Below are 57,671 nucleotides of genomic sequence, written 5' to 3' on the forward strand. Positions count from 1 at the left end.
ACACTGTTGGCGCTGGCATCTGCTGCGATGTTTTCAAAGTTGCTGTCGGTGATCGTGCCCAGCGTGATGGTGAAGTCTTCGCTGCCTTCAGCCAGGACGTCATCCAGGGTATCAATGCTGAAGTCGACACTGTTACTGCCCGCCGGAATGATGACTTGCGCCACGCCGGTAAAGTCGGTGCCGTCTTCGGCGGTACCACTGTAGATCAGCTCCACGGTAATCGGGCGGGTCACATCCGCGGCCAACTGATCGACGCTGACGGTGTAATTACCCGAGGTCTCGCCTTCGATAATCGTTTGTGCGCCGGTGATGGAGATCAGCGCTGTGTCTTCTGGACCTGCTGTTGGCTCATCGACAATCGTTGTGGTCACAGCATTTTCGGCTGGAGAGATGCGGACATCTTCTAGCCCACCGGTGCCAACACTCCCAATGGAAACAGTGAAGCTTTCATCACCTTCCGCCAGGGCGTCATCCAGAGTATCGATCGTAAAGGTCGCAGTCGTCTCACCGGCCAAAATGGTCACTGAGTTCACGGCGGTGTAATCGCTGCCATCGGCATCGGTCGCGGTGTAGTTGAACGTCACCAATAAGTCTTCTGTCGGAGCCTGGCTAATGCTGACGGTGTAATCGGTCGTGGTCTCGCCTTCTACCACACTACCCGGCCCAGTCATGCTGACGACCGCGGTATCCACGGTGTCGGCGGCCGCCCTATTAAATAACCCCGTTTCTCTTATAATCTCAGGCTGAGTCTGAGCTAAACCAATGGTTTCGTATCCTGCTTCAGGATCACCCTCAGCAGCTGTCCTTTCTATTAATTCAAAGGTACTACCTTCATTTCCGCCAGGGCCTGCATCGCCTGTATTACCAGCCGCTGCTTCCTCAGCAATTAAGGTAGGATCCTGTCCTTCCAAAATAGCTTGTTGGATGGCTTCAACGGATGCGACATCATCACTTAAAACTGCTTCATCTACGGGGTAATCTTCAGCTGAGGTATAAGTTTCTGCCGAAACTAACCAACTTTGCCCGCCTTCAAGGGCGATGGACTCACCGTTCGTCATAGAAATTTCAACTTGCGAATCTGCCGCAGTGCGAATAACTTCATCCGCATACACTTCATCACCAAGCATCAGAATTCTCTGTGTACCATCCGCTTTTATTGCATATGCCTGTCCAACAATAAAGCTTACAGATCCGACAACAGTAGCCATGCTATTTACCCCATAGAATTTTTTACTTAATTACAGACTATTTAACTGATATCAAGTCTGTTTTTGAATTGTACCGTGGTACAGGATAGTCGACAGATGTGAACTTCGCAGAATCAAGGGGTTAGATAGATAGCAAAGCTACCAACCTTGGGGGAGCAGATAAGCGGGAAAATATCATGCAAAACAAGCAAGACACTTTTTCTATTGAGTCTTCTACTGACACATCTTGACCGGCAACTCTTGTTATGACCTACCTCTATTCAGCTTTGGTCGTTTAACTCAACGCATACCCATGCTGTGTCTATATAGAATGCAACGAGCCCCCTGCATAAGCACCTTCTGTTTTTGCTACTTATTCCACTATATGGAATATTGAAATATACGATTTAGTTAAAATGATTAAAAACAACGGCTTTATCGATAATATTTCCCAAAATTATCTTGACGACATCCAGCTCCATCACTAATATACGCGCCCACAGGTTGAGTCGTTCCTCGATAGCTCAGTTGGTAGAGCAGTAGACTGTTAATCTATTGGTCGCTGGTTCGAGTCCAGCTCGAGGAGCCAATCCTGTAATGTGTCGGAGCATAGCGCAGCCTGGTAGCGCATCTGGTTTGGGACCAGAGGGTCGCAGGTTCGAATCCTGCTGCTCCGACCATTTTCTTACCTCCAAGCTATTCAAATATCCTTTTGCAAATTACCTCACAGACTTTTACCAACATCAGCCTATTTCATTTGCATCATCAGCCCGCTTGCTCTTAAATAACATAAAGCTCTTTCTTCATAGGATGTGATTGGTGCGAGTATTACCCTTATTAAAATTCCTTTTACTCTTTAGCTTATCGCATCAGGCCATATCTGCTGAAACAGTTACTTTGCAATTACGCTGGCACCATCAAGCGCAATTTATTGGCTACTATACCGCCAAAACCAAAGGCTTTTATAATAAGGTGGGCCTTGATGTAATTATCAAAGCTGGCGGCCCCGGCATCGTCCCCTGGCAGGAAGTTGTCAACGGTCGCGCCGATTACGCTGTTGAGAACAGCAACGCTCTCACCGCTTTTATGTATGGCGAACCAATAACAGCCCTTGCTGCCATTTACCAATACTCCCCCAGCGTCTTTCTGACCAAACAGTCCTCTGGCATAGAAAAACCGCAAGATCTTGCGGGCAAGAGAGTGATGATCTTCCCCGGAGGACAAGACCCTGAATTAATGCTACTCCTGCGGCAACAGGGCCTGGCAAATTACGACCTCGATCTCATCGCCACCAGCACCGACCTGGACGATCTCATCAATGACGAAGTAGATGCATTTAATGCTTATATGTCAAACGAACCTTACACACTTGAGCAATTGGGTATCCCTTATTTTTTAATCAAGCCTTCAGATTATGGTATTGATTTCTATAGCGATATTTTGATCACCCACCAGCAAACAATTACTAATAAGCAGGCGCAAACTGATCAATTCATCTCAGCCAGCCTAAAGGGCTGGGAATATGCACTCAGTCACCCAGAAGAGGCGCTTACTCTCTTTAAAAAAGATTATCAGACCAACAAAAGCATGGGCCACTTACGCTTCGAAATGAACATGGCACATGAACTTATCAAGCCCGAACTCATAGAAATTGGCCACATGAACCCAAAGCGCTGGCAGCACATGGTCGACATACTTGCCGATGCAAACATTATACGGACTAAGCGTAGCCTTAAAGACTTTCTCTACAAACAGCAAGGCAGTATTGACTGGGATTTCTGGAAACCTATCACCTACATGACAGCAGGCTTAATGGTTATATTAGCCAGTATAAGCTTTTATCTTTTATCCCTTAATTGGAAACTTAAACGCGAGATATCCACGCGCCGCGCTGCAGAAAAGCAACTAACACACCTAGCCACACACGATTCACTGACAGGCCTAGCCAACCGCTCGGCACTCACTTCTCATTTAGATATGTTTGTTAAACTGGCCAAGAGGAATAACTTTACGCCGATTATTCTCTACATTGATCTTGATGGCTTTAAAGCGATAAACGATACGCTCGGCCATAGCGCGGGCGACCAAGCACTGATTCGTTTTGCCAAAAAAACTCAATCCCTGTTAAGAGAGAGCGACATATTCGGGCGCTTAGGTGGAGATGAATTTCTGATTCTTCTGGAAAACAGCACACGCGAAGGCTCACACCACCTGGCTCATAAGATTCTTAGAAATCTGGAAACGCCAATGAAATTCAAAAACACTGACAACAAGATGAGTGCCAGCATAGGCATTGCTATATATAAGAACCATCAGGAAACTTTCGATCAATTTTTAACCCGAGCCGATAATGCCATGTATTATGTAAAGAACAACGGCAAAGCAGGCATTGGAATAGCCGCTCCGTTCTCCCCAAACAACAAAAATAAAAACAAAACTTTCGTATAAGAAACTTTTGTATCCAGATCCACAAAAATCTGCAAAAATAGATCCACATAATCAGACGCCGAATAATAACTGACATCTCGTCAGCTCCATCCATATATTTAATACAAAATGGAGATACCCATGCCTGGTCCACTGCTTCCTCAGCAAAGCGAAAATCCTAGTTTCAAAGTATCCAGCAATACCTCCAGCGAAGCCATGGTAGAACCTTTACAACTGGGCAAGCGTGTGCGCGAAATCAGATTAAGCCAGAACCTGACGCTCGAAGAAGCGAGCAAATTAACCGGCTTGGCCCGCTCAACACTTTCAAAAATCGAGAACGAACAAATATCTCCCACCTTTAGCGCTGTTTCCAAACTCGTCAAAGGACTCGGAATCGACATTCCGCAACTGTTTTCCCAACCTGCCCGCTCGGCTGGAACAGGGGGACGAAGAGACATAACACGCTTGGGAGAAGGCAAACCGCATCCGACCCCGACCTATGAACACGAACTACTCGCCAACCAACTTACTAATAAAAAAATGCTGCCCTACCGCACCACCGTGCGCGCCAGATCATTCGACGAATTTGGTGACTGGATACGACATGAAGGTGAAGAATTACTTTATGTTATTAGCGGCAATATTATTTTTTATTCCGAATTTTATGAGCCAGTCAGCTTAAATGAAGGCGACAGTGCCTATTATGATTGCGAAATGGGACACGCCGTCATCTCAACCAGCGAGGACGACGCCATCATTCTCTGGGTAACCGCCTGACCAGTAAAAGCTAAGATTCTAATGCCCCACTCTTGCCGTTCATAATACTTAATGCTAAATTGCTGACAACATTAAGAGAAGGGCTGACGTCCTCGCCAACCTGCCAACCTGGGCAAGGTGGATACCGATTTCGGTGATGTGGTCTATCGACAACCAATCAGGAGACCCGCCAAATAAATCCGTCAGCTCTTGATTAGCCAGATCATCAGGAGATCTCATGTTTGAAGCACACCAACCCACAGCCGACCTATCACCTAACAGTGACTGTCATCAAAAAGCAGCCCTACCCCTCGATCAACAAATTATTGACCAGATCATCTATAACAAAACTCATCATTGCTTTGTACGCGCCTGGAGCAGTCACGGAAAACAAATAAGCCGTCATGGAAATGTAAGTGCGACTCTGTTTCTGTATATCGAATACAAAAATCATCACGACACTTCATGCTACCTTTGCAAAGAACTGACAGAACAATCCCTACTGGACAATCAATTTCTGGTTATGCTGGCAGAATCGGTTTTATTAAAAGATATCTCAGCCCCTAAAACCGATGCGTGGATCGCCCTCATGCAGAATTAAATCCTGACCTGCGCACTAACATGGCACGTTTTGCAGAAAACTCACATCACTTCCTGTCCATACGTTATTTTGCTGTTATCCAACGCATTAGCGCTGCGGTCTGTACTAAATGCAACAAATATCTTATAATCTCCTATTAACATTCCATTCCGGTCGATCTAATCGACCTAGATTTATAACAGGTTCAATTAGATGTCATTAGACGACCAGCCCGCCTTTTCAGAACTGGGCTTGGCCGCTCCTTTGTTGCAAGTGCTTCAAGAGATCGGTTACGAAACACCTTCGCCCATCCAAGCTAAATGTATCCCTCATCTTCTTGAAGGAAGAGATCTACTAGGCCAGGCACAAACAGGTACTGGTAAAACAGGTGCCTTTGCTCTGCCTATTATGTCGCGAATCGATATAAATACGAAGAATCCACAGCTATTGGTTTTGGCTCCAACACGAGAATTGGCTATCCAGGTAGCCGAAGCTTTTCAGACTTATGCTCGTCACATGCCTAACTTCCACGTCCTGCCTATTTACGGCGGCCAGGCATACGATGTTCAATTACGCCAATTACGTCGCGGTGTGCATGTTGTTGTAGGAACACCCGGACGCGTGATGGATCATATCCGTCGTGGCTCCCTCGTATTAGACAGCCTAAAAACACTTGTGCTGGACGAAGCAGATGAAATGCTCCGCATGGGCTTTATTGATGATGTTGACTGGATATTGAGTCATACACCACCGACGCGCCAAATTGCTTTATTTTCTGCCACCATGCCGCAAGCAATTCGCAAACTGGCACTACAGCATCTTAAAGATCCTATTGAAATTAAGATTGCCAGCAAAACGGCTACAGCCACAACAATCAAGCAGCATTACTGGCGCGTCAGTGGCGTGCATAAATTAGACGCTCTTACTCGCATTCTTGAAATGCAGCAGTTTGATGCGATGTTGGTTTTTGTTCGTACAAAATCAGCTACAACTGAATTGGCTGAAAAATTATCAGCTCGCGGATACGCCTGCGAAGCACTTAACGGTGATATATCTCAGCAGGTTCGCGAACGCACCGTAGAGCGCCTGAAAAATGGCAAGCTGGATATTCTTATTGCAACTGATGTTGTTGCACGCGGCCTTGATGTTGAACGCATTAGTCACGTTCTTAACTACGACATCCCTTACGATACAGAATCATACGTCCACCGTATTGGTCGTACGGGCCGTGCCGGCCGTTCTGGTGAAGCGATTTTGTTCGTAGCCCCACGCGAACAACGTATGTTACGCATGATCGAACAAGCTACCCGTCAAAAAATCGAGCCGATGGAACTACCGTCTGCTGCTGATATTAACGTCAAACGCCTGGATCGCTTCAAACAACAGATCAGCGATACAATGGATAGTGAAGATCTTTCACAATACATTGATCTGCTGACTGAATACCAACATGAGCACGACTCAGATCCGATCAATATCGCAGCCGCTCTGGCCTCACTGCTTCAGGGCCAAACTCCTCTTCTTATTAGCGAGAAAGAGCTACGCGGACCGAAAGCTTTTGATGACAGAGACAGAGGCGCTAGCCGTGATAGCCGAAGCGAACGGGGAGAACGTAAACCTCGCAAACCTCGCGGTGAAAACTCTGATGTAGATATGCAGCGCTACTGCTTATCTGTTGGACAGGAACATGGCGTTAAGCCAGGCAATATTGTTGGTGCCATTGCAAATGAAGCCGATATTGAAAGCCGTTACATCGGACAGATAGAAATCAAAGATAAGGCCACTTTTGTCGATCTGCCGTCAGGCTTGCCAAAAGAAACACTTGCAGTACTGCAAAAAATTGTTGTTTGCGGACAACGCCTTAATCTTAAGGCAGTCGATGGGGCAGGCACTACTTCCCGTGGTGCTCGTCCAGCCAACAGAGGGCCAAAGCCTTCTTCTGCGCCGCGTAAGCCACGCGCTAAAAAAGACTAAGTTTTACTTATAAAAAAAGGCGGACTATGCACAATAGTCCGCCTTTTTTATGTCAATCCAGCCGCTAATCACAACATAAATTCACACTGTAATATTCAGCTCTCAATGCTTACCAAATTAGTAAACAACGCGCGTCACTCCGCCTCTGTTTAATATGCGAACCTGCTCACCGGCTCTAAAGTAAGACTGATTTTCAACTTCCTGTACGATAGACAATATCTCATTATTTGATAAGCGCACGGTTATCTCCTGACCCTGCTTACGCGTAACATTACCTTCGATAGCCTGTCCGGCCACGCCTCCAGCGACAGCCCCCAATACTGTAGCAATACTAGCACCCTTACCGCCACCCAGAGTACTTCCTGCAATCCCACCAACGATAGCACCAGCACCGGTCCCAACTATACCGTCCTTACGCCCCTCGATAACCACCGGAGTCGCCGATAGAACAGTAGCATAGCGTACGGTTTGCACCTGACGCGCTTCATTCTGACTGTAAGTTTTACCTGTCAAACCGGGCGACGCGCAACCAGACAAAACCAGCGCCATTGCCACAGTGACAGTACCGAAAAGCACACCACGCATATTTTTTTTGAATAAAGTCATTTAATCGCCTCACTTATATTAAACTGAATTAATATTATTTCGTTTATCTTGCCACTATCCCTTCAGACAATGGTGAATCAAAAAAATTCGTCTTTGCTGACGCTTCTACGAGTGCTGCCCGTAAAGCCGGGCATACAGTCCATCTTGCTCAATCAATTGGCTATGCCCACCCTCCTCAGCAACCAGGCCATCCTCAAAAACATACACATGATCAGCCTGTTTAACAGCACTAAGTCGATGCGCAATAATTATCGTTGTTCTATGCATCAGAAAACTTTGCAACGCTTCATGTAGGTGACGCTCTGTCTCTGTATCTAATGCCGATGTCGCCTCATCCAGAATAACCACTTTGGGGTCGGCCAATACCATACGTGCTACCGCGAGCCTTTGCCTCTGCCCTCCTGATAAACGCACCCCCTGCCGCCCGACTACAGCATCCAAGCCATTTTCCAGCTCTTTAATAAACAGATCCAACTGGGCAATTTTTAAAGCGCCCCATATCACCTCATCGCTAAACTCTTTTCCCATACAGAGGTTACTGCGTATCGTACCGTTAAACAAAGCGGGATGCTGTAACACAGTTGCTACATTATCTCTGACTACATCCAGCCCAATCTGCTCAACCGGAATACCATTAAAGCTGACCCGACCTTTTTGAGGGATGTAGAGCCCCAGCAGCACTTGGACAAATGTAGATTTCCCACCGCCACTGGCACCCACCAGTGCAATTTTCTGCCCTTTCTGTATGTTCAGAGACAGGCCTTTTAATATCTCATTACCATTACGATAAGAAAAATGAACATCGTCTACTTCTATACTGATACTGTCTGACGATGCAAACGGATTGTGTACGCGGGGATACTGCGGCTCCTGTTCTAATTCCAATATCCTGTTTAATCGCGTAAGTGCCGCTTTCGCCCCATAATATGCATACTGAATACCTAACACTTCCTGAACAGGACCCATCATAAACCACAGATAGCCAAATACAGCCATCATTTGGCCAATAGATAAATCCGAAAAAACGACCATTAACATAGAGATAGCTCTGAACAGATCAAAACCTATCATAAATACAAGAAAACTAAATCGACCTGCTGCTTCACTTTTCCATTCATAAGTACTCGATTCATTACGCACATGTCTGGCCGTATCAACAAGCTGATTCAGGTAATGCTGCTCTCTGTTACTCGCTCGAATCTGCTGAATCGCATCCAATGTTTCAGTCAGCGCCCCCTGAAACACTTCATATGATCTGTTTTCTCGTGTTTTAAGCTCCTTAACGCGCTTTCCAATCACCGTCGTAAAATAGATCACAACAGGGTTAAGAAACATAATAAATAGCGCCAACAACCAATGCATCCATAGCAAAATAATGGCGGTACCAATGATAGAAAGCGATGCGATTAATAAGCGACTGACTGAACTACCGATAAAACGATCAACGGTATCCAGGTCGGTAACGAAATGAGAGCTCACAGCACCGCTACCCAAGGTTTCATACTCTGCCATTGAGATACAACCCAAACGATGCAACATCATTTTTCTCATCCTGAAAATGATGTCCTTTGAAATGATCGTAAATTGTCGACCCTGCCATACGTTAAGTACCAGCGATATGGCACGCAGTACAACCGTAATCAGAAGTATCAATAAAATATAGAGCACCGGCCCATGCCACTGCGGTGAGAACAGAGGGCTCAGTGTGTTAATGAGTAAGCCGGGTTTCTCAAGCAGAACCTCATCAACCAGCAAAGGCATTAATAACGGCAGGGGTACCGAAGCAATGGTCGCCAGAATAGCAACCAGATTCGCCAGGACAAGCTCACGCTTGTGTTCCAGAGTAACTTTTAATATATAGTCCCAGCTAAATCGAAAAGGCTGCATATGACTCCATATTACTAATATACAAAAAAGAGCAGTCTTTATACCATATAGGCCGACGCCTATCACCGCGACAGAAACAAAAACACCCGCTTTGGCGGGTGTTTTAAGCTCGGTGATTACGTCTTGCGAAATAAACCGCCAGACGACAGTCTGTTATGACTTTTTATGCAGTAGCACGCAACATAGCATACAACTGATCTTTTAAATGAAGACGCTTAAGTTTCAACTCTTCTTCTGTGTGTGTCGCCACTGGCTCAGCTTCTGTCTCCATACGCTCAACCTTTTTGGTTACATCATGATATTCATCGAACAATTTAGAGAAATGCGCATCATTCATTTTAAGTGTGTGAATCTGTTCGCGATACTCAGGTAGTTCGTGTACTAAATCGTGATGTTCAATGCTCATAGAGTGATTCCTTGGTGGGTTACATTATTGTTTTTTCTTCATACTCAGTATCACTTAAAAAAATCAAAGGTTCATTGATGCTCATCAACATAGCCACGCGAATAACCTAAATCTGTATATGCAGAGCAGAATATCACCGTACTTATGTGCAATTTTTTACTTTTTACTCTCGACCTTCCACGCAACACAAGGTAGGTTATACACACTGATAATAGTCCACTACAGAGCCCTGCATTTCATGGAAAGTCTGACACTTCAGCCCATCTCTTCTGTTGCCGGTGAGGTACAGATCCCAGGCTCAAAAAGCCTGTCAAACCGAATTCTACTGCTGGCAGCACTGGCAAAAGGTCAAACAACGATAACCAACCTTCTCGACAGTGATGATGTTCGCCATATGCTGACAGCATTAACCGCATTAGGTGTTCAATATCAGCTGTCTGACGATCGTCGCCAGTGCATTATCAAGGGTCGGGGAGATACACTGGACAACACAAGCTCAGCTCTTTTTCTTGGAAATGCCGGCACCGCCATGCGACCTCTATGCGCCGCTCTTTGCCTGAGTCATGGCACATTTGAGCTAACCGGCGAACCACGCATGTATGAGCGCCCTATTGGTGACCTGGTCAATGCTTTACGAACACTGGGAGCTGATATCGACTACCTGGGTACAGAGGGATATCCGCCTTTGCGTATCAAAGCCAATGGCCTAAGCGGCGGCGAAGTAAGTATTAAAGGGAATATTTCCAGCCAGTTCCTGACTGCACTGTTAATGGCCGCCCCTATGGCCGACGGCGACCTCACTATTCATGTTGATGGTGAACTCGTTTCTAAACCCTATATCGATATCACCTTACATACCATGTCACTATTTGGTGTTGAGGTTATTAACAATAATTATCAGTCTTTTGTTATTCGCTCCGGCCAACAATACCGCTCACCCGGTGAAATTATGGTCGAGGGAGATGCATCCTCTGCCTCCTACTTCCTGGCCGCCGCGGCGATTGCGGGTGGCACAGTGCGAGTTTATGGCGTGGGAGCAGATAGCGTACAGGGCGATAAACGCTTTGCCGAAGTACTCGAAGCGATGGGTGCTCATGTGACATATGGCCCGACTTACATTGAAGTCAGCAAAGGCCGCGAGTTAACAGCCGTTGATATGGACTTAAACCATATCCCTGATGCTGCCATGACGATTGCCACTACTGCACTGTTTGCTAAAGGCACCACGGCTATCCGCAACATATATAACTGGCGCGTTAAGGAAACAGACCGACTGACAGCGATGGCTACCGAATTACGTAAAGTAGGCGCAAGCGTTGTTGAAGGTGACGACTTCATTGAAGTCACCCCTCCGGTTCAGCTCCAGCATGCTGCGATTGATACTTACGATGATCACCGCATGGCTATGTGCTTTTCACTCGTAGCGTTAAGTGATACACCGGTGACGATTAATGATCCGGGATGCACACGTAAAACATTCCCCGAGTACTTCGACCTGTTTAAAAGTATCTGCCAATAAAAACTAAAAGGCGTGTCACTTATTATGACTGACACGCCTTTTAACAGATCCCTGAATACTCTTCCCGCACAACCTAAGATTCCACACGTTTAAACTCATCCTCAAATTTCGTTTTATAGAGTCTCTGGTAACGCTAATAATATCGCTAGGCGACTATCAACCACTGATTCAGGTAGAACCCACCAAAGATCAACATGACAAACAACATCAACGACAAGACCATTGGCTTAGCCCCCGCTTGCCTGATAATGCTCCATCGCGTTTGAACACCTAAAGCCGCCATTGCTATTGCTAACGAGAACTGGCTAGCCAGCTGTAGCGTGCTTAATAACGCCTCAGGCAACAGCAACACACTATTGATACCTGACGCCGCCATAAAACCAAAAACAAACCATGGAATGGCAATCCCTCCCCCTGAGGTACGAGCTGAGTTGCGGTCACTACTGCGCAGAAGAAACGCACTCAGGATAAAAATAAATGGCGCTAACATCATCACACGAATTAATTTAACAACTACAGCGTTTTGTAAGGCCTCTCCTCCTACAGCCTCCCCTGCGGCTACCGCTTGCGCTACTTCATGCACTGTACTGCCAATGTAAATCCCAAAGGCTTGCTCGCTCATGCCTGAAAACTGGTAAATAAACGGATAACTAAACATGGCCAGCGTGCCAAATAGCACCACGCTCGCAACGGCAACCGTGACATGCTGCTGACGCGGTTTTAATACAGATTCAGTTGCAAGAATAGCCGCCGCGCCACAAATAGCACTACCGACAGACGTCAGAATCGCCAACTCTTTATCTAATTTAAAGAAGCGTATACCGACATAAGTGCCTGCACAAAAGACACTGGTAATCACCAGCATATCTAACACTATTGCTTGCCAACCGACGGAAATAATTTGCTGAAAGCTCAAGCTGAATCCAAATAGAATAATCCCTGCACGCAACAGCTTTTGCTGACAAAAGCAGATAAATGTAATCTCTTTACCCACCGCCACACGTGTATTCACGTGTCCAACAACCATACCCAACATGATAGCCAGTGGCAGAGCACTTAAACCGAACTGCGCGATGGCTGGCACTTTTGCCAGCAAAATAGCCAGAATCGCAATCAAGGGTAACGCTATCAATTGGGACATAAGAAACAATTCCGAATAAAGATCTGTTGTGCTCATCATCTACCTATACAAAAATTAAGTAAAATGGGATTATTAGATCTGACACATTAGAAAAACCGAACTATTTAAGATGAACGCATCTGTTAAGCAATTAAGAGTCTTTGAAGCCACCGCCAGACTCGGCCGGTTAACTGCCGCTGCCGATGAACAATCAATGAGCCAGTCAGCCGCCAGCCAATCACTCAGAGAGCTTGAATCAACATTAAATTGCCCACTCTTCCAACGAGTAGGCCGCGAACTTATGATCACCGAAGCCGGCCGGGACATGCTGCCCAAGGTCAATCAGATCCTGCACCTATTAGACAGCCTTCAAACACCGGAAGACGGCCCAATAAGCGGTCCTTTACGCATTGCGGCCAGTGTTACCATAGCCAGTTACCTACTCCCTCGCCTGCTTGCAGCATTTATCCGGCAACACCCAGAAGTAGTACCCGACGTTAAAATAGAGAATACGCAGCAAGTGATTGCCACCTTAGAAAAGGGACAGGCACATATAGGCTTAATCGAAGGCCCTGCTCAACATCGCCAATTAAAGATAACTCCCTGGCACGAAGACAAACTAGAAGTGTTTTGCCACACAAGCCATCCCCAGGCACAAGCAGGGCAACTACTCCCATTGCAATTAGAACAACAACGCTGGATATTGCGTGAAGACGGCTCAGGAACCCGCCGAATCTTTGATAGCGCCATGCAAGCCCTTAATATTCAGGCACATGTCGCTTTTGCATTAAACCGGCAAGAAGCCATTAAACAATCAGTGAAAGCAGGGCTAGGCGTGGGCTGTTTGTCGCAACTAGCTATCATTGAAGAGGTAAAGTTAGGCAGCTTAGTCGTGCTCAACACCCCATTGGAATTAACCCGGCGCTTTTCCCTCGTGATTCAGCCTTCACATAACAACAGGCTAACCAAAACGTTTATTGAGTTTGTTAATTCACAAACTCAATAAATTGAAAGCAGATATAGCTGTGCTCAAATTTAGCAACAAGCTAATCCTCCCTTTTTAAACATACTAACAGTTGACGCTCTGGCATCATTAATAGCAGTTTTCCGCCATCGGCGGTCTGTGGCCGTTCATGATGTAAGCGCCACTGGAAGCGGATCAAAAAGCGGCTAAACTTTTTTCTGTTCGATACTTAGACTTGTTATAAACATTTTCAATGTCGATCATTAACATGATTCACAAATCGATCAAGCTGATTTTTCAAACGCTCGTTCTCTCTGAGCAAGACATCTTTTTGCTGCAGTAAATCGATGACTATCGCAATCGACACCCAGTCGATATCAAGATCATGGTACAGCCGAATCGCTTTCTTCATCCAATGAACGCTGTTTAATTCAAAAATCCAGTCATTGATATCATTACCGGCTAGTGGTTCAGCAATCCCATGCTCAACCACCTCAATGACCATGGTTTCGGTTATACCTTCTTGTACACACAGCTCTTGTAATGAAATCCCCAATACAATATCAGACATTCTATTTCTCCCATTCTGATCTGGGATCAAAAGCCGATATATCAGACAACGACTGCCACAACGCTTTTGATTCTTTGTTGGTATTTTTTGGTATTACAATTTTGAAGATAACATACAAATCGCCAGTGCCATTTTTCATTGGTAAACCTTTGCCTTTAATTCTCAGCTTTTGGCCCGACTGACTATTCGGCGGCACACTCAAACTAATCTTGCCTGTCAGGGTAGGCAAAGTCACTTTTGCTCCCAAAGCTGCTTCCCAAGGAGCAACAGGCAAAGTTATCAGTAAATTATGGCCCTCCACATCGAACATAGGGTGAGGTATAAGACGGATATGCAAATAAAGATCACCGTTAGGTGCGTCTCCTTGCCCGGGTGCGCCCTGCCCTTTTAATCGAATCCGTTCACCATCAGAAACACCCTTGGGTATTTTCACTTTCAGGGATTTTTTGACTTCCGTTACCCGGCCATTTTCAAAGACCGGCATCCGATATTCTATGGGCTTTGCTACATCAGACATAATTTCTTCAAGAAATACCGGCATTTCGATCTCTACATCCTGACCGCGTGCAGCATCTTGTTTGAAGTCACTATAACCCTGGAAGCCTCCACTTCTGTTACCAAAGGCAGATTTAAAAAAGTCGGCAAAGTCACCCTCAAATTGGGCGCTACCCGATGACTTGCCTCTGCCCCCTTGCCAACCTGGCGGCGGCTCAAAACCTTTATCGCGCTGCCCCCCGTAGCGACGTAATTCATCATACTCGGCACGGCGTTCGGCATTTTTTAATACTTCATAGGCTCCAGCCACTTCTTTAAATTTTTCTTCGGCGCCCTCTTCGGGATTGACGTCAGGGTGATATTTACGAGCAAGCTTACGATAGGCTGTTTTAATGGTTTTGGCATCCGCATCGGGCGCGACCCCGAGTAACTTGTAATAATCTTTAAATTCCATAACACCTTCCATATATGCCTTTGCGTCACATACAGCACTATTCTGACGCCATTATTTTCAACACTATAAACCTAACTTGATACGTATAGCATGTTTAAATATTCGGTTTATTTGTGCTTGATAAAAAAACAAAAATAAACAAACGAAAAAAGAAAGAGATTGGATATCGCATCAGCTATCTATGGACTTACCGCCACATCTTGGCGGGCAGTAACGAATAAGAATCAGCTTTTAGAGCCACCCTGGCAGGTTGGTGAAGGCATTACTTTGCCGTTTTTCCTGGCCCACTCTTCCTCGGTATACAGGTGCATTGCTAACGCATGAATCGGACTTTGTAACTCGGCTGCCAGAATCTTGTAGATCATCTGATGACGCTGCACTAATCGCTTACCGGCGAAGTCATCCGAAACAAGCACAAGCTTAAAGTGGCTGTCGGTTGCCGGGCCCGAGTGCATATGGCTTTCATTAGCGATTTGTAATTCACTTACGTTGATATCCGCACGTAATTTATCTTCAACAACGATCGCAATACTCATCTTATTTCTTCACCTTATTACGTATTTTTTCATCAGCAAGATCAGCATCTCGCTGCTCTTTTGCCAATGCCAGAAAATGCTTATGGATTTTGCGCGTCGCTAACCACACTCCGCTAATAACCAAGGGTACAGCAACACCTAACGCCAGATTTTTATTGAAACTTAAACCGCTATCATAGGCAGCATCCATCATTATTTTTATCAGCCCTACCGCATAATAACTAATGGCGGCAACCGATAAACCCTCAACAGTGTGCTGCATCATCAACTGGATCTTGGAGCGACGGTCCATCGAGGCCAACAACTGCTGGTTTTGTGCCTGAATCGACAGCTCAACACGCGTTCGCATCATATCAGACACCCTGTCGATACGCTTCGACATATCTTCAAGACGCTCCCCCACCGATTGGCATGTGCGTACCGCAGGCGTTAAGCGACGTGTCAAAAACTCGGTCACTGTTAAGTGCCCTGATACCTCATCTTCACGTAACTCAACCAACCGCTTTAGCACCAGCTCATGGTAAGCCTGCGTCGCGCTAAAGCGGAAGGTGGTTTTGGCTCGGTAATCTTCGACGCGGGCAGCCATATAGGTCAACTCTGACAGTACCTCTTGCTCGTTAATCTCAGCATTTTCAGACAAGCGATGGGTAAGGTTTGCCAGTTGCCTATCCATAGAAGCCAATTGCGGTGCACATTCACGCGCCAGCGGTAATGCAATCAGAGTCATTAACCGGTAAGTTTCTATCTCCATAATTCGCTGCGCCAGACGCCCTAGCTGACTATCACTCATGCGTTTGTTACAGATCAGAAAACGTCCGAATCCATCGCTGTGTAAGCGTAGTGTTGTCCATACTCTGGCATCACCTTGCTGCGGACTGCTGCCGACCAGACGCATTCCTTCGAAAAAGCTTTTGACCCGAGGCAGCATTGCCTCATCGTCTCCTGTCGACTCTTCAATCGCCAGATGAAAGGCAGTCACTACCTCTCCGGGTATCGCCTCCAGCCAGCCAGCGGGCAAAGGCGGCGCACCTGAGACATCAAATGGCCCTGCTCCTGCAGGAATATCAAAGTTAACGAAGGTGTAAGCGGTAAACTCAAGATGTTTTTCGCGACGTATCCTCAGCCCCCCCAAATCATATTGAATGCAGACTTCATCCTCCTCCGGGGGCGTTACATCAAATGCATTAAAGAGGATTTTAAGATGCTCAAACTGTTCCTCACGCTGCGCATCATTACAAAAAACGGCTAAATGCATTACCCGGGCAGGGCTGGGAATAACCTGAAACGGGCGCGAATGCATCTCTTCATACAAAGCTTCACGTTGCGGATGAAAAACCATACTCATAAAGCCATCACTCACTCTGCCAGTTTATCTAAGGGAGCCACTAACAACACCTCATCAGAAACATCAAAGGCCATGACCTGATTAGCACATTCAAACCATTGCAAAAACAACTCATAGGATAAGTTTTCAGGCCAATGATCAGCAAACTCATCCCATGCTGTCAGCTCATTTTTGAAGATCATCTCCCAGGAATGTTTAAGAAGTTCGTTAAAATCGGCTTCTTCATCGACCTCATCAATCAGATATACATTGCCTTCTTTGCGTAGCTCTTGTAATGAGAGTGGCTCGTCCATCCCGTCCGGATCGACTGGCAAAGCAGCTATCCATTGCGCAAAAGGCGCCCGAGCTAATAAGGTAATGGCGGACCTGTTTAATAGTTTCATGATGCGTTACTTACCTATTCTCTTTATACTCTGGGAAACAAAACTCGATCTATAATGATGCATATTCCTGTTCTAAATCAATTAGAAACCCGTACTGAATGGATCTCCTTCTTTAGAAGGGAGCGCTCATACGCTTATATTACTAATCCTTTGTGTCTGGTCGACCTGCAAACAACCTACCTGCAAATTACACTCTTAAAAGAAGATATGCTGGATGGTCGCCAGGCTACAAAATTTAGTCTCGGCTCCAAAAGCAGTATTGAGCCTGCCTGGAAAATGATAAAAGCCTGTAACTGGCAGCTATCCAGCATCATTGACGGCCTGGTATCACTTAATTTTAACAGTAACGCCAGGGATAACGCCTTTCCGGGCATACACAGAGACCTGACGGTACGCAAATTTTTTGCCAAAGATAAACAGTTGTTGGCTCCCACGCTTATCGGCCCGCTGACACCTCTGACTCAGGAACCTGAAAGCTGGAGCTTAAGGGATGTTTGCCGGTTACTCAGCCACCACCAGTACAGCCATAGTGAATTTTTACCCCAGCCGCTAAAGCCCGCACCGTTGCGCAGTATGCTACTGAAAATAATAGACTCGCCTTATGGCTGGGCCGTCACAAAAAATGGTACTGAAATATCCCTTAGCTACCTGAATAAAGCCCTGTTAAGCATTCAACCTGATATAAAAAAACCGGTTCCTCGCCTTCAAGCAACCGGTTAAAAAATCAGATTGTTTCCACTGCCTCTTCCGCTAAGCGGGCCTCTTCCATCAATTTACGCGGGTTATCGGAGCTTAATAGCTCTTTTCCCTTCGTAGTGGGAAACTCTACATCGATATCAACCACCCGCCCATCACGGCATACATTGATAATGGTTTCCATACAGGAAGATAACAGCGAATACTTCTCATCGGGTGCTGCAATAATGGTCTGCAGTCCCAGATCGGTCATAAAGCCCAGAGAGGTAATGGTATTTTCCGAATCCAGCTTGTTAAACGCCTCATCGAAGACAGACAGACTCATTCCGCCTACCGCTTGACCATCCGGCCCTTCTTTCAAACGATAAGCGGCACCCATAGCGGCTGCCATGGCGACATAGAAAGGTACCTGATGTTCACCGCCTGATCCGGTTTTAATACGCTGTGTCAGGGTCGTTTTGCGATTCCCGTTAAGATCTTTAACCACCAGCTCAAAGTTATAGAAATTACGGTAATCCTGAAGCAGACTGCTTTCACCTTCATCTTTTAAGACATCATGAATCTTAGACAAGGCATCCTGGTGGGGTTTATCTTCCTCAAATTTGAGATCAAACAACGAGCCCACATTAGCCTGATCCAGACGAGTGTACGCCTCTACCAGCTCCAGAATATCCTTCAGCTCAGGATTGGGCATCATCTCAAAACTATACATCTCTTTATGAAACGGACGGTTTTTAAGATGATTATTGAGTTCACGAATCAGGTCTTTGATGTTATTAATCTGATCATTCAAATGCGCTACAAAATCAGAACGGAACGAGGTTTCTGCTTCCAGTCGGGCACGTTCTGCTTTTTCCTTATAAAGCGCCAGCTCCGAATCTTGTAGTGACTGCACGGTTTCATCGACATATTGCTCCAGCTCTTCATGAGTCGAATCGGGGCCGATTTTATCCAGCCCCTGATGACTCATACCGCCGCCATGAAACTTCGCTTTATAGTTGGCTATTGCATCCCGTACCGAATATTTTTTCTTCTCATGTAACGTAAGCTCAGACTGTGCTTTTTTGGCGGCCTCGAAAATAACACGCTCGAGCTCTCCGCCACAGCTTTCATCCAGATAGTCACGCTTTTCCTGAGCAGACTGAGCATCGAAATCCGCTTTGGCTTCGCAACCATTTCGCGCTTCCGCATGCTCGGTTAGTTCCTGAGTCAGCACTTCTAACGCGGCGGAGTCTTTAATCATATGGGTACGGATACGCTGCAGCTTATCCATCAGCAACTTACTTTTCTCTTCAGCGACTTTCTGTGCTTCAGCCAAGTCAGCAATACGCTGCTGGATACCGCTATCATCATGATTACGCATATCGGTAATCTCCTGACGATAGCCCTGAACCTCAGTGCCAAGCTGATCGCGCTGATGAACCAGATCAAATACTTTTTCACTGGCACCCGCCAAGCTGGTTGTCAGGTTGATCAAGCTATCGCGGAGTTTTTCTAATGACTCGTGACGTTTGCCCAACGCGGTGAACTCCACCAGCATCTGATCAACTTGCTTGCCCTTAGTCGCCAGTTGATCGCCACGACGGCGGATCCCCATAATGGGAGACATCTCATTTATCGAGGTTGTTGAACCTTCCGTCTGCAACATACAGTCATAGGTGAGTGCCCGTTCCTGACGTAGCAACTCAGCTTCGGTTTCAACCGCAATCACGCCACCCAGCGCACGATTCATATACGCCTGCGCATGTTCATTATCGGTATCAACAAAATGTGCCAACGAGCGTGGCTTGTTACGGTTCAACCACTCATGTGTTTTGGTTGTGTTAATAATACGACAACCTTTTAAATGACGACCTTTGCGGCGATATAAGGTGATCGCTTCTCTGACATGATCCGGATCAACAACCAGCGCTTCACGGCGAGCCCCTAAAAATGACTCAATGGCAATACGCCATTTATCCTCATTGATGTCGACCAGCTCGCATATCGGCGTCGATTCAATACCATATTCTGACAGCAGTTCCATCAGCTCCCGGGTGTTATGCCGAACAGGCGCACGACCTTGTTTGAGCTGTTCGACAGCGCCTTTTTGACACTGAATACTCGTGCGTAACTCATTCATACGAATAACAGACTCTTCAAATTTTCGACCGATGTCGCGCCTGACTGAATCAACACTTTGTTTGAGTTGCTCAATGGTATTATCGACTTCCACCGGCTCCGGCGGCCAGGCATCCGCCATCATATCTTCGCCCGAGCGCCACAGCTCAACAGAGCGTTTTACCAGTGGCAAAAAGGTATCCGGCAATAACTGTTCGTAATTGGAGAAACCAACCGTGGTTCTGAACAGGCTATAGACATTTTGAATCTTATCTTTAACAACCCCTTCTTCGTGCAAACGCGCTGTGATCGAGTTTTCTAATGCCTTTATCTGATGTGCCGCATTAGAGTTATTCAGTTGGGCGCGCGCATCTGCCAGGCGCTGCATCACACTACTAACGTCTGCCGTATGATTTTCCAGCTCTTTCTGAACAGCCGCTTCTTTTTCCTGATTAGCGTCAAGCCGCTCCTGCGATTCCTCTTTTTTCAGGTCTGCATTTTCAAAGCGTGCCTCATGTACAACCCACTCATACTCCGCTGCATTTTTGATATTGCGCTGGATCCCCTTGCATTGTTCCTGAACCTTTTCCAGCTCAGCAATACGGTTAAATACCTCACGGGTCTTTTGCTCCATCGCGCGATATTCATCCAGCGATTTTCGAAACGCACCGACATGCACGATATTTTCATCCAGCACAAACTCGCGGACAAAACGTGTAGGACTGTCGATGGGTACAAATCGCAGAGCGTTTTTAAAGTTTTTGATGAATTTTTCATCATCATTCGGCATTTGAATATCATGGCTCAGCGCAGTGGTGACTTCACGAATAAACTTGCTGGCACGCTTTTCCAGAATCATATCAGGACACTGCCTGAGCAACTCATCCCGCACTTGTGTCCAGGGCTTAGGCAAGCGGCCATCACCTTCAACTACGGAGAAATCATCCAGCCCTACCGAAAAACCGGGCAGAATGAATCGCCCTAATATCTCCTCTTCAGGTGAGGCGGTAGAAGCACTGATAGCAATACCGATACAGGTTTCTTTAGCGGTGTCCGTATCAAAAAAACTCAACGCCATATAGGTAAGTGAGTCTTCCCGGGCCATCGCTTTTTTACTGCCATCATCCAGATAACCCAGGCAGTATGTACGCAAAGAACGTTCACTTTTCTGCCCTGCGGATGCGTTAAAACTGAGGTGGCGCTTATGCCCTCCCATCAGCACAGTCTGGATAGCATCCAGCAAAGCAGACTTACCTGAACCATTGGGCCCAACAATCGCCACATTACCTTTTATCGGTACTTCAACGGCCCCTAAAACATACCAGTTAACCAGTACGATACGATTAAGCTGTTTCATCAGCGGCGGCCTCCTCTGCTTCGGTCATGGCATCACGGGTATCGGTATCACACAGCGCTTCTAATTGACCGATGAAATCTTCAACAACCACCTGACGAATCGTTGGCTGAATACTAAACGGGACATTTTTCGGTTCCATTTCATTGGGCTTTCCGCGTTCAATAACGCCATGACGCGAAAACAACGACAAGATTTCTTTCATGCGTGTTTCATTCGGTATCTCTTTACCGGTGAGGTTTTCGTATAGCGACAGCAGCTGATTGATATTGGTATAAGCTTTGCCGCCTTCTACCTCAAACTTTTCAAGCTTTTCTTCATATTGCTGGCGCATGCAGAGTAGCAATAACGACTCATCCAGGCGTAATTTGAGATTACGCTCATCGTCCTTCGGCAAAATACCCAGGTAGGCTTCATCGGGCTGATAGATAAACGACCAACCAATTGCTTCAAACAGATTGGTAAAATAATCGATATGTGAAGAGATCAGGAAATAGCTATCCCGGTGCGACGAACGATCAGCGTGTAAAAACTGGCTGGTCAGTAACAGATTAGCGGCATGAGAAAAATCGGCAGCTTCGTACTGATCGCTTCGGCTGATTATTTTTTGTAGATCACCAAGCATTAACGTTTCCTATAGATAACAAAATCACGACACTCGACCATTCCGGCAACTTGAGTGTATTGATCATTAAACTGAATATTGAACTGATCTGCGGTTTTTTTGGCTTTTTTACCCAGCGAAGCCAAATGGCGGATATAACTGAAACAGATATAATCCTCGATACTTTCAATCTCAAACTGGTCAGCACGAATGGTGTCACTTTTGCTTAGGTGCCGGTCAAGATAAGCATCAATACGATCAATTTTAACCTCCCGGCGCTCTTTAAACTCTTTAAACAACTGCCGTAGCTGGAGGGCTTGGGGATCGATAACCTGTTGATGTATTACCCGTGGCTCTGCCTGAATACGCCTTCTAAACGGCGAACGCACGCTGGCAGGAGAGATAAAGCCGATCTCCTCCAGCGTGTCGACCACAGGTAGTGAGTCATCTTTCGCCACTTCTGTAATCAAGCGCGATAATCTTGATGCCATGCCCGGTGTGGTTTTATCCATATAGCGGACAGTATCAGCCACGCGTTTTTCCAGGCGGTAGCGGAAATCATCAATACTATCCAAGCGCTTATCAACCGATTCAAAAATACGGATAATACGGTTGATATGCAGATGTACCATCGCTTCAGCATCGTCATATTCTGACTCAAACTGCTCCTGATAGTGTCGCGTCAGCTTATCCAGCTTAATTGGATCAAACTGCAAATCACGCAAAAGCGATAAAATCTGGCGGCGAAACCTAAAAGGGTTATTCTTTGTTTTCAGCGTCTTATAGTCAGAAACAAGAATTCGTTCTACAAAGCGATCAAAGAAACCGCGCACCACTTCCTGAGGGCTTTCAGCATTCGACAAACTGATTTTAAGCTCTCGCAACCCCAGCATCATATCGGTCAGATGTGCACTGAACTCGGCCGCTGTTTGCGCTGCTTCTGACAAGGTAATACCCCGTCCCGCCGGGTCATTAACAGCCGATTCCAGAGAGCTGAGAACGTTAAGCACGGCTCCGCCATAGGAGCGCTTTTCCAAATTAGAAATTGACACCATAGAGCGCAGCAAAAAGCTGATCGACGGCGACATTAATACAAACGTGCGATAAATGCGCTGCTCTTCTTCCACCCATCCCGTTTGTACCAGACGGCGGTAGATGCGGTTAGTATATTCTGCTGTCGAGCGAGGCAATTCACCGTCATCAGAATCCTCTTCTTCAGGTTCCCAGCGACGGACGCCCAAGCGCACTACTGCCTCTTCGATGGTAGAACGCACCATATCTTTGGGAATAAAAGGATCAATCAGATCCTCATCAAAAAACAGATCGGCCAACTGCAGCAGCACAGCTTGATAAATATGCCGATTCTTACCGGATAAGGGTAAAAACAGATCATCAGGGAGCTTGTTAAAAAGCATTCAGCATCCAATATGAAGTGCGCCACTTAGTCAACCAGCAGCACTTATGTAATAATGTGAGGTCTTCGCACGATTGCCCTTTTGTCTACTAGCAGCGTTAAAAACGTACTCATTCGGTCATTTATAAACATAAACTCCCTTATTCCGTGCATTTTTGCCTTGCCAGTAAACAAAATTTCGGCTCGTGCAAAAGTCTCATTGTAAGTAAGCATTGGATTTTAGCCTAGCTAGACATGACAAATCCAGACATCTGAATTAAAGGTGTGACGAAAGGTATGGAAAAAGGTATGGCGATTCAGTGCCAGAAAAACAAAAACCCCGGTACTATAGATAAACACAGACCGGGGTTCTCATCGAAGCAATGTAACTCAGGTAATCTGATCAGTTGATCGGGTCAAGCATTGTCGCCATCGCTGATTTATTCATTACTGGCTTAGTCATTAGTAGTCGATTCAATTTTATGAATACTCAGATCGGCACCAATGAACTCATCCTCTTCAGTGAGACGCAGGCCAAGGGTCGCTTTAATAATGCCATAAACAATCACAGAACCAACAACAGCCACCAGAATACCGGCCACCGTACCAATCAGCTGCGACATCAGGCTGACACCGCCAAGACCACCCAATGCTTCGCTACCAAAAATACCCGCAGCAATACCGCCCCACACTCCGCACAAACCATGCAAAGGCCAGACACCGAGGACATCATCAATTTTCCATTTATTCTGCTGCAAGGTAAACATCCAGACAAAGACCGTGCCGGCAATGGCACCGACCACCAGCGCACCAATGGGATGCATCACATCAGAACCGGCACACACTGCAACCAACCCGGCTAATGGGCCGTTATGAATGAAGCCCGGGTCATTTTTACCAACGATCAATGCGGCAATAATACCGCCGACCATCGCCATTAAAGAGTTAACAGCCACCAGCCCCGACACACCATCCAGCGTTTGTGCTGACATGACGTTAAAACCGAACCAACCAATAGAGAGAATCCAGGCACCCAGTGCCAAAAATGGAATATTAGAGGGCGGAAAAGCCACCAATCGGCCGCTACGGTAACGCCCTTTACGAGTTCCCAGGAACAGCACAGCAACCAGAGCAATCCACCCACCGACACCATGTACAACAACCGAACCTGCAAAATCATGAAAGCCAGCACCAAAAGAAGACTCTAACCATGCTTGAAAACCATAATTACCATTCCAGATAATGCCTTCAAAAAACGGGTAAATAAAAGCGACCGTTAACGTTGAAGCAAGCAATACCGGCCAGAATTTAGCGCGCTCAGCAATACCACCTGACACAATGGCCGGAATAGCCGCAGCAAACGTCATCAAAAAGAAAAATTTAACTAACTCGTAGCCATTACCTTCCGCCAGTGTTTCTGCATCCTGGAAAAATGTAACGTCGTACGCAATCCAATAACCAATAAAAAAGTAAGCGACAGCCGAAAAACCAAAGTCCGTCATGATTTTCACCAAGGCATTTACCTGGTTTTTATGACGCACGGTACCTACTTCAAGAAAGGCAAAACCAGCATGCATGGCAAACACCATGATGGCCCCCATCAAAATAAACAGGGTATTTGAGCTTTGCACCAAAGTCTCAACGGCACTATTTACATTATCCACGAATATCTCCTAAGTTCATGCTTACGCATCTTTCTTCAATGCACAGTCTTGGTGCGCTTTCTTGTAGCTCAGTCCAAACCGGTGCATTCAACCTGTCACATATATTATCTATGCCTGTAGCAAAGCTCGTTAAAGCTTGGCAACACATTGATTCATAATAAAATATTAGAAAGTTAAGTCCGATTAGTGAAACAAGACCCGATGATCAAGTCTTGCTCCGCACTAAAACAAAGCATGAAATATGCCAAAAAAAGAAATGCACCGATTTGACGCGCTTTCTTAAGGCCAGCGTATCTCAAAACAGCTATGAATGCGTGTATTACGCTTAAAATCAGGATCGATAGTTTGTGATGTAATTTCACGGATATCAAAACCGGCAAGCAGTTCATAATCCAGTTTAAAGCGGCGGTAATTATTCGAAAAAATTAATACGCCACCTTTACGCAGCAGCCGCATGGCCAACTTGATCAAATCCACATGATCTCGCTGAACATCCAGCACATCCAGCATTTTCTTTGAATTAGAAAACGTGGGGGGATCCATGAAAATCAGGTCATATTCGGGTTTACGCTGCTTCTTTAACCAGGTCAGGCAGTCCGCTTCAATAAAGTGATGCTCTTTACTGTTAAAACCATTCAGAGCCATATTTTTCATAGCCCATTGCAGGTACGTCGCCGACATATCAACACTGGTTGTCGACCTAGCGCCTCCCACTCCTGCATGCACACTGGCTGATGCGGTGTAGCAGAAAAGGTTTAAAAAGTCTTTTCCAACAGCTTGCTGCTGAATCTGATGACGTACGGGGCGATGATCCAGAAACAACCCGGTATCCAGATAATCATGCAAATTCACACGTAAACGACAACCATGCTCCTGCACTTCAAAAAAGCGACCAACGCTCGCTTGTTTTCCATACTGATCACTACCGCTTTGGCGCTTTCGCTGCTTTAATACCACTTTACGCGGATTGACACCCAGTGCTTCCGGGATAGCCGCCAGCACATCTTTCAAGCGCTCAAATGCCTTCACTTTATCGATAGAAGCAGGCGCTGCATATTCCTGAACATGCACCCAATCGTTATACAGATCGACCGCCACCGCGTACTCTGGCATATCCGCATCATAGAGACGATAACAGTCGATATTCTGCTGTTTTTTCCATTTCTTGAGTGCTTTTAAGTTCTTCTTCAGGCGATTAGCAAACATCTGCGCCGTATCACTTAAGACATTCGCAGCAACCACCTCATGCTCATCTTTCTGCTCATCCTTTACCGTATCGGTGCGATCAGCATAGAGGGTATACAGAAATAAACGCCCATCAATCGGGCCATTATTTAAACTATATGTTTTATCGGCTTTTAGCCCGACGACCTGGCACAATTCTGGATTACCGGTAAAGATAGCGGCTTGCCAGCCAGCAAAATCCTGCTTCAAAGCATCGCCTATTTGCCGATATAAAAACATCAGTTCCGATCCATCACCCATACGTTCACCATACGGAGGATTGGTTACCATCAGCCCGGGCGCATTTTCCGGAACCACCATCTGTTCAACCGAACCCTTTTTAAAACTAATCAGTTGCGCAACACCCGCTCTTTCTGCGTTCTCTTTAGCAAGCGCTAATACAGATGAATCCTGATCAGATCCATAAAAACGGCTGCTAACCGCTGCCAGCCCTGCTGTTTTACGATCTGCCGCTTCATCCAGCAGTGATTGCCACAGCGAAGCCTGGTGTTGTTTCCATCGCTCAAAGCCAAATTGCTCCCGCAGGAGCCCCGGTGCAATATCGGCAGCCATCATGGCACCCTCAATAACCAAGGTGCCGGAGCCACACATGGGATCAAATAAGACCGGATGATCAACGGCAAGCTCAGGCCAGTGAGCTCTGCGCAAAATAACAGCCGCTAAGTTCTCTTTCAGCGGAGCGGCACCTGCACGGGTGCGATAGCCACGCCGGTGCAAACTGCCGCCGGATAAATCAAGCGACAAACTCAACTTGCCACGATAGATATGGGCATGTACACGCAGGTCGGGATTTTCACGATCAACGCCGGGGCGCATACCTGTCTTGTCTCTGATTTGGTCGACAATCGCATCTTTTACTTTCAGCGCGCCAAAATGGGTATGGTTAATCGCATCGGTTTTGCCGGTAAAAGCAACCAGCAAAGTCCCTTCTTCAGCCATATGCTGCAACCAATCAACGGATTGTACCGCTGCGTAAAGCTGATCTGCCGTTTCTACATTTTCTTCGACGAGAGGTAAAAGAATGCGGTTTGCCAGACGAGACCATAAGCAAGCGCGATACGCTTGCTCAAGCTCACCATAAAATTCAGCCCCCGTCGCTGTTTGTTTAACTTCCGTTGCACCCAAATCGGTCAACTCTGCTACCAGCAGTATTTCGAGCCCTTTAGGACACGTGGCAAAAAATTTCATCATTCTTCCAATATATAAGCACTGTCTGTAAAAACCACAAGATCAAACAGTTACAGTTTAATTCAATATTTATCACAATTAAGTGATTTCTTTTCATACGATTGTTTCACAGTAAGGAACCCTCCTAAACCGCTGATAGCACAACTGTTTTACATATACTTACTATCAAAAACAGAAATTTCATAGCTATTTACAATCGCACTTACCAATAAATTTCGTTATCTATAGGTACTGTGATAAGCCAATGACGGAACAAATCACACTCATGGAGAACATTTAACCTCAGATAATATCTATCTATAATTACGATACAGAGGCACTTTTACATGAAGACACAGAAACGAGATAAAACTTCAACTCTTTTCAATCGCGGCTTTCAAGCCGGCCTGAGTGGAAAATCGCGTGACGATTGTCCTGTCAAAGTCATTGAATTACGCACCCACTGGATGAGTGGCTGGCGTCAGGGTCGAGAAGCACACTGGAATGGTATGACCGGTGTTTCAGCTATTCAGGCTCATCCTGCACTACATTAATACTGCAATCTCTTTTAAAAAATTAAGCTCCTCTATGTGAGGAGCTTTTTTATTGTGCTGGCAACGCCTGAATGGCTCTGACCGAGTCACTGATTAATCCCGGGCCTTTATAAATAAAGCCTGAATAAACCTGAACCAGACTAGCACCTGCTTCGATTTTTTCAGCCGCGTCAAAACCTTCAGTAATCCCCCCTACACCAATAATCGGCAACGCTCCATCAAGCGCTTTCGACAATGAACGAATCACTTTGGTCGACTTATTGCGAACAGGTGCACCACTTAATCCACCCGCCTCGCGCTGCAATACAGAATCCTCAACACCTTCCCGTGACAGTGTGGTGTTCGTTGCAATCACACCATCCATTTCATAGGTTTTTAGGGATTCTGCCACCATTTCTATCTCTTCATCCGTCATATCCGGCGCAATTTTTACTGCAATCGGTACATATCTATCATGAAGATTGGCTTGCTTGGCCTGCTCATTTTTAAGAGATTCCAGTAAGGTATTCAATGAATCACCAAACTGCAGCGTTCTTAGCCCCGGGGTGTTAGGAGAAGAGATATTGATCGCCACGTAGGAAGCTCGTGAATACACTTTTCTCAGACAGTAAAGGTAATCGTCATTTGCATGCTCATTGGTTGTATCTTTATTCTTACCAATATTTATACCCAGCACACCCTTGTAGCGAGCCCGATCAACATTCGCCAGTAGGGCATCAACACCCAGATTATTAAAGCCCATACGGTTAATAATGGCGTTATGTTCAGGTATACGAAACAAACGTGGTTTGGGGTTTCCCAATTGAGGACGTGGAGTTACAGTGCCTACTTCAATAAAGCCAAAACCCATAGCAGCCAAGCCATCAATGGCTGACCCGTTTTTATCCAGCCCCGCCGCCAAGCCAACAGGATTGGGGAAACGAATGCCCATTACTTCAGTAGGAACTTCAAGCTTTTCGGCGCCCATCAATGCCGGCAATCCGAGGGCCGCAGACACATTCATAGCATTCAAAGCTATCTCATGTGAACGCTCCGCATCCATACTGAACATAAGAGATTTTGCCAAGGTATAAAGCATAACCAAACCGTTTTTTAAAAAAGAATGCGGCATTATAACGGCGCATCGCCTGTTTTACATCCCGCCTATCCAATTCGCTCAATTCTTTTGAACTTTCCAGCGACATCAAAAACTATTTTAAAGCTTCCGACGATGCCGTTATGTAGCAAAAATGACTGCAGGATATCCGCGGGGAAACGCACTGTCCGGCCATCTCTTGCACGTGTACTGACCATGCAGCCGGGGTTTCGATACTGTTTGATGTATTCATCGGGTGATATACGGATATCAACAATAATTTCATTCATGATTTTTTTTGATAAGAAGTACAGAGATAAAATATAGTGTACGTCGAAATTATTTCCAAATCTTCCTTCACTGATGTATCGATCAAGTCATTGATATAAAAAGCAGCTTAATGAATAATGAAAATTCGTTTATCGACTAGTCAGCCTGGATCACGATCACTGAATGCGAATTCTCTTAGTTTTTTTAATGCTTATTGCGTCCGCTGCACGCGCAGACGTAAATACATACCTCAACAAATACAGCATCTCCATCCACGATACGGTTCGCTTAACCATAGAGTCGACTCAACAAGGGCAACCACAAAGACCCGACCTTTCCATACTGACTCAAGATTTCGACTTACTCGGTAATAAGAAAATAACCATATCCAGTTTCCAGGGCAATACCCGACAGGCAACCACTCGCTGGCAAGTACTTTTGCGCCCGAAAAAAACCGGTCAATTGCAAATTCCGGCATTTTCTGTCAACGGTAAACTAAGTACCCCGATGGTCCTGCTGGTAACAGGGCAAGCCAGTACTGCGACGACACCTAGCCCACCTGCAACACCATTAATGCAACCACCGGTATTCATTGAAACAACGATTGATCATACTGAAGCCTATGCAGGCAGCCAGTTAATCTATACGGTTAAATTATTTCATAAAGAACCATTAAATAAAAATGCCGCATTGTCAGATCCATTTATAAATCAGGCACTTATTCTTCCCGCTGACGATGTAAAGCGCAGCGAAACTCTCGTCAAAGGACAAGCTTATTTTCTTCAAGAGAGACGCTATGTCATTTTCCCTGACGAGCCAGGTACACACCTAATCGAGCCTCCCCTCTTTTCCGGAACCTCTCTCAGCGATCAGTACTTTGAAACACGAGGCAGTGAAATTGAGATAGCTATTCTGCCAAAGGCCAACAGCAACTCACAAGGCTACTGGCTTCCATTGGAAACACTGCAACTTGAAGAATCTCTGGATAAAAGCACGCCTCTTGAGCCTGGCAGTTCATTAATCCGAACCTTAACACTGACAGCTCACGGCCTCCCAGCTGCTCGCTTGCCTTCATTATCTTTACTGAAAAATGAACTGGCTGATCTGGAGCTATTAAAGACGGAGCTTGATGAAAGCTTTGATGATCAGGGACTGGTAAGCCGACGCACTGAAACCATTAAAATAACGGTGACAGAAAGAGGTGAGGTCACATTACCCCCTATCGACATACACTGGTGGGACACCTACGAGGATCGCAGTAAAATAGCCTCCCTGCCACCCGTTATTCTTCAGGTGAACGCAGCGCCTACACGACTTGAGCCCCCTGCTATTGCCACCAGCGCCAAGTTGCAAGAAATTAACGCCCCATTAGTGCCAGACGAGACAACAGTCCCGGCTCTTCTATCAGCAGCAGCTCACAAAAAAGAGTCAGTCACACACATTCCTTTGATCGTCTTTTTGGCCTTGGTTAGCATTATTTCCTCTCTCGGTTGGCTGTACAGTTACCACCATCTGCGAAAGCTTAAATTAGCGTCTATAATGAAACGTCAAACGGTCACCGAACGCCTGAATGAAAAGAAAAAACAGTCACACTTTCTAGCAGAAAAAAATACTTTTCAGGCATTAGCCTTGGCATGCCAACAAAATAACGTCGATATTAGCCGTCTGCGTTTAATTGAGTGGGCTCAGCATTTCTGGCCAGAAACCTTTATTGAAAATGCGGAAGATATAAGCAGACTGGCGAATAACCAAACACTCGACTTTCTTATCATCGATTTAGAGCAACACCTGCACTCCCATGAGAAATCGTTATGGCAAGGCGACCTTTTACTGCAAGCAATCGAAACCATTCGTAAACGCCGGCTCAAAGGCAAGGCGTGACAGTAAGATAAGGAGCGAACAATGACATTTGAACGGCATCAGGCTTTTCTTGGTAAGTTAGGTTTCGGTGGTGTCAGTGAACAGGAGAACTTTAAAGCTCAAAGCTGGTCGCGACGCCTCGAAGGCCCCATGATATTTGTTGCTGTGTGGATCATCGTCGATTGGTATCTGCGTGAGAAAGGCTTAGCAGCCCCGTCAATCACTTTTTTTACTGACTGGTTTATCTGGCTCTGCTTTATTGCCGAAACCAGTATTCTGTTATCTTTGGTTGATGATAAAAAACAATACCTGCTTAACAATTGGATGAACATCCTGATTATTCTGGCAGGCCTGCCGATTATTTGGGGCATGGAGACCTTCTATGCCGGGGCATTGAGAAGCTTACGGCTCCTGATTATGTTCGGTATTTTCCTGCGCATATCCACCGATGTACGTTCAATACTGTCACGCCACAACCTGGGACTTACGCTCTTTATCAGCTTTTTTATCATGTTATTTTCTGGTTTCATCATCTCAGGAGTTGATCCCGCTTTTGATTCACCACTAGACGGCATCTGGTGGGCCTGGGTGACCATTACTACGGTAGGCTATGGTGACCTGGTACCCAGCACAACCACCGGCCGCCTGTTTGGTGCCTTTCTGATTCTAATGGGCATCGCTCTCTTCTCAATGCTTACCGCAAGCTTTTCCGTCTTCTTCATCGAGCAGGATGAAGAAGCGATGTTAGCGCGTGAAAATGACAATATTCGCCGCATCACCCGCATAGAAAATCAACTCGAACGCATCGAAGCACAACTGAAACAAACCTTATCTCATCTGGAGCAGTCAACAGATAAGTTATCTACTACAGCGGCCGCCACTAACGATACAAAAACCGCTGAAAACACTACGGCTGATCTTTTTGAAGAACCGACTTTAGCGCCCGATCAAGGTCCGGATAAGTAAACTCGAACCCTGCATCTAACAAACGTGCCGGATACACCCTTTGCCCTTCAAGTAATAATTCACTGGCCTCACCCAGCAGAAGTTTCATCATGAAACCTGGCATCCTTACTTTTGCAGGCTTGCTCAACACAGTGCCTAAAGCCTGACTAAATATTTCATTAGTAACCGCATTAGGTGAAGTCGCATTGAAAGCGCCAAATAAGGTTTTGTGCGCCATCAAAAAACGGATAATGGCCACCTCATCCGACAAATGCACCCACGACATCCACTGCTGCCCATCACCAATCGGCCCACCAAGCCCAAATTTAAAAGGCGGTAACATTTTACTAAGCGCGCCTCCGTCTCCCAGTACGACACCGGTTCTCACTAGGCAGACACGGCAACCCAGCTGTTTTTCTGCACCAAGGGCTGCCTCTTCCCAATCACGGCATAAACTATGTGTAAAACCTGGCACAGGAGGGCTTTTTTCAGGCAAAGGGGCACCGCCTTCATGTGATCCATAATAGCCAATGGCAGAGCCACTGATAAAAAATTCCGGTCGGGCAGAAGCCTGCTTCAATTGCTCTATCAGAGTACGGGTAAAATCAATTCGGCTGTTTCGTAGCAGCTGTTTACGCTCTTCACTCCAGCGCTTATCCACAATAGGGGCGCCCGCCAGATTTATAACCCCATCGATACCCTCAACTATCTGACCGACTTTCTCAAGACCAACAGTAAAGACTGTACCGCCAAAGCCCAGAATCGTTTGTTCTGGCGAACGTGTAATAACCGTGACCTTGTGACCATCGCCCAATAAAGACTTGACCAAAGCCGTGCCGATAAAACCTGTTCCACCGCTTATCAGATAATGCATGCGAACCTCCTAAGGTGCAGGTATTTTTAGTCTATATACGCTATCCTCTACCTTCCAGATTAATCGCAACACACAGGAAAGGTAAAGATGTTTACAGGTATTGTGCAGGGACTGGCAGAAGTCATCGCACTCAACAAACGTGACCAATTTATGCAAATACGAGTTAGTTTACCCGAGGGCCACACTAAAAACCTGCAAACTGGTGCAAGTATTGCTATTAACGGCACCTGCCTGACGATTACTGAGTTCTCTCAGAATGAAGTTCAATTTGACGTGATAGAAGAAACCCTTCAGGTCACCAACCTTGGGAAACTAGAAATTGGAGATCGTATTAACTTTGAACGCGCCGCTCGCTACGGTGATGAAATTGGCGGGCATCAATTATCGGGGCATATATCATCCACTGCAACCATCAGCCAAATAATCCGTACACCGGACAACTGTACTCTCTGGTTAACAGCGCCTGCAGAATTGATTCAATACATCATTCCTAAAGGTTTTGTCGCACTAAACGGCTGCAGCCTGACCACAGGGGAAGTTCAGGCGTCATCGTTCAGCATCCACCTGATACCGGAAACACTCGCGGTAACGACATTTGGCAATGCTAATATCGGTGATAAAATCAACCTCGAAGTAGACCCTCAAACTCAGGCTATCGTTGATACAGTCAACCGTTTCCTTCATAACCGCAATCTATAATCCATCGCAGATAAATACATTACTTATGAATACTTTTGAATACCTAAGGCAAAGTTTTTTCTTTTTTAAGCAAAACTTTACAATGATTGCAAAAATTCAATTACCGTTCCTGATTGTTCTCAACGGCTTGGCATTATCCATGGATATCAACGCCACAGAAACCGATGATTTCAGGCAGCAAACCGCTTACATCTCTATTTTGAGCCTGTCATTTCTCCCCATTTACTGGGGTGCTACCATCTTATATATGCAGTCAAAATTAAGTAACTCTGCACTCACTGCCTCTCAGGCCATCATTGCCAGTCTATCGTTCTGGCGCAGTCTGCTATTTACTTTTATTCTTACCTCATTTGCGGTGTTTGGTGGTTTACTGCTATTGATCATTCCGGGTGTATATATCGGCGTTCGTCTGGCTTTTGCTGATTATATCTGCGTCCTTGAGAAACAAACCCCACTCAATAGCCTAAAACAAAGCTGGAAAGAAAGTGCCGACTATTTCTGGACGCTGTTACCGGGCATGGCGATTCTTTTTACCGGCATACAATTAATTGAGATGCCTATCGCTCATACGTTATCGTCAATGGAAGACCGCAATCTGATTCTTGAGCTTCCCATTGTTGCCATTGTCGATTTATTAGGCGCCTTAATTACTGTCTTTGGTTTTCGTATCTATTGTGTCATGCGCGAAGAAAACAAACCCAAAACCACGGGAACAGACGACCTCACTGATAACACTGACAACACTGACAACACTGACAACAAGGAATAACAGTCGTTATTTGTGATAAAAGCGTCATTAAAATACATTGATTTAATGCAGAGACCCATGCGATGTCTATAGAACAAGCTCATACTGAAACTAACATCAGGATAATGCTACTGGACCCGCATGGTGAATACTTAAACTGGTCAAGCGCACTCAAGCAAACAGATCGTAATTGGCAAGTTTTTTGTTTTGATGATCCTGAGGCCCTGATGTCTCGTTTAGAAATCTCGCATTGCGACGCTATTTTGATCAGCAGCTCAACCAAAGACTATATTGAAATTAATCTACTGCGCAGAGTTCAGGAAAGGTACCCTGATATTTTACGCTTCCAACTAGGCAGCAAGCTGGAAACCCCAAAAGAATCAATTCAAAAATTAGAGCTAACACATCGCATTTTTCCAGATCCTGCCGATGTAAGCAGCATTACGCAAACGATCGAGTACTTGTTCAAAGTGACACGGCTTATCAGCCGACCCACGCTGATACACTTCATCAGCCAACAGAGTAAACTCCCTGCGGCGCCCTCTGTTTTTAATAAACTAACACAAGCCCTCGGTTCTGATACGACAGATGCCAGAAAAATTGCGGAGATTGTGGAACAGGACCCGGCGCTGAGTGCAAAGGTCATTCAATTGGTTAACTCGTCTTTCTTCGGCTTACCACGTCAAATCAGTCATATTTCTGAAGCCGTTTCTATCATTGGAACTCGTATGCTGCGCGGGCTGGCGCTATCCAGCCAAACATCCAGCACTTACCCTCCTCACAAAAACTGGAAATATTTTTCATTTGAAAAAGTTAATCACCGATCTTTGCTGGTAGCCAGGCTCGCACGTGAAATCTGTCAAGATGTCGGGGCTGACAAAGGAATAACCGAACAAGCTTTTTTAGGTGGTTTATTACATGACATTGGCATTCTGATAATGGCTTCTCAAGACCCTGCCGCGTACCTGAAGGTTCTACAGTACGCAGTTAAAGAAGAAAAACCGATTCATTCTGCAGAAAGAAAAATCACCGGTGTCTACCATGGCGAAGTCGGCGCGGCATTAATGGCACTCTGGAATATACCTTCGCTCACGGTTGAAGCCATATTATTCCACCCTATTCCTCATTTATCAGCAGATCAGACCTTTCAGCCATTAACCGCTGTACATGTTGCCGATGCGCTGATTCCTCCCGCCTGGCAGCAAAAAACAGCTAAAATGAATAGCCAGCTTTCACAAGTCTATCTTGAAAGAATAGGCCACCTGGGTGACCTGCATCGCTGGAAACTGATGGCATATGATTACAAACTACTGATGCAATCCAGCTAAACGCTTAATAAACATCCTGAAACATTAAGAATTATTATTTGTTAATAGTATTACGATTGGGATACGAAGCCGCTGGGTTATTTTCTTATACGCACCTATTTTCGACTCATCATTCTTCTTGCTTTTTAAATCAAGCAGATTGCTACCCTTACCACATTATGGTTTTTACTCTACCTATATTCGACTAAATTAGTTGTTTTTCGGGCGTTTATTTCCTGAACGCTACGACTAATTATTGTCGTCATATGTGACTATTGTTGCTTAGTTAGATGTGCAGCGTTGAGATAGGATATGCATGCTGCAAAGCAGCATCACTTTTTTAGCTAGTAAGCAAAGGAACTGTCATGGGCAATATTTCTAACCCCACACATGAGCAAAGTTCTGTGCCTCAACAAAATGAGGATGAACTTAATTACGAGCAAAAACATAAGCCGAGTTCAGATTTTAATACGAGAGAAGAATATTTAGAGCACGAATTGCAAATAATGGCGCCTAAACGCTGGCGGCCTAATTTGCCTTTCAGAGATTATCGATTTGAGCCAGAAGACAGTATACCGGCAATGGCGGGTACTATTGGTAAAGTGGTAATGGTGGGCGCAATAGCCGCAACCTTTGCCGCTCCTCTTGGGCTTGATGAAAGCTTTATTTTAGAAAACGTGCGCTATGAATTGCTCATCGCCTCTTTCTTCATTATTATTTTTTCGGGCTTTCTACTGCCCACTGCTAACCTGGCAGGTACTCATGGTCCGCTAATTCCTCTGATTCCTATTGTGGTCGCCGCAGGCGGTCACCCTATGGCATTTGGACTACTCATTGGTGCTTTTGGTTTGATGTTGGCCATCAGTAAAGGCGGAAGCATGCTGGCAAACCTTACCAGTAAGGGCGTTTGCGGTGGATTATTGCTGTACCTTGGGTTTGTCGGCACCATTTCGCAGGTTAAAAAGCTGTTCACCTGGGGTGAAGACATCGGTATGACACACGTTCCTTTTGTGGTCATTCTGTGTACGATTATATTGTATGCATTACTTGAACATTGGCGAAAACGTTGGTTAGCGGTACCGCTGAGTTGCTTACTAGGCGGAACCCTGGCCTTTGCTATGGGCGCGCCTTTTGAGTTTAAAACCGGTCCTGGCTTACCTAACCTGAACCCAATGTATTGGTGGGGCGAAAATTCAGGTTGGATGCTTGGTTTACCGACTGTAGAGAGTTTTGTTGTGGTACTGCCTTTCGCTATTTTAGCCGTGGCAATGTGGTCTCCTGATTTCTTAGGGCATCAAGTATTTCAAAAAATCAGTTACCCTGAACGCACTGAAAAGGTACAAATGAACATTGACGACACCATGACCAGTGCGTCTATTCGTCAAACCTTCGGTTCCCTGTTAGGTGGGGCTAACTTTGCGTCGTCTTGGGGGACATATATAGTTCCAGCGGCTATCGCTAAGCGCCCTATTCCTGCAGGAGCGTTACTAACAGCCCTGTTTTGTATAGTGGCTGGTCTATGGGGCTACCCCATGGACTTAGCGATATGGCAACCCGTGCTTTGCGTTGCATTAGTGGTGGGGGTATTTATTCCGTTGCTTGAAGCCGGAATGGAAATGACCCGTGAAGGTAAAACAACACAATCAGCAGCGATTGTTGTATTTGCTTCTGCACTGGTTAACCCTGCTTTTGGTTGGTCGCTTACGATGCTGCTTGATAACCTTGGCTTGGTTGGGTGTAAAGAACGCAGCGCGGAGCTAACCAAGATGACTCGCTGGATTATACCGGGAGTTATGTTTGCTCTGCTAACAACCGTCATGGCTTCGGTAGGCATGTTGCCGGGTATTCCTGCATTAATTTCTAGTTTCCGCCACTAAAAATTACTGGCTAAGCCCTATGGGCTTAGCCAGGTTTTATGCAACTTGACTGGAGCTGTCAGCCCGCGTTTAACGACATTTCTCTGGTAGTCGCGAACGATGGGGCTGTCATACCAGGCAGAAAGGAAGGAATAAAGATGCGGCTATTTGTATGCACTAACGCAGGAGTTACAAAACAAATCTCTTGCGCTAGTGCCGGATAGTTAATTTAGCTTACTGGTTTAGGTAGTCACCGGTTTAGCTTCTGAGTCACGACGGCTATACATAAACACCGCAACAAAAACAGCCAACGATATCAGGTTGATAACAATCATATGGTGCGGCCAGAGCAAACCAAGACCCGCCGCGCCAGAGATCAGTCGCATTATCAAGGATAAACGTCCCTCTAAATAACCTTCCATAAACCCGACTAAGGCGTACATACCAAACAGTGCAAAAACAAAAATTGTTAACACTTCAACAGCTGACCCACCAATGAAATTGGTATAAGCAAACAGCACAGGTACAACATACAGACCTTTTGCAATTTTCCATGCCATAACTCCTGTTGCCATCGGAGGAGTCCCGGCAATGGCAGCCGCCGCAAAAGCAGTTAAACAAACCGGCGGGGTGACATTGGAGTCTTGTGATAACCAGAAAATAATCATATGAGCTGACAATAACAACATCGATAAAGATACCGGATCTATCGCCTGTTGTAATATCTGGCCTTTTAAGTCAGCCGGGATCATATCAACTAACCCAAGCGCACTCGCTTCAGACATAGGTGCCGCAAGTAATGCCGCTTTATCCATATCCACCAGCATGAAGAATGATTTCGCCACCTCTGGCAAGGTTCCATCTACGATCAGCTGTACTAACTGCATTTCTGCCATCAGGTTATATAACGCAGGCGCAGACAAGGTAGCTAATACAATATAGGCAGCCGTTACCGGTAAACCCATACCAAGCACTAAGGATGCCAACGCTACCAGCACCAGTGTAATCAGCAGACTACCGCCCGCCCACTCTGTTACCATTAACGAAAAGGTATTACCAATACCCGTCATCGCAACCACATTGACTACCAGACCTACAGCGATCAGCAGTATGGCCGTTGTTGCCATATTTTTAGCGCCTTGTGCCAAGGCGTCCAAAATGTCTTTCACACCCATCGGATGCTTCGACAACCAAGAAGCCACAATCACGGACAGAATTGAAATACCCGCAGCGTAAGTGGGCGTAAAACCATAAATAAGCAGTCCTACCAGCACTCCCAGTGGCAACAGAAAATGCCAGCCCTCTTTTAATACCTCTTTAGCTGGACGGCTATCCAGCTCAACAGCATGTGCATGACTGCGCTTCGCTTCAACACGTACATAAAAACCAACTGACATGAAGTACAAAAGCGCCGGCAAGGCTGCAATCGCAATAATATCAACATAAGGAATCTGGGTATAAGAAGCCATAATGAAGGCACCCGCTCCCATTACTGGCGGCATCAACTGCCCCCCTGTAGACGCAGCTGCCTCAACACCTGCCGCAAATTTAGCGGGGAAGCCCGCTTTACGCATCAACGGGATAGTGATTACCCCGGTAGAAACAGTATTAGCAACAGAAGAACCTGATACAGACCCCATTAAACCCGATCCGAGCACAGCAACAAATCCTGGGCCGCCGATAAAACGGCCGGCAGCACAGCGCGATAACTCGATAATAAACTCACCGGCGCCTGATTTAACCAAAAAAGCACCAAACAAAATAAACATAAATACATACGTCCATGAGATACGAGCAATCTGCCCGAACATTCCCTCAGACGAAAAATAACTGCGGTACATAACGGTTTCAAGGCTAAGGCCGGCAAAACCAAACATGCCATCAATATAAGGCCCCCACCAAAACACATAGGTTAAGGCGAACAGGATCATTGTTGGAATAAACCAGCCTGTGGTGCGGCGCGTCAGTTCCAGCGCAATACCGATGGCCATAATGGAAAACACCCAATCCCAGGTCGAGAATTTAACCCCTCGCTCATACAACGCGTCCTCAAAACCAATCAGGTATATCGCACAGGAAATAGCAGCTAAGCCCAGCAGAATATCTAATAAAAGAATGGATCCTTTCGCACCCGCCTGTCCTTTCACCATCGGAAACATCAGAGAGCAAAGCAATGCAAACCCACCAAAATGGATCGCAGAAACCCACAATTCAGATAATGTCCCCAAGGTATTAAAGTAAATATGCGCAATAGCAAAGACGACGCCGGCCCAGTAGATAAAACGGCCAACAAGGCTAGTATCATCGCGTTGCGCCAACTCCAGACTTTTCAGTTTTTCAGCAGTACTCTGCTCATCAGCATTCGATGCTTGAGTCATAATCGCTCACCCGTGATGTTGGATCTGTTTGAAAATAATGACAAAGAAATAGCCGATGCAGCCCTGGCTGGGCCACATCGTGTTTTAACAGATTATTCCGCTATCAGATGATCAGGAATGGTCAATCCCATCTCTTTGTAATAACGTGCCGCACCTGGGTGCAATGGTAAAGGCAGACCTACAATCGCTTTTTCCAGCGACATCGCTTTAGTTGCTTTATGAATTCCATTCAGAAACGGAAGGTTTTCATAAAATGTTTTTGTCAGTAAATAAACATCATTTTCTGAGACGTCATCGCGCACTGCCAGGAAGTTAGGCTGTGCCATTGTGTTGATCTCTTTTGTTTGCCCAGGATAAGTGTTAGCCGGGATGTTAAAACGAGTCCACAGCTTATAATGACCGTTAGCTCTTTCGATCTGTTCATCGGTAAAGTCAAGAACGGTAATATCGCTGCCCGTAGAAGCATATGCGCGTGTAATGGCAGATGTTGGTACACCTGATGGGATATTCATGCCTTCAATTGTACCGTTTTGCAGAGCATCTGCTGATGATCCATACCCCATATACGCCATATTAAGCGACTCAGTATCAATTCCCAGATTATTCAGAATGGCCAGCCCAGAGCCTTCTGTACCCGAGTTTTTCTTACCGATAGAGAATTTCTCACCTTTCAAAGCACTCAGATCATCGATAGTACCCGTCTTGGCGAACTTGCTCTTGATCACAAATTGCTCAACATTTTGCCATAACATGGTAATAGAACGCAGATTTTTCTGTGGACCAGCATTAGCTAACTGGCCTTCTCCCTCCCATGCCCATGCACCATACAGTCCTTGCAAAATAGCGAATTGCGCTTCATTTTCACCCATTAACTTAAGGTTCTCGCCTGAACCTGCAGAGTTAATAGCTGACAAAGAGATTTTATTAGTGGGTTCGAGCTTAATTTTTGCCAATGTTGCTAATGCAACGCCCACTGGATAATAAGTACCACCGGTTGAGGCGGTAGCCAGAATATAGGAACGTTTCTCTTCAGCCTGAGCCAATCCGCTGACGCCAGCTACCGTACTCAACGCAACAGCCATTGAGAGTGTTTTAATCAATGAGCGTTTACTAATTTTCATTCTGCCACCTTATTTATCTATTTATTGTTGTTTAACAAATATAACACGAATATTTTAGTTAGAATTCAGATTACAGATAGCGAATATCGGGCCAACAAACGCAACCCACTGTTTTATATCAAATAAATAAATTTAAAATTATTAGTTACCAATAAATGAGCACTTTTTGGCTGATTACCCAAGAATGAATAAGCAAAAAATGGCTTATTCAGGAAATCACCTCAGTACCTGATGGTTAAAAGGCTGCAGCGATATCAGCAGGACAAGAAAGTGAGAAGAGAACTTCTGATGAGCTATTTATTGCCTATTCCTTAAAATCCGTTCTGCTGATCCCATAACGAATCATTTTTTGATTCAAGGTCCGACGCGGCAGATCAAGCTGCTCCATTGTATCCTTGATACTTCCCTGAAACCGACTTAACGATTCTTTAATGACTTGCGCTTCAAAATTGGCCACCTGAGTCGCCAATGACACATCGCGAAATGGACGAGACTCAGTCGCAGACATACCTTCCGCTGATAACAAAATATCTGCAACGGACAAGTCTGAATCTAAGGAATAGCGAATAGCGAAATTTTTTAACTCTCGTACATTGCCGGGCCAGTGATAGCTGGTTAATGTGGACAGGTCATTAGCAGAGAGCGTTCGCTGTCGCTTGTCATGATCCACGGCCATAATTTTCAAATAGTGATTAAATAGCAGCGGGACGTCTTCAAGCCGCTCTCTTAAGGGAGAAATATGCAGCTGTGAAATATTCAGGCGATAAAACAAATCCTCTCTGAAGTTATCATCTTCTCTCAAATCAACTTTTGCCGCCGCAATCACACGAAGATCGACACTGATAGGATTATTTGAGCCTAAACGCTCAATGATGCCCTCCTGAAATGCACGCAGCAATTTAATCTGCAAGTTCTGAGGCATGCTCTCTATTTCATCCAGAAACAAAGTGCCTTTATCAGAATATTCAAATTTTCCGATACGCTTCTTCGCAGCACTGGTAAAAGCGCCGGCTTCATGACCAAATAACTCGCTTTCTATTAACGACTCAGGAATAGCTCCGCAGTTGATTGGCACAAAGTTATTTGTTTTCCGGTGGCTGTATTCATGTAAACACTGCGCAACCAACTCCTTGCCAGTGCCGGTTTCTCCATAGACAATTACATTGGTATCCTGCTCTGCCAGCTTTAATAACTCCCGCTTCAGACGCTGAATAACAGGCGAAATGCCAATAATCTTGGTATCGATACCTGACTGAGATGCCAAGGTATGCTGAAGTTGCTGATTCTCCAATACAAGCCGACGCTTCTCACAGGCCCTGTGTACAGTCTCTACCAAACGATCAGGCACAAACGGTTTTTCAATGAAATCATAAGCACCATCACGCATCGAACTAATGGCCATATCAACATCGCCATGCGCAGTCAGCAATATCACAGGCAACCCGGGTACTTTTTGCAATATTGCTCGCATAAACTGCAATCCATCCATGCCAGGCATACGCACATCCGTGATAACAACCCCTGAAAATGAATCATCAATCATTGTTAATGCTTGCTCAGCAGACGCAAAGCTATCAACCATAAATCCGCAGATTTTCAACCATTGCTCGGTCGATTGACGCACTATTGCTTCATCATCAACCAACAGAACACGCTCACAATTATCCAATCAAAAAATCCTCTTTGCTGTTAACAGCTAACGGTAAAGAAACGGTAAAACACAAGCCTTGCGTGTGATTGCGGCTCACCTGAATGTTACCGCCGACGTCACGAATAATACTGTCCACTATCGACAACCCTAAACCTAAACCGTCGCCCATTTTTTTGGAGGTATAAAATGGCTCAAACATATGCAGTAACTGGTCATCAGTAGCTCCTTCACCACTATCCTGGACCTCAAGAACGGCTGTACCTTCAGCGCAACTAAGCCGTAGAGATACCTCCCCGGATGCTGATAACGGTATTGCATCAGAGGCGTTTTTAATCAGATTAGTCAGCACTTGCTCAAGACGCACCTCGTCTGCTTGCACCCAACAAACATCCAGATCGCATTCAAAAATACAGTTAATACGCTGTTCTGAAAAGAGAAATTCATAATGTTTTAATACGCGCTTGATCGCGGAAATTAATTCAGCGGTGCCACGTTTATCCGGATTTTTATAAGCAAATGACTTTAGCTGACCAGTGATCAGCGCCATACGGTCTACCAGACTGTTTAACAGATCAAGATTCTCGCTGAGTAGTTCAGGCTGTTCTTTTATACGCTTAACGATAGCAAGATAATTGCGCATCGCCGTTAATGGCTGATTTAATTCGTGAACAATCGCCGTTGACATTCGTCCTAATGCTGCCAGCTTCTCAGCTTGAACCAGATCGCTTTGCGCCGCTTGTAAGGCCTTAGTGCGCTCCGCAACTTTATGCTCAAGAGATTCATTGACCTCACGTAGCGTATGTTCCAAGCGTTTGCGGCGTGTAATATCAATCACCGTCACCAGGTAGCTGGGCTCAGGAACAGCGGTCATCATCCTGATTGAAAACAACAACGGAAACATCGATCCATCCGAGCGTTTACCGACAACCTCGTAGCCCGTAATGGGCGTAAACTCTCCCCGAGTCAAGCCATCTAACCAGCGTTTAAGCGGTGTAAACTGCTCAAGATCTGTAAATAATATATGTAGTGGCTGCCCGATAATCAGTGCCAGCGATACACCAAATTGTTGCATTACCATCGGATTGATAAAAACAATCGAGCCTCGCTTATCCACTGTAATCAACCCCACCTGCGCCGTATTAATAATGTAACGCTGTCGTTGTTCACTGTCTCTCTGGGCGCGGATAACGTCCAACTGCGAACGTCGTTTTAACCTGAATTCGCGCAAATAAAGTACAAGCAATGCCAGCGCCAAACAACCGCCCGCCACGGTAAAACCGACATACGAGGCGCGCTGTTCAGCCGCCTCAACCGGATTCAACGTTCCCACACTCCACCCCAAATCATCCAGCTCCACAGCCATATTTAATTTAACACCGCTTGCATGCTTCCATAGCTGTATATCCCGGCCATCATTCAGTGTCTCTGAGTGCAGCGGTGTCAGAGGCCAGAAATCATCGGCTCCCTGCGCTAAAAGCTGACTGGCAAACAACAACTGATCACCCTGACCCGACACATAAAATGAATAATCAGCAGAAAGTAGTTCGTTAATCTTGGAGATATCAAGCCGCATCACCGACACACCGATCAACATCTGACGATGATAAATAGGGGCTGAGAGGTAATAAGAGGGCCGCAACGGGGCTCCATCCAACATAAAATGCCGCCCCTGCTCACCAGAAATGGCCTGTGTAAAAAAAGGAGCATCCTGATAAATACGGGCAGCCTTCGGATCCTGGTCACGCCAATTACTATAAGCCACTACCCGTCCTGCTAAATCAAGCACTAGCAGAGCAGCAGAACCCGCCACCAGATTGGTTTGTTCCAGATAACGGCTGACGCGAATAATTTTGTCCGGATTAGGCTGAACCAACAGATCCTTGACATCACGGTTCTGTGAAAGCAGAAAAGGCAGGTATCGATACTGGTCAATGGCATTACGCAGTGCGCTGATAGTATCCAGTAAACGAACGGAACCTTGCTTGTGTACCTCAACCAATCCCCAATCGCGGGTATAAACATAGGATTGCCAGGATAAAATCAGACTACAAAGCAGCGCAACTATTGATAATGATATTGCTCGTTGTTTTCGCAAAGCCCCACCTTTTATTATGTTGTGTAGTCGCGCAGAATTCGTTCATATTATTGCTTAGAAAATTTCAACCTGTACGCATCCCTATGACATAATAACTGATTAATCGACTCACTACTGACTGATGGAAATCACTATATCATGAGCACTAACATCATTGCTTATCAAGGACACAAAGGCGCTTACTCTCACTTATCATGCCATCATGTTCATCCGGAGATGGAAGCCTTCGCCTGTGCAAGCTTTGTCGATGCAATGTTTATGGTTGAGCGCGGAGAAGCTCAACTTGCCATGATTCCACTGGAAAACTCTACCGCCGGACGTGTAGAAGAGATCTACCGTTTGATGCCTAAAACCCAGCTACACATCATCAGCGAACATTTTGAGCCGGTTAACCATTGTCTTCTGGCTAAAAAAGGCACCCGCATGGAAGACCTTCGTAAAGTGTCCTCGCATCCCCAGGCACTGGCTCAATGCGACAGCAACACCAAAAGCCTCGGGCTGATACCTATCGCCAGCCTCGATACAGCGGGCGCTGCAGAAGCACTACTGACAATGGACGAGCCAGGACATGCCGCTATCGCTTCCAGCCTCGCCGCTGAGCTCTATGGTCTTGAGATTCTCAGAGAAAACTTCCAGGATAAAACCGGTAACACAACGCGTTTTGTTATCTTAGCCAAAGATAGCCACATGCCAAAACTGGATACAAGCATCACCTTCATAACAACGATCATGTTCACCGTTCGCAATATTCCCGCCGCGTTGTATAAGGGTCTGGGGGGCTTTGCCACCAATGGTGTCAATATGGTTAAGCTGGAAAGTTATATGTCCTCCGATACGATGCAAGCGGCTAGCTTTCATCTGGATGTTGAAGGTCATCCGGACCAGAAAGCGATGCAATATGCACTTCAGGAACTCGATTTTTTTGCAAAAGAAGTGCGCATCATTGGCACTTATCCAGCGCATCCATTCCGTTTCAAATAACACAGAATTCTCAGAAAAAGCTCAACAAAAATGCAGCGCACAAAGATAAATTATATAAAACGCCTAATAAAATACTTATATATCAATAAGATAAGCAATTAATACTAAAGTATAATTGTGCACTGCACAATAAAAATCGATAGTGTTAATCGATAGAGGCATTCGTGTTGTTGTTTTCACGAAACCACGTATCTATCACATCCCTACTTTCAACTCTATCTATCCGAGTTGTCTTTTTTGCCCCTGTCTACAGGGGCTTTTTTTTCTGACAACCGACACTATTAATTAATTTCAGGTTTGAATCAATTAGGATTTTTTCATTTTTTAGCCAGCTAATATTCAGATTAATTATGGAATGATTACTCATTGATTATGCGACGCCTGATCAATTCAATTTAAAAGGAAAATATTATGGGCCTGTTTGATTTTGCTTCAAATCTCGGAAAGAAACTATTCGGTTCAAATGAAGACCCTGCTGAGGAAATTCAGAAACATATAGAATCAGATAACCCTGGCATCGAGGGACTGAGCGTCACCGTTGAGGACGGCGTAGCTAGCGTATCCGGCTCAGCAAAAGATCAAGCTGCTTTCGAAAAAGCGATCCTGATGGCTGGAAATGTCCAAGGCATCAAAGAAGTAAAAGCAGATAGTCTGCAACTGATGGATAATACAGCACTCAATGTCGAGTATTACACCATCCAGGCGGGTGATTCTCTTTGGGCCATTGCTCAGAAACATCTGGGTAATGGTAATGACTACACCAAGATCTTTGAAGCCAATAAGGAAGTTATTAAAGATCCGGATCTGATCTATCCCGGCCAGAAAATACGTATCCCAGTAGGCGAATAAGCCATTAAACACAGCGGATTGTACGCTTTTTATACAATCCGCTTCTCCTTGTTAATTATTTGAAATTAAATCGTTTTAGGGCTTGATCAAAACGATTCATGTCATTATTATACGCCCACTTCACACAGCGCCGGTATAGCTCAGCTGGTAGAGCAACTGACTTGTAATCAGTAGGTCCCGAGTTCGACTCTTGGTGCCGGCACCACTTATAGCAACATCCCTCTATTTCCCAAATACACCTAATACCTTAACTGCCTGGCCTCTCGCTTCGTTGAGATAGCGACCAACAGCGTTTACACTCACGTTAATTCAGTTGAGTGAGCAACCCATGCAACATCCATCAGATATTCTTTTAGAAAAAAACATCACCACCCTGTCATCGCTTTGCTTTAAACAAGCCCGCATCGCTAAGAAGAAAATCTATCAACGCAAGCTAAAAAAATGGCAACGCAGACTGTTAGATGTACAGCAGGCCTACTACCACCAAAATAGACGCGCCATCATTGTTTTTGAAGGCTGGGATGCCAGCGGCAAAGGCGGTGCCATCCGACGTGTAACAGAACGACTCGATCCTCGCGGTTTTCAGGTTCACCCGATTGGCGCACCCACCCAGGAGGAACAAGGAAAACATTACCTTTATCGCTTCCAGACCCGCCTGCCGTCTCCGGGTAAAATCGCAATATTTGATCGATCATGGTACGGACGCGTGCTGGTAGAACGCATTGAAGGGTTTGCCGGCAAACCTGAATGGCAAAGAGCCTATCAGGAGATTAATGAATACGAGCGCATGCTGACGGACGATAATGCAAGAATCATCAAAATATTCCTCCACATATCAGCAGAAGAGCAGCTAAAGCGTTTTTCGGAACGATTGGGCAACCCGATTAAGCGCTGGAAGCTGACAGAAGAAGATATCCGCAACCGTCAACGCTGGCCCGCATACGAGCAGGCCATTAATCAGATGTTTAAGCGCACCTCCACGCAAACATCTCCCTGGCATCCTATTGCCGCAGATCATAAATGGTATGCCCGACTAGAAGTATTAAAACATATTGTTAAAACCATGGAACAAGGGGTGGATTTGTCTCCACCGCCCGTCAATCCGGATGTTCTGATAGCAGCCAGACAACAGTTGGGGCTTGATGTATAACTTAAAAAAGCACTGCCAGGGAGACACATAAACAGCGCGCCTGCTGCTTAGTCATAGCACTTAAGCAGCAGATCCTGTAAGCTGCACGACCGCCAGAAAAGGCGAACCACCCTGTAATACACATCAACAAGAGATATTCTATGAGTTTTGCCTCCCTGGGCCTGTCCGCACCTATCCTCGACGCTGTTACTGAAAAAGGCTACACCATCCCTTCTCCTATTCAAGCTCAGGCTATTCCTGCTGTACTTGAAGGCAAGGACGTCATGGCAGCTGCACAAACAGGCACAGGAAAAACAGCGGGTTTTACACTGCCCTTGCTGGAACTGTTATCCAGAGGTAACCGCCCAAGGCCAAACCAGGTTCGCGCTCTGGTACTCACCCCGACACGCGAACTCGCAGCACAAGTCAGCGAAAGTGTTGAGACATATGGTAAAAATTTAACATTGCACTCCACTGTTGTTTTCGGTGGCGTAAAGATCAACCCGCAGATGATGAGATTGCGTAAAGGCGTGGATATTCTGGTTGCCACGCCTGGCCGCTTGCTTGATCTATACAACCAAAGAGCCATTAAGTTTGATCAACTGGAAGTTCTGATACTGGATGAAGCAGACCGCATGCTGGATATGGGTTTCATCAATGACATTAAAAAAATCCTCGCGCTGCTGCCTAAAAAACGCCAGAACCTGATGTTTTCTGCGACGTTTTCTGACGATATCCGAAAGCTTGCAAAAGGCTTGGTTAACAATCCTGTCGAAATATCTGTCACGCCACGCAACGCCGCAGCACCCACCGTGGAGCAATGGCTTTCACCTGTCGATAAAAACAGAAAACCTGCTCTGCTGATCCAATTAATCAAAGAACACCAATGGAGCCAGGTACTGGTTTTCACCAAAACCAAACACGGCGCCAACAAACTGACCAAAAACCTGGAAGCAGCCGGCATCAAAGCAGCCGCTATTCACGGCAATAAAAGCCAGGGAGCGCGAACCAAAGCGCTGGCTGACTTCAAAAGCTATTCTGTACAGGTGTTAGTCGCCACTGATATCGCAGCACGCGGATTAGATATTGAGCAACTGCCTCAGGTAGTGAATTTTGACCTACCTAATGTAGCAGAAGACTACGTACACCGAATTGGTCGTACAGGACGGGCAGGTTCCACAGGCCAGGCCATCTCATTAGTCTGCGCTGACGAATTTAAACTTCTCGCTGCCATTGAACGCCTGACCGGAAAGCTGCTGGATCGTAAAGATATTGCCGGCTTTCAGCCAGTCAATGCCTTGCCGGAGTCACGCCTGCAGCGACCAGCACACCCTAAACGCCACAAGAAACCTAAACCAGGACACAGAGACGGAGTACGCTCGGGAGAAAATGCTCGCGGCCATAATCCGACAGCCAACAGAGCATAGGCTCATTAGGTAGATTCATAACAGCAAAATGCCGGCCTCATTGAGACCGGCGTTTTCAATTACCGCAAATAATGTAATACCTGCCCGGGAAAAGGCTTATCAAGATAGTCTGTAACCGGTTTGTTCTGACTGTGCGTATAGCCAAGCGCTGTCATTTGCTTACTAAAACGCGCATGATGCCCCCGCCCGGGATCGACCAGAATAACCTCACAATGCGGTTTAGCATGCTGATCGATAAAAGCAGATAACAGTGCAACATGTTCTTGTTCATAGAGAAGATCGCTGCCAACGATGACATCGAATACGCCTAATCCACTATCAGCATCACCCCAACCGGTTCGGGTAAAAGGTATCACCTCTCCCTGATTGAGCAGTACATTTTCTCTTAAAAAATTTCCAGCCTCAGGGTGATAATCGGTAGAAGTGATATTGGCATGGCGGTGGTTCAATAACAAACTGGTGAGGCCAATCCCGCAACCCACTTCTAAAATCCTTTTACCCTCAATCTCATAATCAAGCATAAAATGCGCAAGCACTTGGCCTGATTCCCAAACAATACCGAATAACGGCCAAGTCGCAGATGAAATGCCCAGCGCCTCGGCAGCACCCTCTTCATCCAAAAACTGCTGGTTATCACGCAAAGTGCGCAGATGTATATCGATCTCACCAAACTCAATGGTTTGATAACTCAGACGCAAGGCGGCCATATAATACCTAATCAATTAAAAAGCAAAACGTGCTTATCTAAAAGATTGATTCGCTACGCATTACAACCACTTTACTCCTGTTAGGTTTCAATACCTATTTATCAATACGTAGCACTTTCCCAATAAACCCTAATAAGCAACAACCCGCCCATAAATGAACATCTTACGTTAACGTCAACTAACTGTTGACCTTGATTAAAAGATAACCTATCTTTGCATCCATACTCCACAAGAGTAGTCATAACCTACCTGCCTAAAAGGCGGATAAAAAGACCGGAAAAAGCCCGGATAAAAATAACAAATCGTAAAACATTACTGAGATCCAGTATTTGTTTGAGGTATACCCAATGACAGCCCTACCGCATCAAACTTCCAGCTATTCTCGAATAAATTCAATCCATATACGGTTTTCTTAACGCCTGCTGTTTGCAGTTTTTGATCGTTTCTTTATTTAATTTTGCCTTTAACAAGGCTGAGAAACATCACCTGCCAATACAGACGTTAACCACTTAGGCGCGGCTTGCTGTTCATCAATCAAGCCTTCTGACAAGTGCTACCGATCAGCATTGACGTGATGTTTTCCGAGAATAGAACGGGAGTAGCTCCATGAAAGATGTATCTCTTAATGACAAGTGGGAATTAGACTCTGGACGCGTGTACCTGACAGGCAGCCAAGCCTTAGCAAGATTGCCTATGTTGCAGGCACAACGTGACAAACTTGACGGCTTAAATACCGCTGGTTTTATTTCAGGCTATCGTGGATCACCATTAGGCGGATTTGACAAAACCCTGTGGCAGGCAAAAAAATACCTGGCGACCCATAATATTTTCTTTCAGCCGGGTATTAATGAAGACCTGGGCGCTACATCGGTTTGGGGTTCTCAGCAGGTCAATGTATTTGAAGGCGCAAAATACGATGGCGTTTTCGGCCTCTGGTACGGCAAAGGCCCGGGGGTTGATCGCACCGGCGATGTATTAAAGCACGCCAATGCATTTGGTTCGTCTAAGTTTGGTGGTGTATTGGCGGTAGCCGGTGATGACCATGCATGTAAGTCATCTACCCTCCCCCATCAAAGCGATTATGCCTTCGTGGATGCCATGATACCGGTGCTATATCCCTCCGGTATTCAGGAAATGCTCGACTTCGGCATTTACGGCTGGGCAATGTCCCGCTATAGCGGTTGCTGGGTAGGCTTCAAAACACTGGCAGAACTACTCGACTCATCTATTTCAGCAGACCTGAATCTGGAACGGATTAAAATAGAGATCCCCGCTGATTTTGAATTACCCAGCGAAGGAATTAACGCTCGCTGGCCAGATAAGCCGATGCAGCAAGAAGCCCGCCTGCATACCTACAAATTAAAGGCAGCCGAAGCCTTCTGTCGTGCCAACAAGCTGGACAAAACCATTATTGACAGCCCCAAAGCACGTTTAGGCAAGGCACGTTTAGGCATAGTCACCACTGGCAAATCCTATATGGATGTGCTGCAAGCACTGGATGACTTAGGCATCACTCTCGACATGGCAAGCGAGCTGGGTATCAAGCTGTATAAAGTCGGCATGGTATGGCCACTGGAGCCGGTAGGCATTCGTGAATTTGCCAAAGACACACCTGAGCTATTATTAGTCGAAGAAAAACGCGGCATTATTGAAGACCAAATCAAAGATTATCTGTATAGCTGGCAGGACGATGCACGTCCACGCATCGTCGGCAAACGAGACGAGAATGGAAATGAGCTGCTAACCACACTAGGTGAACTAACACCGGCGATGATTGCCCGTGCCATCGCTTCCCGAATCGCACCTTTCTATCAGAGCGAGCAGGTCGCAGCCCGCTTAGCCTTCCTATGCGCTAAAGAAGCTGAGCTAGCACAACCTCGCTCTCTGGTTGAACGAACGCCTCACTTTTGCTCCGGTTGCCCGCATAACACCTCTACGGTTGTACCCGAAGGCAGCAAAGCGCTGGGCGGTATCGGTTGCCATTACATGGCCACCTGGATGGATCGCGGCACTGAAACCTTCACACAAATGGGCGGCGAAGGCGCCACCTGGATAGGCCAGGCTCCCTTCACTAATAATAAACATGTATTTCAGAACTTAGGTGACGGTACCTATTTTCATTCAGGCTTACTGGCGATCCGTGCAGCGATCGCTTCAGGCGTGAACATCACCTACAAAATCCTCTATAACGATGCGGTCGCCATGACCGGCGGACAACCTCTGGACGGCACACTGACCGTTCAACAGATCACCCATCAGCTGTTTGGTGAAGGCATACGTCGTCTGGCCATTGTCAGCGATGAGCCTTACAAATATCCAAGCCGCGCTGATTTCGCCGATGGTGTGACTTTCCACCATCGTGATGATCTCGACGCTGTACAACGCGAGCTACGCGACACTAAGGGCTGTACCGCACTCATCTATGACCAGACCTGCGCTGCTGAAAAACGCCGTCGTCGCAAACGCGGCCAGATGCCTGATCCGGATAAGCGCGTCGTGATTAACAGTGAAGTATGCGAAGGCTGTGGCGATTGCGGTGTGCAATCAAACTGTTTATCAGTTTTACCCAAAGCCACCGAGCGCGGTCGTAAGCGCCAGATTGACCAATCATCTTGTAATAAGGACTTCAGTTGCATCCGTGGTTTTTGTCCAAGCTTTGTCACCGTTAAAGGCGGCACTTTGCGCAAAGCCGCGGTGCTTGATGCGACACCGCCGTCAAACGGACTACCGGAACCTGTTGCCGCTAATATCAGCAAACCCTACAACATCTTACTCACCGGTGTAGGCGGAACAGGTGTGGTCACTGTTAGCGCATTACTCGGTATGGCAGGCCATCTGGAAGAAAAAGGCGTAGGCGTACTGGATCAGATCGGCCTTGCTCAAAAATTTGGTGCGGTGATGAGTCATATCCGTATCGCTCCAACCCAAGATCAATTACATACCGTACGAATTCCTGCGGGCGAAACAGACCTGTTAATCGGTTTTGACCTGATGGTCGGCGCCAGTGAAGAAGCGCTTGGCAAGCTCGATGGAAAACGCAGTTTTGCCATCATTAACAACCATGACACTATGCCAGCCGCCTTTACACGCAATCCTGACCTTCAGGTTCCAAACGAAGAGATGCAGGCGATTATTGAAGCGACAGCAAGAAAAGATGGCACCTTCTGTTTTGATGCGACCCAACTGGCAACCGACCTGATGGGTGATGGTATGGCAGTCAACCTATTTACGGTGGGTTATGCCTGCCAGAAAGGCTTGCTTCCTTTGCACAGAGAGTCAATCGAACAAGCGATCAAGCTGAACGGCGCATCCGTTGAAACCAACCTCAAAGCATTTTTATGGGGCCGTTGTGCGGCGCATAATATGGAACAGGTTGTCCAGACAGTGCATCCGGAACCGTCTGTACAAACAGTTCGCATGCTGCCTTCACTTGACGAACAAATTGCGATTGAAATGAAGCATCTCAGCGAATACCAAAGTGCAGCACTGGCACAGCGCTATCAGAAGCGGGTTGAGCAGTTCCGCAGGGTTGAAAAAGATAACACCAGGAAATCTCATATCAGTCGCGCCATCGCTGAAAATTACAGCAAAGTGCTGGCGTACAAGGATGAATATGAAGTGGCTCGCCAGCTCACCTCTGAAACATTCCGTCAACAACTGTCAGATCAGTTTGAAGGCGAGTTTGAACTAGAGTTCAATCTTGCTCCACCGCTGCTGGCCCGCAAAGATAAACACACAGGTCGGCCACGTAAACGCACCTTCAGCCAAAAAATACTCCCGGTATTCCGCTTGCTGGCAAAAATGAAGAGGCTGCGCGGCACACCATTCGACATCTTCAGCTGGAGTGAAGACCGTAAGCTGGAAAGACAGATCATCCGTGACTATGAAGCTGACATGGCTCTCATTGAAAAGGCATTGAGTGCAGATAATGGTAGCAACTTCGACCAGAGTCTCTACAGCACGGCACAGCAGCTGGCAGAAATACCTGCAACAATTCGCGGCTATGGCCCGGTAAAAGAAGCGAATTACCATAAAGCCCAGGAAAAACGCCTGATGCTACACAATCAATTACAGGCACCTACAGCGAGCATTTCTGAATTCGCGATGGGCCAAGCGTAATTGCTCAGATAAATTTTAAGGAAAACGAGGTTAATATGTCAGTTTTTAGTCACCCTGAATTTGATCTGCACGAACAGGTTAACTTTTTTCACGATGAAGCCACTGGCCTGAAAGCCATTGTGGCCATACATAACTCTAATCGCGGCCCGGCATTGGGCGGCTGCCGCATGTGGAATTATGCCAACGATGAAGATGCACTCACCGATGCGTTGCGCCTTTCCAAAGGCATGACCTATAAATCAGCTTTAGCCAACCTTGATCTGGGCGGCGGTAAATCCGTTATTATCGGCGACCCTCGTCAGCACAAAACCGAAGCTCTACTAGAGATGATGGGACGTTGCCTGGAAAGCCTGAGTGGCCGATACATTGCGGCGGAAGATTCCGGCACCAGTGTTGCAGACCTCAAAGTAATGGGGCGACATACACAGTATGTCGCCGGTATCACCGAGCATACAGGAATCGACGGCCAGCCATCCAATGGTGACCCGTCTCCTGCGACGGCCTACGGAACCTTCATCGGCCTTAAAGCCGCGGTAAAGCATCGGTTTGGGCGAGATGATCTGAACGGTTTATCGGTTGCTATCCAAGGGGTAGGCAATGTGGGTTACCGATTAGCAGAACACTTGAGGGCTGCGGGCGCAAAGCTTTATGTAACCGATATTCATCAGGACCAGGTCGATAAAGCCGTTAACTTATTAGGTGCGACAGCCGTTCATGCAGATGAAATCCTGTCACTGGATGTCGATGTACTCGCACCCTGTGCTCTGGGTGCAATTCTAAACGACAACAGCATAGCAGCCATCAAAGCCACGGTCATTGCCGGCGCGGCCAATAACCAGCTTGCCAGCGCTCGACACGACATGATGCTGAAACAACGCGGAATTTTGTACGCACCGGATTTTGCCATTAATGCAGGCGGCATTATCGATATTTTCTATGATCGTGTCGGCCACTCGCCGGAAAAAGTATCGCGCCATATCGAAACCATCGCAGAAACACTCGATGAGATCTTCCGTCGCAGCGACGCGACCGGCACTCCTTGCGGCATGATAGCCAATACACTGGCTGAAGAGCACTTCCTGAAGAAGATAACGGTATAAAAAAACAATCTACACAAAAGTAGAATAAGAATAAATGGAGATGTACTCGTGACTCAAACTAGTCAAACATACATGGAAGACGCTTCTGTTGCTGAAGCACGTAAAGATCATCCGATGTGGTCCTCCCGCTTTGCCTTTATTCTGGCAGCCAGCGGATCCGCTGTCGGATTAGGTAATATCTGGAAATTTCCTTACATCACAGGCGAAAATGGTGGCGGCGCCTTTGTGCTTGTTTATCTGTTGTGTATTGCCTTAATCGGTCTTCCGATCATGATTGCAGAAGTCACGATCGGCCGTCGGGGTGGCCGCAGCCCAATTAACTCGCTACGCATGTTAACCCACCGGGATGGATTATCATCACGCTGGACATGGATTGGCTGGATGGGTATCACTGCTTCTTTTTTAATCCTCTCCTTCTATTCTGTTATCGGTGGCTGGGCTTTAGCTTACGTTGGCCAATCCGCCAGCGGGGCTTTCTCCGGCGGCAATGCTGACAGTATTGGCGCTCTGTTTGGCGGACTGCTGGCTGATCCCTGGACATTGCTGGTATGGCACTCTGTTTTCATGGCGCTGGTCATCTTTATTGTTGCCCGCGGGATTCGCTCAGGTATGGAAAAAGCAATTAATATCCTGATGCCGCTGCTGTTTCTATTACTACTGGTAATGGTCGGTTATGCAATGAATAGCGGCGAGTTCTCTCAGGGGTTTGCTTTCCTGTTTCAGCCTGATTTCTCAAAGCTAACAACCGCAGGTATCTTAACGGCTTTGGGGCATGCATTTTTTACACTGAGCTTAGGCATGGGTGTGATGATGGCGTACGGTTCTTACCTGCCCAAAAATGTCTCTATTGTTAAAACGGCTGTCGCTGTTTCTGTTGTAGATACGGCTGTTGCTTTACTCGCTGGTCTTGCAATATTCCCGCTGGTTTTTGCCAACGGCCTTGAGCCAGGTTCAGGTCCGGGCCTTATCTTTCAAACACTACCCATGGCTTTCGGCCAGATGACGGGTGGAGTATTGTTCGGATCGCTGTTTTTTGGACTCTTAGTCATCGCCGCAGTTACGTCCGCTATCTCTTTGCTGGAGCCTGTTGTGGAATGGCTGGAAGAGCAAAAAGGGATCAGTCGCTTATCAGGCACATTAATGGGCGGCATCTCAATCTGGTTACTGGGTTTGCTGACCATCCTGTCTTTTAACGAATGGTCAAACGTTTACCCGCTCTCTTTTATTTCGGCTTTTGAGAGTAAAACCTTCTTTGATCTGCTTGATTATGTAACCGCCAATTTGATGATGCCATTAGGCGGCCTGTTCATCGCGATTTTTGTCGGTTGGTTTATGAACAAACAAGCGGTCGAAAACCAGTTGGATCTGAGCAACGATGTTGCCTTCAGCCTCTTTATGTTCGTGTTACGCTTTATCACACCTGCCGCTGTTTTGGTCGTGTTCATCAACAACCTGCTGTAGTCGATGTACCAGAGCCACTGACTAATAGAAGCACTCACAGATAAGGGGCCGTAAAGGCCCCTTGATTACTCTTTGTTATTTGTCTTTTGTTGATTAACCAATACGAAAATCAGGGACTAATATCATAGCTACGGCGTAAATCACCAAAAGTCCGGATCCAGTAACCGGCTTTCTGCACGGCGTCGGGTAACGTTTTAGCCACCTGTTTACTAGTCCGGTTATTAGGGTACTTACCGTAAAGCAGGATGTAACGAGACTCACCATCCTTCAGTGCATGAATATAGTAGGCATCATGATCAAGATTGTGGCTCTTTATATATTTAAAAATCCCGTCCAGGTGTGTTGATTGTACTAACTGTATGGTATATCGCATTTCCGGCTGCTTATTGATCCAGCCGGCATCACGTGCATAATTATGCGCCCCTGCGCTTTGACTGGTTGAAGCCAGTTTGGCCTTTTCAGATGCCCGCTGTGATGCTGCCGCCTGTTGTTGATTTGCCTGTTCATTCTGCAGTTGAGCCTCCTGTTCAGCCGCTACAACCAACTGATCTTCAAGCGCTTGCTGATCCACTCCAGGCAGTCGATTCGCAGATTCAATCACCGCAATGTCAGGCACAGAAACGGTAGACACTGAAACACTCGTGTCAGATTCTTTCATGTCAGAAACGACCGACTGAACATCCGCCGGATGACTCATAGCCTGGTGAGTAACAGCCGGGGATACGGATACAGGAGAAGATATCAGTTCTTCTGACTGATCATTGACATCCACCCCTTGCGATGTCGTCACTATCACCTCCGCAGGGGCGGATGGATTCCCCCCTCCTGTATTGGGCAGTGAGGGTAAGATTGATAAAAACCGCTCTAATAGACTACTGCTTTTTTGTAACTCTTTTTCTAACTCTTTTTCTGCCTCAATCTGTGCTTCTTTTTGTGCATCTTGGTACGCTTCTTCCTGTAAAGACGGTAGCGACTCAATGCTGATTACCGACCGTTCCGCAACGACAGGTTGGCTCGACTGATAGGCCGGTT

The 57,671-nt window shown here is 46.2% G+C and carries 45 protein-coding genes, 3 tRNA genes and 1 riboswitch (1 of these 49 running past the window's edge); of the genes, 24 read left to right on the forward strand and 24 right to left on the reverse strand.

Translation table 11 applies throughout. The features are described from left to right. Positions 1–1,208: retention module-containing protein (locus BM099_RS07085; protein WP_143083743.1), on the reverse strand; the 1,208-nt coding region annotated here is incomplete at its 3' end. 492 nt (positions 1,209–1,700) lie between these two features. On the opposite strand from BM099_RS07085, the gene BM099_RS07090 reads away from it, so the two are divergent. From BM099_RS07090 to BM099_RS07115, 6 genes are all read left to right on the forward strand, one after another. Further along, positions 1,701–1,776 (forward strand) — tRNA-Asn (locus BM099_RS07090). Between the two features lie 14 nt (positions 1,777–1,790). Further along, positions 1,791–1,867 (forward strand) — tRNA-Pro (locus BM099_RS07095). 139 nt (positions 1,868–2,006) lie between these two features. Beyond that, entirely contained in the window at positions 2,007–3,635 is a 1,629-nt protein-coding gene (locus BM099_RS07100; RefSeq protein WP_177201106.1) for a GGDEF domain-containing protein, read from the forward strand. Between the two features lie 195 nt (positions 3,636–3,830). Then, a complete protein-coding gene (locus BM099_RS07105) occupies positions 3,831–4,391 on the forward strand; it encodes a helix-turn-helix domain-containing protein (RefSeq protein ID WP_232349069.1) in 561 nt (186 codons plus the stop codon). A gap of 63 nt (positions 4,392–4,454) precedes the next feature. Beyond that, a riboswitch (SAM-I-IV-variant riboswitch) is annotated at positions 4,455–4,558 on the forward strand. 50 nt (positions 4,559–4,608) lie between these two features. Further along, positions 4,609–4,971: a hypothetical protein gene (locus tag BM099_RS07110; protein ID WP_090726215.1), complete on the forward strand. Its 363-nt coding sequence runs from the start codon at positions 4,609–4,611 to the stop codon at positions 4,969–4,971. Between the two features lie 192 nt (positions 4,972–5,163). Then, positions 5,164–6,924 (forward strand): DEAD/DEAH box helicase, encoded by a 1,761-nt coding sequence (locus tag BM099_RS07115; protein WP_090726216.1) that lies wholly within the window; start codon positions 5,164–5,166, stop codon positions 6,922–6,924. 117 nt (positions 6,925–7,041) lie between these two features. On the opposite strand, the gene BM099_RS07120 is transcribed toward BM099_RS07115, so the two are convergent. The 3 genes from BM099_RS07120 to BM099_RS07130 form a co-directional block, all read right to left on the reverse strand. Continuing rightward, positions 7,042–7,530, reverse strand: a complete 489-nt coding sequence (locus tag BM099_RS07120) for an outer membrane lipoprotein (RefSeq protein ID WP_232349057.1) — start codon at positions 7,528–7,530, stop codon at positions 7,042–7,044. Between the two features lie 105 nt (positions 7,531–7,635). Beyond that, positions 7,636–9,417: an ABC transporter ATP-binding protein gene (locus BM099_RS07125; RefSeq protein WP_090726218.1), complete on the reverse strand. Its 1,782-nt coding sequence runs from the start codon at positions 9,415–9,417 to the stop codon at positions 7,636–7,638. Between the two features lie 163 nt (positions 9,418–9,580). Beyond that, entirely contained in the window at positions 9,581–9,823 is a 243-nt protein-coding gene (locus tag BM099_RS07130; protein ID WP_090726221.1) for an HP1242/YdcH family protein, read from the reverse strand. 238 nt (positions 9,824–10,061) lie between these two features. Between BM099_RS07130 and aroA the strand changes: the two genes are divergently transcribed. After that, entirely contained in the window at positions 10,062–11,342 is a 1,281-nt protein-coding gene (aroA, locus tag BM099_RS07135) for a 3-phosphoshikimate 1-carboxyvinyltransferase (RefSeq protein ID WP_090726223.1), read from the forward strand. Between the two features lie 145 nt (positions 11,343–11,487). On the opposite strand, the gene BM099_RS07140 is transcribed toward aroA, so the two are convergent. After that, a complete protein-coding gene (locus tag BM099_RS07140) occupies positions 11,488–12,483 on the reverse strand; it encodes a YeiH family protein (protein ID WP_090726225.1) in 996 nt (331 codons plus the stop codon). A 109-nt stretch (positions 12,484–12,592) separates the two neighbouring features. On the opposite strand from BM099_RS07140, the gene BM099_RS07145 reads away from it, so the two are divergent. Continuing rightward, complete coding sequence (locus tag BM099_RS07145) at positions 12,593–13,468, forward strand: LysR family transcriptional regulator (protein WP_090726227.1); 876 nt, start codon at positions 12,593–12,595, stop codon at positions 13,466–13,468. A gap of 208 nt (positions 13,469–13,676) precedes the next feature. On the opposite strand, the gene BM099_RS07150 is transcribed toward BM099_RS07145, so the two are convergent. The 5 genes from BM099_RS07150 to BM099_RS07170 all read right to left on the reverse strand — a co-directional run bounded on the left by BM099_RS07150 (position 13,677) and on the right by BM099_RS07170 (position 17,210). Beyond that, positions 13,677–13,997, reverse strand: a complete 321-nt coding sequence (locus BM099_RS07150) for a chaperone modulator CbpM (RefSeq protein ID WP_090726229.1) — start codon at positions 13,995–13,997, stop codon at positions 13,677–13,679. Between the two features lies 1 nt (position 13,998). Beyond that, positions 13,999–14,946, reverse strand: coding sequence for a DnaJ C-terminal domain-containing protein (locus BM099_RS07155; RefSeq protein ID WP_090726230.1), 948 nt, complete (start codon positions 14,944–14,946; stop codon positions 13,999–14,001). A gap of 224 nt (positions 14,947–15,170) precedes the next feature. Beyond that, on the reverse strand, positions 15,171–15,482 hold the full coding sequence (locus BM099_RS07160; protein WP_090726232.1) for a BolA family protein: 312 nt from the start codon (positions 15,480–15,482) through the stop codon (positions 15,171–15,173). Position 15,483: 1 nt separating this feature from the next. Further along, positions 15,484–16,827, reverse strand: a complete 1,344-nt coding sequence (locus BM099_RS07165; RefSeq protein WP_332311456.1) for a DUF3422 family protein — start codon at positions 16,825–16,827, stop codon at positions 15,484–15,486. Between the two features lie 11 nt (positions 16,828–16,838). Then, on the reverse strand, positions 16,839–17,210 hold the full coding sequence (locus tag BM099_RS07170; protein ID WP_090726233.1) for a hypothetical protein: 372 nt from the start codon (positions 17,208–17,210) through the stop codon (positions 16,839–16,841). A gap of 54 nt (positions 17,211–17,264) precedes the next feature. On the opposite strand from BM099_RS07170, the gene BM099_RS07175 reads away from it, so the two are divergent. Next, the gene (locus BM099_RS07175; RefSeq protein ID WP_090726235.1) at positions 17,265–17,930 is read left to right on the forward strand and encodes a hypothetical protein; all 666 of its coding nucleotides are present in this window, start codon (positions 17,265–17,267) and stop codon (positions 17,928–17,930) included. A gap of 4 nt (positions 17,931–17,934) precedes the next feature. On the opposite strand, the gene BM099_RS07180 is transcribed toward BM099_RS07175, so the two are convergent. From BM099_RS07180 to rlmKL, 5 genes are all read right to left on the reverse strand, one after another. Continuing rightward, positions 17,935–21,363, reverse strand: a complete 3,429-nt coding sequence (locus BM099_RS07180) for an SbcC/MukB-like Walker B domain-containing protein (RefSeq protein WP_090726237.1) — start codon at positions 21,361–21,363, stop codon at positions 17,935–17,937. Continuing rightward, complete coding sequence (locus BM099_RS07185; RefSeq protein ID WP_090726238.1) at positions 21,350–21,985, reverse strand: DUF4194 domain-containing protein; 636 nt, start codon at positions 21,983–21,985, stop codon at positions 21,350–21,352. The genes BM099_RS07180 and BM099_RS07185 overlap by 14 nt, the downstream gene beginning before the upstream one ends. Continuing rightward, positions 21,985–23,379, reverse strand: coding sequence for a Wadjet anti-phage system protein JetA family protein (locus tag BM099_RS07190; RefSeq protein ID WP_090726240.1), 1,395 nt, complete (start codon positions 23,377–23,379; stop codon positions 21,985–21,987). Before BM099_RS07190 ends, BM099_RS07185 begins: the two co-directional genes overlap by 1 nt. A 433-nt stretch (positions 23,380–23,812) precedes the next feature. After that, positions 23,813–25,021, reverse strand: a complete 1,209-nt coding sequence (locus tag BM099_RS07195; protein ID WP_090726242.1) for an ammonium transporter — start codon at positions 25,019–25,021, stop codon at positions 23,813–23,815. A 279-nt stretch (positions 25,022–25,300) separates the two neighbouring features. Beyond that, positions 25,301–27,454, reverse strand: coding sequence for a bifunctional 23S rRNA (guanine(2069)-N(7))-methyltransferase RlmK/23S rRNA (guanine(2445)-N(2))-methyltransferase RlmL (gene rlmKL / locus BM099_RS07200; RefSeq protein ID WP_090726243.1), 2,154 nt, complete (start codon positions 27,452–27,454; stop codon positions 25,301–25,303). A gap of 326 nt (positions 27,455–27,780) precedes the next feature. Here rlmKL and rmf point away from each other — a divergent pair, with 326 nt between their 5' ends. Further along, positions 27,781–27,987, forward strand: coding sequence for a ribosome modulation factor (rmf, locus tag BM099_RS07205; protein ID WP_090726245.1), 207 nt, complete (start codon positions 27,781–27,783; stop codon positions 27,985–27,987). 49 nt (positions 27,988–28,036) lie between these two features. Here the strand turns inward: rmf and BM099_RS07210 are convergent, their stop codons facing one another. Both BM099_RS07210 and BM099_RS07215 read right to left on the reverse strand, forming a co-directional pair. Further along, positions 28,037–29,065, reverse strand: a complete 1,029-nt coding sequence (locus BM099_RS07210; protein WP_090726795.1) for a quinone-dependent dihydroorotate dehydrogenase — start codon at positions 29,063–29,065, stop codon at positions 28,037–28,039. A gap of 65 nt (positions 29,066–29,130) precedes the next feature. Next, the gene (locus BM099_RS07215; RefSeq protein WP_090726247.1) at positions 29,131–29,352 is read right to left on the reverse strand and encodes a DUF2835 domain-containing protein; all 222 of its coding nucleotides are present in this window, start codon (positions 29,350–29,352) and stop codon (positions 29,131–29,133) included. A gap of 163 nt (positions 29,353–29,515) precedes the next feature. Between BM099_RS07215 and BM099_RS07220 the strand changes: the two genes are divergently transcribed. Next, the gene (locus tag BM099_RS07220) at positions 29,516–31,213 is read left to right on the forward strand and encodes a BatD family protein (protein ID WP_090726248.1); all 1,698 of its coding nucleotides are present in this window, start codon (positions 29,516–29,518) and stop codon (positions 31,211–31,213) included. A gap of 21 nt (positions 31,214–31,234) precedes the next feature. Further along, entirely contained in the window at positions 31,235–32,158 is a 924-nt protein-coding gene (locus BM099_RS07225) for a potassium channel family protein (protein ID WP_090726250.1), read from the forward strand. Here the strand turns inward: BM099_RS07225 and BM099_RS07230 are convergent. Next, positions 32,100–33,011 (reverse strand): TIGR01777 family oxidoreductase, encoded by a 912-nt coding sequence (locus BM099_RS07230; RefSeq protein ID WP_090726251.1) that lies wholly within the window; start codon positions 33,009–33,011, stop codon positions 32,100–32,102. The genes BM099_RS07225 and BM099_RS07230 overlap by 59 nt on opposite strands. Positions 33,012–33,098: 87 nt before the next feature. Between BM099_RS07230 and BM099_RS07235 the strand changes: the two genes are divergently transcribed. The 4 genes from BM099_RS07235 (at position 33,099) to BM099_RS07250 (ending at position 37,642) form a co-directional block, all read left to right on the forward strand. Further along, on the forward strand, positions 33,099–33,710 hold the full coding sequence (locus BM099_RS07235; protein WP_090726253.1) for a riboflavin synthase subunit alpha: 612 nt from the start codon (positions 33,099–33,101) through the stop codon (positions 33,708–33,710). A gap of 82 nt (positions 33,711–33,792) precedes the next feature. Then, positions 33,793–34,479, forward strand: a complete 687-nt coding sequence (locus BM099_RS07240; RefSeq protein ID WP_177201107.1) for a YciC family protein — start codon at positions 33,793–33,795, stop codon at positions 34,477–34,479. Positions 34,480–34,541: 62 nt separating this feature from the next. Further along, on the forward strand, positions 34,542–35,786 hold the full coding sequence (locus BM099_RS07245) for an HDOD domain-containing protein (protein ID WP_090726257.1): 1,245 nt from the start codon (positions 34,542–34,544) through the stop codon (positions 35,784–35,786). Between the two features lie 344 nt (positions 35,787–36,130). Beyond that, positions 36,131–37,642 carry a DUF3360 family protein gene (locus BM099_RS07250; protein ID WP_090726259.1) on the forward strand — a complete coding sequence of 504 codons (1,512 nt, stop codon included), beginning with the start codon at positions 36,131–36,133 and terminating at the stop codon, positions 37,640–37,642. Between the two features lie 221 nt (positions 37,643–37,863). Here BM099_RS07250 and BM099_RS07255 read toward each other — a convergent pair whose 3' ends face one another. The 4 genes from BM099_RS07255 to BM099_RS07270 form a co-directional block, all read right to left on the reverse strand. After that, the gene (locus BM099_RS07255; protein WP_090726260.1) at positions 37,864–39,999 is read right to left on the reverse strand and encodes a TRAP transporter permease; all 2,136 of its coding nucleotides are present in this window, start codon (positions 39,997–39,999) and stop codon (positions 37,864–37,866) included. Between the two features lie 92 nt (positions 40,000–40,091). Further along, on the reverse strand, positions 40,092–41,120 hold the full coding sequence (locus BM099_RS07260; protein ID WP_090726261.1) for a TAXI family TRAP transporter solute-binding subunit: 1,029 nt from the start codon (positions 41,118–41,120) through the stop codon (positions 40,092–40,094). 304 nt (positions 41,121–41,424) lie between these two features. Next, the gene (locus tag BM099_RS07265) at positions 41,425–42,789 is read right to left on the reverse strand and encodes a sigma-54-dependent transcriptional regulator (protein WP_090726263.1); all 1,365 of its coding nucleotides are present in this window, start codon (positions 42,787–42,789) and stop codon (positions 41,425–41,427) included. Then, a complete protein-coding gene (locus tag BM099_RS07270; RefSeq protein WP_090726264.1) occupies positions 42,782–44,866 on the reverse strand; it encodes a sensor histidine kinase in 2,085 nt (694 codons plus the stop codon). The genes BM099_RS07265 and BM099_RS07270 overlap by 8 nt, the downstream gene beginning before the upstream one ends. Positions 44,867–45,004: 138 nt before the next feature. Here BM099_RS07270 and BM099_RS07275 point away from each other — a divergent pair, with 138 nt between their 5' ends. The 5 genes from BM099_RS07275 to BM099_RS07295 all read left to right on the forward strand — a co-directional run bounded on the left by BM099_RS07275 (position 45,005) and on the right by BM099_RS07295 (position 49,252). Next, a complete protein-coding gene (locus tag BM099_RS07275; RefSeq protein WP_090726266.1) occupies positions 45,005–45,847 on the forward strand; it encodes a prephenate dehydratase in 843 nt (280 codons plus the stop codon). Between the two features lie 411 nt (positions 45,848–46,258). Continuing rightward, the gene (lysM, locus tag BM099_RS07280; protein WP_090726268.1) at positions 46,259–46,696 is read left to right on the forward strand and encodes a peptidoglycan-binding protein LysM; all 438 of its coding nucleotides are present in this window, start codon (positions 46,259–46,261) and stop codon (positions 46,694–46,696) included. Positions 46,697–46,825: 129 nt separating this feature from the next. After that, positions 46,826–46,901, forward strand: a tRNA-Thr gene (locus tag BM099_RS07285). A gap of 123 nt (positions 46,902–47,024) precedes the next feature. Beyond that, a complete protein-coding gene (locus tag BM099_RS07290; protein WP_090726270.1) occupies positions 47,025–47,846 on the forward strand; it encodes a polyphosphate kinase 2 family protein in 822 nt (273 codons plus the stop codon). A gap of 140 nt (positions 47,847–47,986) precedes the next feature. Next, a complete protein-coding gene (locus tag BM099_RS07295; RefSeq protein ID WP_090726271.1) occupies positions 47,987–49,252 on the forward strand; it encodes a DEAD/DEAH box helicase in 1,266 nt (421 codons plus the stop codon). 59 nt (positions 49,253–49,311) lie between these two features. Here BM099_RS07295 and BM099_RS07300 read toward each other — a convergent pair whose 3' ends face one another. Further along, positions 49,312–49,959, reverse strand: a complete 648-nt coding sequence (locus BM099_RS07300) for a class I SAM-dependent methyltransferase (protein ID WP_090726273.1) — start codon at positions 49,957–49,959, stop codon at positions 49,312–49,314. A 606-nt stretch (positions 49,960–50,565) separates the two neighbouring features. Between BM099_RS07300 and BM099_RS07305 the strand changes: the two genes are divergently transcribed. The 3 genes from BM099_RS07305 (at position 50,566) to BM099_RS07315 (ending at position 56,639) form a co-directional block, all read left to right on the forward strand. Further along, positions 50,566–54,078 (forward strand): indolepyruvate ferredoxin oxidoreductase family protein, encoded by a 3,513-nt coding sequence (locus BM099_RS07305; protein ID WP_090726275.1) that lies wholly within the window; start codon positions 50,566–50,568, stop codon positions 54,076–54,078. Positions 54,079–54,113: 35 nt separating this feature from the next. After that, a complete protein-coding gene (locus BM099_RS07310; protein WP_090726276.1) occupies positions 54,114–55,178 on the forward strand; it encodes a Leu/Phe/Val dehydrogenase in 1,065 nt (354 codons plus the stop codon). Positions 55,179–55,250: 72 nt separating this feature from the next. Further along, positions 55,251–56,639: a sodium-dependent transporter gene (locus BM099_RS07315; protein WP_090726278.1), complete on the forward strand. Its 1,389-nt coding sequence runs from the start codon at positions 55,251–55,253 to the stop codon at positions 56,637–56,639. 109 nt (positions 56,640–56,748) lie between these two features. On the opposite strand, the gene BM099_RS07320 is transcribed toward BM099_RS07315, so the two are convergent. Beyond that, positions 56,749–57,671, reverse strand: partial view of an SEL1-like repeat protein gene (locus BM099_RS07320; RefSeq protein WP_090726279.1) — the 3' portion only. It continues 664 nt past the right edge of the window; only the last 923 of its 1,587 coding nucleotides appear in the window; its start codon lies beyond the right edge, outside the window; its stop codon occupies positions 56,749–56,751.

Origin of the sequence: Neptunomonas qingdaonensis (assembly GCF_900113275.1) — a bacterium.
GTDB classification, from domain to species: domain Bacteria; phylum Pseudomonadota; class Gammaproteobacteria; order Pseudomonadales; family Balneatricaceae; genus Neptunomonas; species Neptunomonas qingdaonensis.

Coding starts and splice junctions, on each gene's coding strand:
- BM099_RS07295 (WP_090726271.1), top strand. CDS start 47,987: ATGAGTTTTGCCTCCCTGGGCCTGTCCGCACCTATCCTCGACGCTGTT.
- BM099_RS07115 (WP_090726216.1), top strand. CDS start 5,164: ATGTCATTAGACGACCAGCCCGCCTTTTCAGAACTGGGCTTGGCCGCT.
- BM099_RS07225 (WP_090726250.1), top strand. CDS start 31,235: ATGACATTTGAACGGCATCAGGCTTTTCTTGGTAAGTTAGGTTTCGGT.
- BM099_RS07220 (WP_090726248.1), top strand. CDS start 29,516: ATGCGAATTCTCTTAGTTTTTTTAATGCTTATTGCGTCCGCTGCACGC.
- lysM (WP_090726268.1), top strand. CDS start 46,259: ATGGGCCTGTTTGATTTTGCTTCAAATCTCGGAAAGAAACTATTCGGT.
- BM099_RS07145 (WP_090726227.1), top strand. CDS start 12,593: ATGAACGCATCTGTTAAGCAATTAAGAGTCTTTGAAGCCACCGCCAGA.
- BM099_RS07130 (WP_090726221.1), bottom strand. CDS start 9,823: ATGAGCATTGAACATCACGATTTAGTACACGAACTACCTGAGTATCGC.
- BM099_RS07245 (WP_090726257.1), top strand. CDS start 34,542: ATGTCTATAGAACAAGCTCATACTGAAACTAACATCAGGATAATGCTA.
- BM099_RS07310 (WP_090726276.1), top strand. CDS start 54,114: ATGTCAGTTTTTAGTCACCCTGAATTTGATCTGCACGAACAGGTTAAC.
- rlmKL (WP_090726243.1), bottom strand. CDS start 27,454: ATGAAATTTTTTGCCACGTGTCCTAAAGGGCTCGAAATACTGCTGGTA.
- BM099_RS07170 (WP_090726233.1), bottom strand. CDS start 17,210: ATGAAACTATTAAACAGGTCCGCCATTACCTTATTAGCTCGGGCGCCT.
- BM099_RS07140 (WP_090726225.1), bottom strand. CDS start 12,483: ATGTCCCAATTGATAGCGTTACCCTTGATTGCGATTCTGGCTATTTTG.
- BM099_RS07150 (WP_090726229.1), bottom strand. CDS start 13,997: ATGTCTGATATTGTATTGGGGATTTCATTACAAGAGCTGTGTGTACAA.
- BM099_RS07230 (WP_090726251.1), bottom strand. CDS start 33,011: ATGCATTATCTGATAAGCGGTGGAACAGGTTTTATCGGCACGGCTTTG.
- aroA (WP_090726223.1), top strand. CDS start 10,062: ATGGAAAGTCTGACACTTCAGCCCATCTCTTCTGTTGCCGGTGAGGTA.
- BM099_RS07255 (WP_090726260.1), bottom strand. CDS start 39,999: ATGACTCAAGCATCGAATGCTGATGAGCAGAGTACTGCTGAAAAACTG.
- BM099_RS07215 (WP_090726247.1), bottom strand. CDS start 29,352: ATGAATGAAATTATTGTTGATATCCGTATATCACCCGATGAATACATC.
- BM099_RS07190 (WP_090726240.1), bottom strand. CDS start 23,379: ATGCTTTTTAACAAGCTCCCTGATGATCTGTTTTTACCCTTATCCGGT.
- BM099_RS07120 (WP_232349057.1), bottom strand. CDS start 7,530: ATGACTTTATTCAAAAAAAATATGCGTGGTGTGCTTTTCGGTACTGTC.
- BM099_RS07210 (WP_090726795.1), bottom strand. CDS start 29,065: ATGCTTTATACCTTGGCAAAATCTCTTATGTTCAGTATGGATGCGGAG.
- BM099_RS07290 (WP_090726270.1), top strand. CDS start 47,025: ATGCAACATCCATCAGATATTCTTTTAGAAAAAAACATCACCACCCTG.
- rmf (WP_090726245.1), top strand. CDS start 27,781: ATGAAGACACAGAAACGAGATAAAACTTCAACTCTTTTCAATCGCGGC.
- BM099_RS07105 (WP_232349069.1), top strand. CDS start 3,831: ATGGTAGAACCTTTACAACTGGGCAAGCGTGTGCGCGAAATCAGATTA.
- BM099_RS07300 (WP_090726273.1), bottom strand. CDS start 49,959: ATGGCCGCCTTGCGTCTGAGTTATCAAACCATTGAGTTTGGTGAGATC.
- BM099_RS07110 (WP_090726215.1), top strand. CDS start 4,609: ATGTTTGAAGCACACCAACCCACAGCCGACCTATCACCTAACAGTGAC.
- BM099_RS07235 (WP_090726253.1), top strand. CDS start 33,099: ATGTTTACAGGTATTGTGCAGGGACTGGCAGAAGTCATCGCACTCAAC.
- BM099_RS07125 (WP_090726218.1), bottom strand. CDS start 9,417: ATGCAGCCTTTTCGATTTAGCTGGGACTATATATTAAAAGTTACTCTG.
- BM099_RS07160 (WP_090726232.1), bottom strand. CDS start 15,482: ATGAGTATTGCGATCGTTGTTGAAGATAAATTACGTGCGGATATCAAC.
- BM099_RS07185 (WP_090726238.1), bottom strand. CDS start 21,985: ATGCTTGGTGATCTACAAAAAATAATCAGCCGAAGCGATCAGTACGAA.
- BM099_RS07175 (WP_090726235.1), top strand. CDS start 17,265: ATGATGCATATTCCTGTTCTAAATCAATTAGAAACCCGTACTGAATGG.
- BM099_RS07275 (WP_090726266.1), top strand. CDS start 45,005: ATGAGCACTAACATCATTGCTTATCAAGGACACAAAGGCGCTTACTCT.
- BM099_RS07240 (WP_177201107.1), top strand. CDS start 33,793: ATGATTGCAAAAATTCAATTACCGTTCCTGATTGTTCTCAACGGCTTG.
- BM099_RS07165 (WP_332311456.1), bottom strand. CDS start 16,827: ATGAGTATGGTTTTTCATCCGCAACGTGAAGCTTTGTATGAAGAGATG.
- BM099_RS07260 (WP_090726261.1), bottom strand. CDS start 41,120: ATGAAAATTAGTAAACGCTCATTGATTAAAACACTCTCAATGGCTGTT.
- BM099_RS07315 (WP_090726278.1), top strand. CDS start 55,251: ATGGAAGACGCTTCTGTTGCTGAAGCACGTAAAGATCATCCGATGTGG.
- BM099_RS07305 (WP_090726275.1), top strand. CDS start 50,566: ATGAAAGATGTATCTCTTAATGACAAGTGGGAATTAGACTCTGGACGC.
- BM099_RS07250 (WP_090726259.1), top strand. CDS start 36,131: ATGGGCAATATTTCTAACCCCACACATGAGCAAAGTTCTGTGCCTCAA.
- BM099_RS07180 (WP_090726237.1), bottom strand. CDS start 21,363: ATGAAACAGCTTAATCGTATCGTACTGGTTAACTGGTATGTTTTAGGG.
- BM099_RS07155 (WP_090726230.1), bottom strand. CDS start 14,946: ATGGAATTTAAAGATTATTACAAGTTACTCGGGGTCGCGCCCGATGCG.